We start from the raw sequence: 57,671 nt of genomic DNA, 5'->3' as shown, positions 1-57,671 counted from the left end.
AGGCCCCGAGCCTGCTCCACGCCCAGCAGCGCTACATGCGCCGCCTGGAGAACGCCGGACTGCTGGACCGCGGGCTGGAGTTCCTGCCCACCGACCGGCAGATCCGCGAACTGCTGAACGGCGGCAGGGGCCTGACCCAGCCGGAGCTGGCCGTGCTCTTCGCCTACACCAAGATCACGGTGGCGGACGAGCTCATCGCCACCGGGCTGCCGGACGACCCGTACCTGCGCCGCCTGCTCTTCGCGTACTTCCCGGTCGCCCTGGGCGAGAAGTTCGCCGAGCAGATCGACGCGCACGCGCTGCGCCGCGAGATCATCACCACCATCCTGGTCAACGACACCGTCAACACCGGCGGTTCGACCTTCCTGCACCGCCTGCGCGAAGAGACCGGGGCCTCCACGGAGGAGATCGTCCGGGCGCAGCTCGCGGCCCGCGAGATCTTCGGCCTGGCCGAGGTGTGGGACGCGGTGGAGGCGCTCGACAACAAGGTCGCCGCCGACGTCCAGACCCGGGTGCGGCTGCACTCGCGGCGCCTGGTCGAGCGCGGTACCCGCTGGCTGCTGAACAACCGCCCGCAGCCGCTGCAGATCTCCGAGACCATCGCCTTCTTCGCGGAGCGGGTCGGTCAGGTCTGGGCGGAGCTGCCGAAGCTGGTGCGCGGCGCCGACCTCGAGTGGTACCGGTCGATCCTCGACGAGCTGACGGGCGAGGGCGTCCCGGAGGAACTGGCCGCCAAGGTGGCCGGGTTCTCCTCCGCCTTCCCGACGCTCGACATCGTCGCGATCGCCGACCGCACGGGTGTCGGCTGCCTGGAGGTCGCCGAGGTCTACTACGACCTCGCCGACCGCCTGGACATCACCCAGCTGATGGACCGGATCATCGAGCTGCCGCGGGCGGACCGCTGGCAGTCCATGGCCCGTGCGTCGATCCGCGAGGACCTGTTCGCGGCGCATGCGGCGCTGACCGCCGATGTGCTGTCGGTGGGCAACGGCAGTTCGACTCCCGAAGAGCGCTTCAAGGCGTGGGAGGAGAAGAACGCGGCGATCATCGGGCGTGCGCGGACGACGCTGGACGAGATCCGGGGATCGGACGACTTCGACCTGGCGAATCTGTCGGTGGCGATGCGGACGATGCGGTCGCTGCTGCGCGCGCACAGCTGATCGGTTGGTCGTGCGGAACGGGCCGGGCCCGGGACCTCGTGGTCCCGGGCCCGGCCCGTTCGCGGCTGCGGGCCGGCTGCCGGGGCTCCGCCCCAGGCCCCACGCCTCAAACGCCGGCGGGGCTGTATTCAGCGGCGGGTGAAGGCCTCGTAGGCGTCGCAGACCTCCGCGGCGGGGCCGTCCATGCGCAGGGTGCCGGATTCCAGCCAGATGGCGCGGTCGCAGGTCTCGCGGACCGTGTTGATGCCGTGGCTGACGAGGAAGACCGTGCCGGCCTGTTCGCGGAGCTGCTCGATGCGGGCCTGGCTGCGGCGTTGGAAGGCGGCGTCGCCGGTGGCCAGGGCCTCGTCGATCATGAGTACGTCGTGGTCCTTGGCGGCGGCGATGGAGAACCGCAGGCGGGCGCCCATGCCGGAGGAGTACGTCCGCATGGGCAGGGAGATGAAATCGCCCTTCTCGTTGATGCCGGAGAAGTCGACGATGCCCTGGTAGCGCTCGTGGATCTGCTGCTTGGACATGCCCATCGCGAGGCCGCCGAGCACGACGTTGCGCTCGCCCGTCAGGTCGTTCATCAGGGCGGCGTTCACGCCCAGCAGGGACGGCTGGCCGTGCGAGAAGATCCGGCCGCGGGCCACCGGCTGGAGGCCGGCGATGGCCGCCAGCAGGGTGGACTTGCCCGAGCCGTTGGAACCGATGAGGCCGATGGCCTCGCCCTTGTACGCGGTGAAGGTGACGCCCTTGACGGCGTGCACCTCGCGGACGCCGGGGGCCGGCTTGCGGGAGAAGACCCGGCTGAGGGCCGCGGTGGCGCCGCCCTTGCGGCCTCCGCTGCCGTGGACCTTGTAGATGACGTGGACCCCGTCGGCGATCACGGTGGGGGTCCGGACCTGGGTGTCAGCCACGGCCGTATTCCTCCTCTGCCTTCCAGAAGTAGACGAAGCCGCCGACGCCGGCGAGCAGGGCCCAGCCGATGGCGATCGGCCACACGTGGTGCGGGAGCGAATGTGCTTCGAAGCTGTCGATCAGCGCGAAGCGCATCAGGTCGATGTAGACGGCCGCGGGGTTGAGCTTGAGCACCGTCAGCACCCAGTGCGGCAGGTCGCCCGTCTTGTGGATCTGGTCGATGGACCACATGACGCCCGAGGAGTACATCCAGGTGCGCAGGACGAACGGCATCAGCTGGCTGACGTCCGGGCTCTTGCTGCCGATCCGGGCCATGACCATGGCGCAGCCGGCGGCGAAGACGGCCATCAGCAGGAGCGTCGGGACGGCCAGGAACCAGGCCGGTCCGGGCGTCTGGCCGAAGGTGAGCAGCAGGATGACGAGGGCGCCCATGGTGACGAGCAGCTGCTGGAAGAGCTGGACGACGGTGGAGATGGGCAGGCTCGCGCGGGGGAAGTGCAGGGCGCGGACCAGGCCGAGGTTGCTGTGGACGGCTCGGGTGCCGGCGTTGATGGAGGTGCCGATGAAGTCCCAGACGAAGACACCGGTGATCAGGAAGGGGACGTAGTCCGGCACTCCGCTGCTGGCCTTCATCACGAGGCCGAAGACGAAGTAGTAGACGGCCGCGTTGAGCAGCGGGGTCACCAGGTGCCAGACCTGGCCGAGCTTGGCGGTGCTGTACGTGGCCTGCATGCGGGCCGTCGCGTACGCGGCCACGAAGTGGCGGCGGTCCCAGAGCTCCGCCACGTAGCGGGGGAGCGAGGGGCGGGCGCCGCTGAGGGTGAGGCCGTGGGCGGCGGCCAGGCCGGCGAGTTCCGCGGAGGTCGCGGGCCCGGTCTTGGATGCGGTCGCGGTGGTCACAGGGTTCGCTTTCGACGGGGTCGGGGCGTCGCTGGCGATGGGACGGGTCCGTATCGTCGCTACGGCGAGGTTAGGGCGCGCCACGTCGGAACGCAACCGTATCGTCGTAACGTGGCGCGGTTATGCTCTGTGCATGACCAAGGACCCTGCCGCCTCTGCCTCCACCTCCGACGACGCTGCCGCCCCCGCCCGGCGGGCCCCCGCCGGCGCCGCCGTCCTGCGCGAGGACGTGACCGAGGCGATCCGCAGCGCGGTACTGGAGGAACTGGCCGCGGTCGGGTTCTCGCGGATGTCCATCGAAGGCATCGCGCGGCGGGCGGGCGTGGGCAAGACCGCGGTGTACCGACGGTGGAAGTCGAAGCTGCACCTGGTCCTGGACCTGGTGGGGGCCTTCGCGGCGGACGGCCTGCCGGTGCCGGCGACGGGGTCGCTGTACGGGGACGTACGGGCGCTGCTGGAGGTCATGTCCCACGTGCTGAGGCATCCGGTGGCGTCGGCGGTGATCCCCGACCTGCTGGTGGAGGCGGCGCGGAACCCGGAGATCGCGGACGCGGTGCGGGGGGCGCTGCTGGAGGGGCAGCGGCGGCTCGCCGCGGGGATCGTGGGCGAGGCGGTCTCGCGGGGCGAGCTGGCGGAGGGGGTTGATCCGGACCGGGCGCTCGATCTGGCGATCGGGCCGCTCTACTGGCGCCAGGTGGTCGTACGGGACTCCGTCCCGGGCGGGTATCTGGACGAACTCGCGCGGTCGGTGGTGGCGGGGCTGCGGGCCGCCTGACCCTGCGGGCCGTCTGCCGGGGTCAGGCGAGGCCGAAAGATCGGGGCGGAGCCCCCCGCAGCGGCGCTCGGCCGGCGACGGGGCCTCCGCTACGGCCAGAGGTGGGCCAGGGTCGGGGTCGGGGTCGGGGCCGGGGACGGGGACGGGGTGTTGGCCGGGGCCGCAGGGGTGGGGCGGCGGTCTTCCAGGGGGGTGATCGCGGGGATCGGGGCCGTCTGGCCCAGGAAGACCCGCCGGACCACCCGTTCCGCCGCGTGGCCGTCGTCGTACGAGCAGAAGCGGGTACGGAAGGCGGACCGCAGCTGCGCGGAGCGTGAGCCCTGCCAGTGGCCCGTGGTGAAGATGTCCACCAGCTCGTCCTGGGTCCGGGCGATCGCGCCCGGCGGGCACGACCGCAGGTCGAAGTAGGTGCCCCGGGCCGCTTCGTACGCCTCCCAGTCGTCCGCGTGGATCACGATCGGCCGGTCCAGTGCCGCGTAGTCGAACATCAGGGACGAGTAGTCGGTGACGAGCGCGTCCGAGGCGAGGCAGAGCTCCTCCACGGAGGGGTGGGAGGAGACGTCCAGCAGCCGCGGGTGCGGCTCCCACGCGCGGTCGGTGTCCGCGTACGTGAGGTGGGTGCGGGCGAGGATCGTGAAGCGCGGGCCCAGGTCGCGCAGGATCCTCTCGAAGTCCAGGTGTTCCGGCCGGCTGCGCCGGTAGTCCCGGTGGGTGGGCGCGTACAGGATCGCCGTCGAGCCCGCCGGGATGCCCAGGCGTTCGCGCAGTTCCAGGACGTCCGCGCGGCTCGCCCGGTGGAAGACGTCGTTGCGCGGGTAGCCGTATTCGAGGGTCGTGTAGGAGGACGGGACCGCCTTCTCCCAGACCAGGGTGGAGTGCCGGTTCGCGGAGAGCAGGTAGTCCCACTGGTCGGCGCCGCGCAGCAGGCCCGCGAAGTCCGTCGTCGGGGTGGCCGCCGGGCGGTCCTGGAGGTCGAGGCCGACGCGCTTGAGCGGGGTGCCGTGCTGGGTCTGGACCAGGATCTGGCCGGGGCGCTTGACCAGGGCGCGGTCGAAGTTGACGTTCGTGACCAGGTACGTGGCCCGTGCCAGGGCGGTCCAGTACGCCGCCGAGCCCGGGCGCAGCGCCGTCGTCTCCCGGGGCAGGGTCCAGGCGTGCGCCGGGTCGCAGATCCACGCCGTCCGCATCCGCGGCGCCAGTTCCCGCAGCTTTGCCTCGATCGCCGCCGGGTTGCAGGCGTAGCCGCCGTGCCAGTACGCGGAGAACACCGCCAGCTCCGGGCGCAGCGGGAGGAGGCGCTGGGCCCGGTAGTACAGGCGCAGGGCCGTCTCGCCCAGGCCCCGCCCCAGGGCCGAGGCCGCGCGGCCCAGTGCCAGCCCGGCCGAGCGCAGCGCCGACAGCAGCCGGTAGGTGCGCCGGGTGCCCAGCCGCATCAGGGTGTGCCGGACCCGGTCGGTCCGCGACAGGGACAGCGGCAGCGCGGACCTGCCGCCAGGGGCCCGGTAGCGGCGCAGCAGGGCGCAGGCCCGGCTGAAGAACTCGGCCCGTCCGGCGCGCGGGAGGCGGCGCGGGTCGGCGTACAGGGCGCAGAAGTGCTCGGCCATCCGGCGGTGCACGGCGGGGCGCCAGCGCTCCAGCTCGGGGCGGCCGGCGAGGTAGCCGAAGACCCGGTCGTACTGGTCGAAGATGTCGAGGTGGCGGCGGCTGGTGGTGGTCAGGATCGAGCCGGTGCGCCGCTGGCGGTAGTGGACGCAGACCCGGTCCAGGACGGCGACGGACTCCGCGGCCAGCAGCGCCGGGTAGGTCCAGGGGGTGTCCTCGTAGAAGCCGGGCGGGAATGCGAGCCCCTCGCGCTCCACGTACTCGCGGCGGTACGCCTTGTTCCACACGACCATCAGCATGGCCAGCAGTGCCGGGCGGTCGGCGAGCCGGAAGCTGGCCGGGCCCTCCTCGGACAGCCGGTGCGCGAGGCGGTTGCGCACCAGCTCGCCCGACCAGAAGGTGCGCGCGTAGTCGTAGACCAGGACGTCGGGGGAGCCGGTGGCCTTCAGCCGGTCGGTGATGGCCTGCAGGGCGCCGGGGGCGAGGGTGTCGTCGCCGTCGAGGAAGATCAGGTAGTCGCCGGTGGCCCGGGCCAGGCCCGCGTTGCGGGCCGGGCCCAGTCCCAGGTTGTGCGCCAGGTGCACGGCGGTGCCCCGGGGGTCACGGGCCGCGTACTCGTCGATGATCGAACCGCAGGCGTCGGGCGAGGCGTCGTCGACCGCGATCAGTTCCATGTCCGGGTACGACTGCGTCAGGACCGAGTCCAGACTCTCCTGGAGATAGGCCTGGACCTTGTACGCGGGCACGATGACGCTGAACCGGGGCACGGCACATCCAGGGGTCGGCGCGGGCATGTTTCCCCCAGCTACCGCTGGGTGGGGGTCCCCCCGGCCGGAGGCTGGGGGAGTGCCCCCAGGAACCCCCGGCGCGGCGATCGGGTTACGCAGCGTGTGGCAATCGGGTTACGGAGCGTCAACGTCGCACGTCAATCACTTGATCGCGCCGGCCATCACCCCCGTGACGAACTGCCGCTGGAACGCGAAGAAGACGACGAGCGGGACCACCATCGACAGGAACGCGCCCGGCGCCAGCACGTCGATGTTGTTCCCGAACTGCCGTACCTGCTGCTGGAGCGCGACCGTCACCGGCGGGTTCGCCGAGTCCGCGAAGACCAGCGCCACGAGCATGTCGTTCCACACCCACAGGAACTGGAAGATGCCGAGCGAGGCGATCGCCGGCCCGCCGAGCGGCAGCACCACCCGTGTGAACAGCCGCAGTTCACCCGCCCCGTCGAGGCGGGCCGCCTCCAGCAGCTCGCGCGGGATCTCAGCGAAGAAGTTGCGCAGCAGGAACACGGCGAAGGGCAGTCCGAAGGCGGTGTGGAAGAGGACCACGCCCGCCGTGGTCTCGAACAGTCCGATGGAGCCGAAGAGTTCGGAGACCGGGATCAGCGCCACCTGTACGGGGACCACGAGCAGCCCGACGACGACCAGGAAGAGCCAGTCCCGGCCGGGGAACTCCAGCCAGGCGAAGGCGTATCCGGCGAACGCGCCCAGGGCCAGGACGAGCAGGGTGGCCGGCACGGCGATCGCGACCGTGTTCAGGAGGGACCCGGTGATCGTGTCGTTGGCCAGCAGCCGCTCGTAGTTGCCGGCGGTCAGCCGCGAGGGCGCCGTCACCACCTGCCACCAGCCGCCCTTGTTGAGGTCGGTGGGGGAGACGAAGGAGGAGGTGAGCAGTCCGAGGGTGGGCAGCAGCCAGAAGAGCGCGGCCAGGACCAGGAACACCCGCAGCGCCCCGCCCGCGGCCCGCGCGGCCAGCCGGCGCGCGGTCCGCTCGGCGTGAGGGGGAGGGGCGCCGGCCGGGTCGCCCGCGGCGCGCCTGGCGGAGGGGCGTGCGGCGTCTGCCCGTGCGGCGCGTGCCGGGCCCGTGCCTGCGGACGGGCCTGCCGAAGGGCTGCCTCGCGCCGGGTCCGGCGCCGCGCCGGAACGGCTCATCGGGATCCCTCCTTACGGAGCCTGCGTATGTTCACGAGCATCACCGGGACCACCAGCACCAGCAGCAGTACGGCGATGGCACTGCCCAGGCCCGGGTCGGCGTCGGTGCCGAAGGAGGTCCGGTACAGCTGCAGCGCGAGCACGTTCGCGTCGTCCTGGACCGCGCCCGGTGCGATCACGAAGACCAGGTCGAAGATCTTCATGACGTTGATGACGAGGGTGACGAGCACGACCGCCAGGACCGGCGCCAGCAGCGGGACGGTGATCCGGCGGAACACCTGCCACTCGTTCGCCCCGTCCACCCGCGCCGCCTCCAGCAGCTCGCGCGGTACGGCGGCCAGCCCGGCCCCGATCAGCACCATCGCGAAACCGGCCCACATCCATACGTACGCCCCGATGACCGCCGGGGTGACCAGGGACGGGCCGAGCCACTGCACCCCGGCGTACGCCTCCCGGAAGTTGGCGGCGGGCAGCCGCAGCTGCGCCCCGTCGGCCTTCGCGGACAGGGTGAAGGTGCCGTCGGCGCGGGCCGTGGCCGTGTCGACCACCCGGCCGTCCTTGACCGCCTCGATCCGCATCCCGGCGAAGGACGGCTCGGTCGGGTCGACCGCGTTCGTACGGCCGCCCCCGCCGCGGGTGAAGTCCTGCCAGGCCGTCCCGGTGACCTTCCCGGGCTCGGCATCCGCCGCCTTTGCCGGCCGCGTGCCCTCGGGCAGGGACTCCGGGGCCACGCCGACCAGCGGCAGCAGCACCGGGATGCCCGCACGGACGGGGTCGCGGGTCACGAAGGCGCCCCCGCCGGCGTCGGTGAGCGGCGAGTCCCGGCCCGGGCGGGCCTTGGGGAAGGCCGAGGACTCCGCGAAGGTGTCGTGGACCCCGACCCAGACCGCGTTGGCGACGCCCCGGTCGGGATCGTGGTCGTAGACGAGCCGGAAGATGATGCCCGCCGCCAGCATCGAGATCGCCATCGGCATGAACACCAGCAGCTTGAACGCAGTGCCCCAGCGCACCCGTTCGGTGAGCACCGCGAAGATCAGGCCGAGGGCGGTGGCCGTGGTCGGGGCGAGCACCACCCACAGCGCCGTGTTCTTCAGCGCGGTGCGGATGGTGTCGTCGCTCAGGATCTCCCGGTAGTTGTCGCTGCCGACGAACACGCCGCCCGAGCGGTCGAAGAAGCTGCGGTAGACCGAGTAGCCGATCGGGTGCACGACGAGCGCGCCGAGCAGCACGAGGGCCGGCAGGAGGAACGCCGCCGCGACCAGCCGGCGGCGCCTGGCCTCCGCGGACAGCCCGCGGGCGGCCTTGACCGAGGCCTTCACGGGATCAGTTCCCGTAGGCCCTGGCCGCGTCCGCCTCCAGTTTCGCCTGGGCGCCCGCCACGTCCGACGGGTTCGCCAGGAAGTCCTGGAGCGCCTTCCACTCGCCCGCGCCCGGGGTCCCGCCGAAGGCCGCCGGGGCCTGGTCCGACATGTCGAAGCGGAAGTCGTCGCCCGCCGCGATCAGCGCCTTGGCGATGTTGCGCTGGATGTCGTTCGGATAGGCCGCCGGGTCCACCGCCTTGTTCGGGGAGACGAAACCGCCCTCGCGGGCCTGGATCTCCGCCGCGTCCGGCGAGGCCAGGAAGGTCAGCAGCGCCTGCGCGCCCTTCGACGGCTTCAGCGCGACCGCCACGTCACCGCCCGAGACCACCGGCGCCTTCCCGCCGACCGCCGGGAAGGGGAAGACGAGGGCGTCCTCGCCCACCTTCGCCTCCGTCTGCGCGATGTTCACCGCCACGAAGTCGCCCTCGAAGACCATCGCCGCCGCCGGCCGGTCGCCGCCGGTGAACGTCTGCGTCACCGACTTCGGGAACTCCGTCGACAGCGCCCCGCTCGGCCCGCCCGCCAGGAAGTCCTTGCGCCCGAACAGTTCGCCGAGCGTGGTCAGCGCCTGCTTGACGCTGTCGTCCGTCCACTTGATCTGGTGCTTGGCCAGCTGGTCGTACTTCTCCGGGCCCGCCTGGGAGAGGTAGACGTTCTCGAACCAGTCGGTGAGGGTCCAGCCGTCCGCGCCCGCCACCGAGACGGCCGGCGTACCGGAGGCGGACAGCGTGTCCGCCGCCGTGATCAGCTCCTTCCAGGTCGTCGGGGGCTTGACCCCGGCCGCCTCGAAGGCCTTCGCGTTGTACCAGATCAGCGACTTGTTGGCGGCCTTGTAGTACACGCCGTACTGGGTGCCGCCGACCGCTCCGAGCGACTTCCAGCCCGCCGAGTAGTTCTTGTCCAGCTGCGCCTGGGCCTCCGGGCCCACCGGCTGCGCCCACTTGTTCTGCACGGCCGAGACCAGCGCCCCGACCTGCGGGAGCAGCGCGACGTCCGGCGGGGCTCCGCCGGCGATCTTCGTACCGAGGAAGGTGACGATCGGGTCCTGGGCCGGGACGAAGGTCACGGTGGCCCCCGTCCGCTTCTCGAACTCCTTCAGGACCTTGGTGAAGTTCGCCTGTTCGGGGCCCGTCCAGACGGCGGAGACCTCCAGCTTCTCCCCGTCGAGCTTCGGTAACTCCACCTGCGGCCCGGTCGGTCCCGCCGCCTTCGGCGGGTCCGTCTTCGCGTCCGTGTCACCGCCGCACGCGCTGAGCGCGAGCGCGCCCGCCGCGGCGAGCGCCGTCCAGGTGAGTGTCGTACGGCTCGTTCCGTGCCTGCGCATGGTTCTGCCCCCGATGCCCGTGGTGTGTCCCGGACCACAAGGTCTACGCCGACCCGCGCGCCCCCGCAATACCGCCTCGCGGGGGCGCCTTCGCCCCTGAGGGGCCTAGGGACCCGGCGGGAACAGCACGGGTATCGCCGAGACCAGGTGCGAGGCCCGGTCCAGGGCGCTGGCCAGCAGCGCGAGGTCGGTCGGGCCGTTGCCCAGTTCGCGCACCGGGCGGCGGGCCGGCGGATCACCCATCCGCTCCCACTCCACCGGGACCACGGTCGGCCTCAGGGTCGCCGTCCGCGGGATCCGGCCGGTGACCCGGCCGGCCTGGAACGGGATCGTGCGGCCGTCCGCGTGCCGGAGCAGTCCGCGGCCGGGCCCCGGCTGGTCGGGGGCGTCGAGCTCCACGCGCAGGGTGGTCAGCCGGGCCAGCCCCGTCTCGGCCGTGCGGTCCGGGCGGGCGGTGGTGGCCACCAGGTGCACGCCGAGCCGGGCGCCCTCGCGGGCCACCGCCTCCAGCGCCCGCACCACCGAGCCGGCCGCGGGCCGGCCCGTACTGCCGAGGCCCGGCGCGACCAGCGCGTCGAGGTCGTCCACGAGCACCACCAGGCGGGGCAGCGGGCTCGGGCCGGCCGGGTCCGTGCGGGTCGTCGAAGCGCGCAGCCGGAGCGTTCCCGTGCGCTGCGGGTCAAGGTCGCCGCGCTGCTCGCCCGGGGTGGGCTGGCGGGGCGAGACCAGCCGGTCGGAGACCTCGCGCTGGGCGTGCCACTCGGCGAACGGCATCCCCTCCAGCAGCTCGGCGCGGCGCTTGAGCTCCGCGCCCAGCGCCTGCGCGAACTCCCGCATGCGCAGCGGATCGGAGGCGACCAGGTGGGCGGAGACGTGCGGGAGTTCGGTGCAGGGCAGCAGCCCGTCACCGCGCTCGCCGCCGGCCCCGTCGAGGAGGACCAGCCCGAGGCGGTCGGGCCGGGCGGCCGCGGACAGCGACGCGGCCACCGACCGCAGCAGCTCCGTCCGCCCGCTCCCGGCGGGCCCCTCGATGAGCAGGTGCGGGCCGTCGTGGACCAGCTCGGTGCCGACGGGGCCGCGCCGGCCGCTGCCCAGCACGATCTCGGCGAGGCCGCCCGTGCCCTGCCCCTGGTCGGTGGCGGCGGCCCAGCGGGCCATCAGGGAGGCCGGGGTGGCCCGGGCCAGCCCCAGCTCGTCCAGCAGCCGGGCGGTCGCGGGCAGGGTGGCGGCGGACGGCCGGTACGGGGCGGCGGAGCCGCCGTCGGTGGTGCGCAGGGGCGCCAGCGCCCGGGCGAAGCGCTCGGCCCAGGCGGCGGAGACCGCGTCGGCGGTGGCGGTGCCCCCGGACGGGACCGGCCGGCCGCCGCTGACCGCGAAGGTCCGTACGGCCGTGGCCACGTCCCCGCTGAGCAGGGCGACCGCGCCGCAGTCCCGGAAGGCGGGGTTGCTCGCGCACGCGGCCTCGTACGTGTCGGCGACCGGCGAGGCGGCGGTGGCGGCCGGGGCCTCCGCGAGCGCGAGCACGTGGATCCCGGCGGCCGGGCCGTGCGAGGCGAGCCGCCCGGTGATGTCGCGCAGCGCGCCCGCCCCGGGATCGCCGTCGAGGACGACGAGCGTGTACGGGCCCGCGTAGGCGTCGGCGGCCTGCCGGACCCGCTCGGGATCGGCAGCGGCCCAGTGGGTGCCCAGCGGGCCGTCGTCCAGGCGCCGGGTCAGCTCACCGGTGCGGGCGGCGGCCTGGTCGCGGTCGTACGCGAGGAGGAGCCGGCAGTCCTGGCCGTGCGCGGGCCGTACGTGGGGCAGCCAGCCGAGCCAGCCCCAGTCGCGGCGCCGCTCGGCGAGGCCGCGCGTGCGGTCGGTGGAGACGAGCACGATCTCCAGCTGCCCGGGCGCGTGCAGTCCCGCCAGTTGTGCGACGGCCCAGCGGGCGGCCCCGGTCAGCCGGGCCCGCGGGCCGGCGATGCCGAGGGCGCCGGCGGCGGGCAGCGACACCCGGCTCCCGGCGCCGAGCCCCACCTCCAGCAATCTGGCGTGACCGGGCCGCCCGGGTGCACGGGACCACAGTCGCTCGGTGGGTCCCATGGCGGCCAGCAGCAGCGCGGCCGGGTCGTCGGGGTCGGGGGCGGCGGTGGGCGCCGCCTCCGGTGCCGCCTCGGCGAGGTCCTCGCCGCGCACCCACTTGCGGGCCCAGGCCCCGAGCCCCTTGCGGCGTCCGGCGGGCCCGCCGCCGGAGGTGGCGCCGGGACCTGCCCATCCGGTGGCGCCGTAGGCGTCCGGCGCTCCGGCGGGGGCTGCGGGGCGCGGCCCCGGGGGCGCTCCGGCCCCGGCCGGGCCGGAGCCCGCCCGGCCGGCTCCGCCCGGGGCGTCCGGCGTCCCGACGGAACCGGCGGAACCGGCCCACCCGGCCGCGCCGGCCGGTCCGTGCGACCCGGTGACCCGTCCGGCTCCGGCGGAGGCGTCCGGCGCCGGGCCGGCGGTGCCCGTCCGGCCGGGGCTCCCGGGCTGCGGCGCCGGGGGCGCGGTGGCGGCCGCGCCGGCCGGCGCACCGGCGGGTCCCGACCAGCCGGCGGCGCCCGCCGGGGGCGGCACGGAGAGGTGGCCCTCCTGGTCCGGGGTCACCGGCAGCGGGGGCGTCGCGCCCGCGGGCGCGAGCCGCAGCATGGACTCGCCGACCCGCAGCAGCGCCCCCGGCGGCAGGGCGACCGGCTGGGCTCCCACGGGGGCGCCGTCGAGGGTGGTGCCGTTCGTCGAGTCCAGGTCGGCCACCGCGACCCGCCCGTCGCGGATCACCGTGACCGCGCAGTGCAGCCGGGACACGTCGGGGTCGTCCAGCGGGACGTCGGCGTCGGCGGAGCGGCCCACCCGGATCTGGCCGCTGTGCAGCAGGTGCACGCCGCCCGCGTCGGGTCCGGCGACGACGTGCAGCTGGGGTGCGCCGAGGCCGTCCTCGGGCAGCACGTCCGGCACGGGCCCGTGCAGCGCCAGTACCGCGCCGTCCACGAGCGGAGGCTCGCCCAGCACCCGCCGCTGGAGGTCGAGGCGCTCGGAACCGGCGTAGAGCACGACCGTGCCCCCGGTGTCGGGCCCGCCGACGGTCGCCGCGAGCCCGGAGGCGACCGCGGCCAGCGCGGTCCCGGCCGGTGCCGTGACGAGCACGTCACAGCTCGCGGGGGCGGTCGAGGTCTGGTGGCCGCTGCGCGACCCAAGGACGGTCAGCCGGATCTGCATCGCCGTCAGCGGTCCCTTCTGCGCGGTGCGCGGTGTGTGCGCCCGGCAGGGGAAGTTCGGGACATGGCTGCCCGATCGCCCCCCACCCGGCACGGACGCGTCGTCCGGTCAGGTCTGACGGAAGGCGGGGCTCCCGTCCCGTGCCGTTCCGTACGTGTGCATCCTCGCACCTGTCGCGGACAACACGCCCGGCACCCACCAACAAATGATCTTGATCGGTCGCAGCCCGGCGCGGACCTCGACCGGATACGGACAGCGAGCGGGAGAAAGACGGGGAAAAACGCCACGGGCATACCCCCCGAACATCACCCTCCGTACATATGTGCGGCAACCAACCTCCGGCGACCGGCGTCTTCCCCGGGGACACCCCCTAGAGTGGGCCGGAAAACCAATCAGCGGATCGACGACAACTCGACCACGAACAGACGACAGCAGGGGAGCGCGAGACGTGCGGCCAGTCGGCAGCAAATACCTGCTCGAGGAGCCGCTCGGGCGCGGCGCCACGGGAACTGTCTGGCGTGCCCGCCAGAGGGAGGCCGCCGGCGCGGAGGCGGCCGTCGCCGGACAGCCCGGCGAGACCGTGGCCATCAAGGTCCTCAAGGAGGAGCTGGCCCAGGACCCGGACATCGTCATGCGCTTCCTGCGCGAGCGCTCGGTCCTGCTGCGCCTGACCCACCCCAACATCGTGCGCACCCGCGACCTCGTCGTCGAGGGCGATCTGCTCGCCCTGGTCATGGACCTGATCGACGGTCCGGACCTGTACAAGTACCTCCGCGAGAACGGCCCCTTCACGCCGGTCGCCGCGAGCCTGCTGACCGCCCAGATCGCGGACGCGCTCGCCGCCAGCCATGCCGACGGCGTGGTCCACCGCGACCTGAAGCCCGCCAACGTCCTGCTCGACGAGCGCGGCGGCCAGATGAAGCCGATGCTCACCGACTTCGGCATCGCCCGCCTCGCGGACTCCCCGGGCCTGACCCGCACCCACGAGTTCGTCGGCACCCCGGCCTACGTCGCGCCCGAGTCCGCCGAGGGCCGCCCGCAGACCTCCGCCGTCGACATCTACGGCGCCGGCATCCTCCTCTACGAGCTGCTCACCGGCCGGCCGCCGTTCGCCGGCGGCACGGCGCTCGAAGTGCTCCACCGGCACCTCAGCGAGGAGCCGCAGCGCCCCTCGACCGTGCCCGAGCCGCTGTGGACGGTCGTCGAGCGCTGCCTGCGCAAGGAGCCGAACGAGCGGCCCAGCGCGGTGAGCCTGGCCCGCGGCCTGCGCGTGGTCGCCGCCGGCACCGGCGTGCACTCCTCGGCCGCCGAGGTGGAGGCCGCGCTCGGGGTGGGCGCGCTGCTCGCCCCCGACCCCTCGCCGGCGCCGGTCCCCGCGACCCCGGGCGCCGCCGACCCCACCCAGGTCCTGCCCTCCGGCGCCGGTTCGCCCGCCGGGGCCTACGACCCCAACGCCATGACCAGCGTCATGCCGCCGGTCGGTGCGGCCGACGCCACCTCGGTGCTGCCGAGCACCGGGGCTCCCGGGGCCGACCCGACCTCGGTGATGCCCCCCGTGCAGCGGCCGGACCAGCCGCACCCCTGGCAGTCGCAGATGCAGGCCGCCCGCGACCGCAACGAGCAGACGCAGATCCAGTACCTGGACCCGAACGAGGACCCCCTGCGGCGCCGCCCGCAGCGGCAGGCCCCGCCGCCGCCGCAGCACCGGCCGCAGCAACAGCAGCCTCAGCAGCAGCCGTACCGGCAGGGCCCGCCGCCCCAGCAGCAGTACCAGCAGCCGCAGCAGCCCCAGTACCGCCAGCCGCAGCAGCCGCCTCAGCAGCAGTACGCGCCGCCTCCGCCGCCGCAGCACTACCAGCCGCAGCAGCAGCGCCAGCCTCAGCAGTACCAGCAGCCTCAGCAGCAGCCGCAGTACCGCCAGCCCCAGCCGCCGCCGCAGCAGCAGCCCCCGCAGAGCCCGCCGCCCCGGCAGCCGGCGCCCCGGGAGCCCCGCGAGCCGCGCCGCCGCAGCGCCAACCCGGTGCGGATCCCGGGCCTCGGCTGCCTCAAGGGCTGCCTGGTGCTGATCCTTCTGTTCTTCGTGGCGGGCTGGCTCGTCTGGGAGTTCAGCGGACTCCAGGAATGGGTCGGCACCGGCCTGGGCTGGTGGGACCAGCTGTGGAGCTGGGGCAGCGGCATCGTCGACTGGGTGAGCGCGATCGGCGACTCCGCGGGCTCGGCTTCCTCGGGCTCCACCAAGTCCTGAAGCGGGGCCCGTAGCGCCGACTTCGTGGATTTGTCGACTTCTGAGGGATGATTTCGCCCGTAGAAGTGGAGGTCGCCGCGAATCCGGGCCCCTGCTGGCCTCCAACGCCCACCCGGCCGCGTAGCTTTGGTGCGTACGCCAGCCGCTGAGGGAGCAGTCGTGGCACGGAAGATCGGCAGCCGGTACACCGCGCACCAGATCCTGGGGCGCGGCAGCGCGGGCACGGTGTGGCTGGGCGAGGGGCCTGACGGGCCCGTCGCCGTCAAACTGCTGCGCGAGGACCTCGCGTCCGACCAGGAACTGGTCGGACGCTTCGTCCAGGAGCGCAGCGCGCTGCTCGGCCTGGACCATCCGCACGTGGTCTCCGTCCGTGACCTCGTCGTGGACGGCAACGACCTCGCCCTCGTCATGGACCTCGTCCGCGGTACGGACCTGCGCACGCGGCTCGACCGGGAGCGGCGGCTCGCCCCCGAGGCGGCCGTGGCGATCGTCGCGGACGTCGCCGACGCGCTGGCCGCCGCGCACGCGGCGGGGGTCGTCCACCGCGACGTCAAGCCCGAGAACGTGCTGCTGGACATGCAGGGCCCGCTCGGCCCGGGCGGTTCGCACCCGGCGCTGCTGACCGACTTCGGCGTGGCCAAGCTGATCGACACCCCGCGGCGGGCCTCCGCGGGCCGGGCCTCGGCCCCCACCACCCGGATCATCGGCACGCCCGACTACCTGGCGCCGGAGATCGTCGAGGGCCTGCCCCCGCGGGCGGCGGTGGACATATACGCCCTGGCCACCGTGCTGTACGAGCTCCTGGCCGGCTTCACCCCCTTCGGCGGGGGCCACCCGGGCGCGGTGCTGCGGCGGCACGTGACGGAGACGGTCGTCCCGCTGCCGGGGATCCCCGACGAGCTGTGGCAGCTGGTCGTGCAGTGCCTGGCGAAGGCCCCGGCCTCGCGGCTGCGGGCGTCGGAGCTGTCGGTGCGCCTGCGGGACCTGCTGCCGCTGCTGGCCGGGATGCCGCCGCTGGACGTGGACGAACCGGACGACGCGGATCCGGACCCCGAGCCCCCGGACGAGCCGGTCGCGGATCCGGTCCGCCGCCGGGGGGTGGTCCCGCTCGTCCCCGGGTCCGCGACGGACTCCAACCGGGACACCCACACCTCGATGCGGGTGCCGGGGCCGGACGAGCTGGCGGGCGGGGCGCTGGGCACGGCGCGGGTCCCGCGTCCGGCCGGCGGCCACCGGCCGGGCTCCGCCCGGCACCGGGCGGAGGCCGCCCGCAAGCGGCGGCTGGTGCTGTCCGTGTCGGCCGTGGCGCTGGCCGCGGCCGTCGGCCTGGGCGGCTGGCTGGCCTTCTCCGGGGGCGACGAGCCCCCACCCCAGGACAGCAAACAATCGGTCCCCCGCAAGCCGTAGCCAGCCCTCCTGGAGCTCAAGCGCCGGCGAGGCTCCAAGACCGGGGCTCCGCCCCGAACCCCGCGCCTCAAACGCCGGCGAGGCTGGATTTGCCGGCGTTTGAGGCGCGGGGGTCCGGGGGCTGGCCCCCCGGCAGCGGCGCCGGGCCCGAACGAGCCGGTCACCGGGACGTGGGCGCGGGGCGCCGCAGGGGCCGGGCGGAGCCCGGTGGGCCGCGGGGCGGAGCCTTGGCTAGGCCGTGACCAGTTCCGGGTGCCAGCGCCGCGCCACGGCCGGGTGGGCCCGGACCCAGCCCTTCAGCTCGTTGCGCCCGTACTCGGCGTGCAGCGGGTTCGACGCGTCGTGGGCGACCCCGGGGGCCGACGCCAGGTAGGCGCCCGGGACGGTCTCCACGACCGCGTCCAGCCGCGGGTTGTAGAAGAACGGCACCGAATACCGCTCCACCGCCCCCGGCGGGCTCACCACCCGGTGGTCCGTCGCCGTCAGGTAGCCCTCCGTGGCGATCTCCAGCAGCTCGCCCAGGTTGACCACGAACGCCCCCGGGAGCGGCGGGACGTCGAGGTAACCGCCGTCGCGCACGACCTGCAGGCCTCCCACCGAGTCCTGCAGGAGCAGGGTCAGGAAGCCGTAGTCCTTGTGGGCGCCGACCCCCTGGTCCGCGCCGGAGGGGGCGGATCCGGGGTAGCGGATCAGCTTCGTGTGCAGGTGCGGGCGGTCCGCGAAGGCCTCGTCGAAGAAGTCCGCCGGGGCGCCGATCGAGGTGAGGAGCTCCTGGAGCAGCCGGTGGGCCACCGCCGCGAGGCGGGACTGCCAGTCCAGGACCACCGTACGGAGCTCCGGGAGCGCGGCGGGCCACTGGTTCGGGCCCTCCAGCCACAGGTACGCCGGGTCGTCCGGCCCCACCGCCGGCGCCGGGCGCTCCGCGCCCACGTCCAGCTGGTCCCGCCAGTCGGAGGCCCCGCCGGTCAGCTCGTGGCCTATCCGGGTGTAGCCGCGGAAGTGCGGGGAGTTCAGGTTGCTCACGGCGAGCCGGTCGGCCTCCGGGAGGGCGAAGAAATCCCTGGTCAGCTCCAGGATGCGGGCGCTCTCGGCGGCGGTGACGCCGTGCCCGGTCAGGTGCAGGAAACCGGTGTCCCTGGCCGCTGCGTGCAGCTGCTTCAGGAAGTCGGCCCGCTGGGCCGGGTCGTCGGCCTGGGAGAGGTCCAGGACGGGGAGAGTGTGCGCGGACGGCATGACGGCTCCGTTTCGGGATGTCACGGGGTCCTGTTCCCCAGAGGTGGTGGGGGTCGCGGGTGGAGGTGGGCCGCCGGCCGGGATGGTGCCGGGACCGCGTGAGCCGCGTACAGGACCAAGTCGGATCGGGGTGGATCAGGCTTGGGTACGGTCCGGCGGCAGACAGCTCGTCGTCGTGACACGCATGTGGTCGACATGGCGGCGCTTGACGAGGAGAACGGTCATACCGTGAGCGTACGCCCGTACGAGTCGTCATCAGTACGGGCGATCCGGCCTGCCCGGACGGCGTTGTCCGGGGACCGGCTACGCTGGACCCGTGGCAGTCGTCGATGTTTCCGAAGAGCTGAAGTCCCTCTCCTCGACCATGGGGTCGATCGAGGCCGTCCTGGACCTCGACAAGCTGAGGGCAGATATCGCCGTGCTCGAGGAGCAGGCCGCTGCGCCGTCCCTGTGGGACGACCCGGAGGCCGCCCAGAAGATCACGAGCAAGCTTTCGCACCTCCAGGCCGAGGTCCGCAAGACCGAGGCCCTGCGCGGGCGCATCGACGACCTCGCGGTGCTGTTCGACCTCGCCCAGGAGATGGACGACGCGGACACCCTCGCCGAGGCCGAGGCCGAGATGGTCTCCGTGCGCAAGGCGCTGGACGAGATGGAGGTCCGGACCCTGCTCTCCGGCGAGTACGCCGAGCGCGAGGCCCTGGTCAACATCCGTGCCGAGGCCGGCGGCGTCGACGCCTCCGACTTCGCCGAGCGCCTCCAGCGCATGTACCTGCGCTGGGCCGAGCGGCACGGCTACTCCACCGAGATCTACGAGACCTCGTACGCGGAAGAGGCCGGCATCAAGTCGACCACCTTCGTCGTCAAGGCCCCGTACGCCTACGGCACCCTCTCCGTGGAGCAGGGCACCCACCGCCTCGTCCGGATCTCGCCCTTCGACAACCAGGGCCGCCGCCAGACCTCCTTCGCGGGCGTCGAGGTGCTCCCGGTCGTCGAGACCAGCGACCACGTGGAGATCGACGAGGCCGAGCTGCGCGTCGACGTGTACCGCGCCTCCGGCCCCGGCGGCCAGGGCGTCAACACCACCGACTCGGCGGTGCGCATCACGCACATCCCGACCGGCATCGTGGTCTCGTGCCAGAACGAGCGCTCGCAGATCCAGAACAAGGCCAGCGCCATGAACGTCCTCCAGGCCAAGCTGCTCGAGCGGCGCCGCCAGGAGGAGAAGGACAAGATGGACGCCCTCAAGGACGGCGGCAGCTCCTGGGGCAACCAGATGCGTTCCTACGTCCTGCACCCGTACCAGATGGTCAAGGACCTGCGGACGGAGTTCGAGGTCGGCAACCCGCAGGCGGTGCTCGACGGCGAGATCGACGGCTTCCTGGAGGCCGGGATCCGCTGGCGCAAGCAGCAGGAGCAGACCGCGTAGCGGGCGACCCGACAGCACACAGCACGAGGGCCCGGACATCGGCGATGTCCGGGCCCTCGTGCTGTGCGGAGATCGGTACGCGGCGCGGAGGCCGCGGGCACCGCTGCTAGGCGGTCTGCTGGGCCACCAGCACCAGAGCTGCCACGAGGACCACCATGAGCACGATGAGAGCCACGGGGTTCAGGCCGGAGAAGGGGCCGCCCTCCTGCTGGAGGCGCTCCCGATTCGCCCGGCACACCGGGCAGCGGCCCTGGCTGACGGGTGCGGCGCAGTTCGCGCACACGAGCCGGTCATATGTCATGCGCTCCTCCTCTCGTCCCCTCGGTCTTGTCTGTTGCCTATAACGGGGTGGGGAACCAGACCGTTCCCCCTACCACTGTGCCAGCTTCGCCGACATTCGGCGCGGCCCGTCCGGGCAATCACGGTCCGGAGCGGTCCGCACCCCGGGATAAAAGGGGCAAGTCAGGATGCCGGGTCCACACCCCGCGCCCGTTCGCGTATGGTCACGCACACCTACTCCCGGCGACCGTGGTGCACCCGTGATCCGATTCGACAGCGTCTCCAAGTCCTACCCGAAGCAGAGCCGTCCCGCACTCAGAGAAGTCTCCCTCGACATCGCCAAGGGCGAGTTCGTCTTCCTCGTCGGCTCCTCCGGCTCCGGCAAGTCCACCTTCCTGCGGCTCATCCTGCGCGAGGAGCGGGCGAGCCACGGCCAGGTGCACGTCCTGGGCAAGGACCTCGCCAAGCTCTCCAACTGGAAGGTTCCGCAGATGCGGCGCCAGTTGGGGACCGTCTTCCAGGACTTCCGCCTGCTGCCCAACAAGACGGTGGCCGAGAACGTGGCCTTCGCCCAGGAGGTCATCGGCAAGCCGAGGGGCGAGATCCGCAAGGCCGTCCCACAGGTCCTCGAACTGGTGGGCCTGGGCGGCAAGGAAGAGCGGATGCCCGGCGAGCTCTCCGGCGGTGAGCAGCAGCGCGTGGCCATCGCCCGCGCCTTCGTCAACCGCCCCGCCCTGCTGATCGCGGACGAGCCCACCGGCAACCTCGACCCGCAGACCTCCGTCGGGATCATGAAGCTGCTGGACCGGATCAACCGGACCGGCACCACCGTGATCATGGCCACGCACGACCAGCAGATCGTGGACCAGATGCGCAAGCGCGTCATCGAACTCGAACAGGGCCGACTCGTACGCGACCAGTCGCGCGGCGTCTACGGCTACCAGCACTGAAAGGCCCTTGAGAGTCATGCGCGCCCAGTTCGTCATGTCGGAGATCGGCGTCGGTCTCCGCCGCAATCTCACCATGACCTTCGCGGTCATCATCTCCGTGGCCCTGTCGCTGGCCCTGTTCGGCGGCTCCCTGCTCATGAGCGAGCAGGTCAGCAGGATGAAGGGCTTCTGGTACGACAAGGCCAACGTCTCGATCTACCTCTGCAACAAGCAGGACGCCCAGGAGGCCAGCGAGGCCGCCGCCAAGCCGGACGGCTCGGGAGGCGGCGCCGGCGGCGTCGCCACCTGCCGCAAGGGCGCCGTGACCGACGAGCAGAAGAAGCAGATCGAGTCCGAGCTCAAGCAGATGTCCCTGGTCAAGTCCGTGGCCTACGAGTCCGCGGACGAGGCGTACAAGCACTACCAGGAGCAGTACGGCCACACCGCACTGGCCTCCTCCATCACGCCCGACCAGATGCAGGAGTCCTTCCGGGTCAAGCTCAAGAGCCCGGAGAAGTACAAGGTGGTCACCTCCGCCTTCGCGGGCCGCGACGGCATCCACACCGTCGACGACCAGCGCCAGGCGATCGACGACCTCTTCCGGATCCTCAACTACCTCAACTACGCCGCCCTCGGCATCATGCTGATCATGCTGATCGTGGCGCTGCTGCTGATCGTCAACACCGTGCGCGTCTCGGCGTTCAGCCGCAGGCGGGAGACGGGGATCATGCGGCTCGTGGGTGCCTCCAGCTTCTACATCCAGGTGCCCTTCATCATGGAGGCCGCCTTCGCCGGGCTCATCGGCGCGCTCTTCGCCTGCACCATGCTCGTCTCCGGCCAGTACTTCGTGATCGACCACGGTGTCGGGCTGCGCGACAAGATCCAGCTGATCGACTTCATGGGCTGGGGATCGGTGCTGGCCAAGCTCCCGTACGTGCTCTTCATCGGCCTCCTGATGCCCTCCTTGGCCGCCTTCATCGCCCTGCGCAAGTACCTGAAGGTGTGACAAGCGCCCCGCGAGCGGTACGGCCAACCATCCGTACCGGAGCGGGGCTTGTCCTAGACTCGGCGCCATGCCGGGTCTGCCCGCCTTCTGTCTCCGGCCCCGCGACCTGCGTCGCGGGGCCGTTTTGACGTTGGCCTTCCTCGCCGCCGTCGCCACCGGTGCCTTAACCGGATGCTGGGAGCACGAGGACGGCGCCGGGGCCGCCGAGGTCCGTGCGGACCTCCCCGCGTCCGGTGCCCCCCGGGCAGCCGGCACCGCCGACCGTGACGCGGTCGCCCGCGCCGCCGCCGAGGCCGTCGCCGAGGGGAAGTCCGGCAAGAAGGCCGCCCAGGACGTGGTCAGCCGCAGCGGCGACCGCTGGGGCACCGTCTACGACCAGGGCGAGTACGCCGCCTTCACCGAGGGCCTCGACGGACACTGGACCGGCGTCGGGGTCTGGGCAGGACGCGCCCACGACGGCGCGATCAAGGTCGACAGGGTCCAGCCGGGCAGCCCCGCCGCCCGGGCCGGACTGCGCGCCGGGGACCGGCTGCTGAGCGTCGACGGGCACGCGGTGACCGGCCTGGCCGTCACCGACGTGGTCGCCCTGCTGCGCGGCACGGCCGGCACCCCCGTCGTGCTGAACCTGAGCCGGGACGGCGCCGACCTCACCGAGACCGTCCGCCGCGAGCAGCTGCGCACCGAACCCGTGACCGTACGGCAGCGCCCGGACGGCGTCACCGTCATCAAGGTCACCTCCTTCACCCGCGGGTCCGGCGAGCGGGTCAAGGCCGCCGTCCGCGCCGCCCCGCCCGGCGCCGGCGTCATGCTCGACCTGCGCGGCAATCCGGGCGGGCTGGTCACCGAGGCGGTCACCGCCGCCTCCGCCTTCCTGGACGGCGGGCTCGTGGCCACGTACGACGTACGGGGGGACCAGCGGGTCCTGTACGCGGCCCCGGGCGGGGACACCACCCGGCCGCTGGTGGCCCTCGTCGACGGCGGCACGATGAGCGCGGCCGAGCTGGTGACGGGCGCCCTCCAGGACCGGGGCCGGGCGGTGGCGGTGGGCAGCCGCACCTTCGGCAAGGGCACGGTGCAGATGCCGACCGAGCTCCCGGACGGTTCGGTGGCCGAGCTGACGGTGGGCACGTACCGCACTCCGGCGGGCCGCAGCCTGGACGGCGACGGCATCACCCCGGACGTGCCGGCGGGCGAGCGGGCCGAAGAACGGGCCGTCACGGTATTGGGTGGCCTCGGGGTGGGTCCGTAGTGCGAAAATGGCCGCACTATGGCTAAGGAAAAAGGGCGCAAGCTGATCGCCCAGAACAAGAAGGCGCGGCACGACTACACGATCCTCGACACCTACGAGTGCGGACTCGTGCTCACGGGGACCGAGGTCAAGTCCATGCGCCAGGGCCGGGCCTCGCTGGTGGACGGCTTCGTGTCGGTGGAGGGCCGCGAGGCGTGGCTCTACAACGTGCACGTGCCCGAGTACAGCCAGGGCACCTGGACCAACCACAGCGCCCGGCGCAAGCGGAAGCTCCTCATGCACCGGGAGGAGATCGACAAGCTGGAGCGCAAGTCGGAGGAGACGGGTCACACGATCGTGCCCCTCTCGCTGTACTTCAAGGACGGCCGCGCGAAGGTCGAGATCGCGCTGGCGAAGGGCAAGAAGGAGTACGACAAGCGTCAGACCATGCGGGAGAAGCAGGACACCCGCGAGACGAACCGGACGATCTCGGCCATCCGCCGCAAGCAGCGGGGCACGGTTTAACCTCCTGGCACGCGGTGGTCCACTTCGCGTACGATGGAGTCAGCACCTGCCGCTCGCGGTGGGAGCAGCTTGTGCGGTACATAACTGAAAAGCGTGAAACATGGGGATGATCGGTTTCGACAGCGGATGTCGATGCAGGGGAAGCGAGCCGAGGAAGCGGCAATGATCTCGCTAACCATATGTCGCAAACAATAATCGCCAACTCCAAGAGCGATAACTCCCGCTTCACCCTCGCTGCCTAATAACAGTGAGCTGAAGCCTCTGTGAGGAGCGTCAGCCCGGAAGTGGTCCCGGTCCGGATCCTGGCGTCAATTAGGGATCTAAACCTCTAACCCCGGTCACGGGGGTTGGAGGGAAATCAAACAGTGACTGAGCCCGTCGGAGACTTGTCCGTGTGATCTCCGGGGCCGAGAAAATCGCAGCGGACTGCGCTCGGAGAAGCCCTGCTTCTGCACCGTTGGACGCGGGTTCGATTCCCGCCATCTCCACCACCCCATGTGGGCAAAGGCCCCGCAGCCTCTCGGCTGCGGGGCCTTCGTCATGCCGGGCGGGCCGCTGTCGGCAGAACGGCACCTTGTTGAGAAGGCACCCCCGGTTATTGCGGATCATGAGCGGAGGCCGCGCGTACCACGCGGGAACGATCACTCGCCCGCCGCATGAATCGTCCCGGCGCGGTGGTCGCCAGCGCGATCAGCGCGGCCGCGGCCGGCACCCCGTAGGCGGCGGTCGGGCCCACGCTCTCCACCGCGAGGCCGGCGCCGGCCGAGCCGGCCGCGATGCCCGCGAAGATGGCGGTGACCGCGAGCGTCATGCCCTCGTTGAGGCGTCCCTCGGGGGTGAGGGCGTGGACCCGGGACATCGCCGTGACCATCGTCGGGGCCGTGGCCATGCCGGCCAGGAGGAGGGCGCAGCCGAGGGCGGGCAGGGAGCCGGTGGCCGCGGCGGCCCAGGGGAGGGTCATGAGGACGGCCAGGGCGCACACGCAGGCCTTCAGCGAGCGGGGGCGCAGGGTTCCGTAGAGCAGGCCCGCCGCACACGATCCCGCGGCCTGCAGGGCCAGGATCAGACCGGTGGAGGCGCCGAGGCCCCGGGCGTCGAGGTGGGCGATCGAGGTGATCTCCATCGAGCCGAAGACCACGCCGGTGATGAGGAAGAGCGGCAGCAGCGGGCCGAGGGCGCGCAGCGGTGAGCCCTTCCGGGGCGCCGCGGCCACCGGGGGCTGGGTGGCGCGGCAGGAGGTGAAGACCAGCATGCCGGTGAGCAGCAGGGCCGCGCCGGTGAGGGTGCCCGCTTCCGGGAAGACGGCGCTGCAGAGGAAGGCCGCCAGGACCGGTCCGAGCATGAAGCACAGTTCGTCGGCGGCCTGTTCGAAGGACATCGCCGTGTGGTGCGCGGCCGGGGAGTCGCGTAGCAGGTGCGTCCAGCGGGCGCGGGACATGCCGCCGATGTTGGGAGTGGTGGCGGTCGCGGCGTACGAGGCGAAGAGGGTCCAGGCGGGGGCCCCGGTGCGGACGCACGCGATCAGGGAGAGCGAGCCGAGGACCGCGATGAGGGTGGCCGGTACGGCGATCCGGGCCTGGCCGTGGCGGTCGATCAGCCGGGCGGTCCAGGGCGCGACCAGCGCGGTGGCGGCCAGGCCGGTCGCCGTGACCGCGCCGGCGAGGGCGTACGAGCCGCGCTGTCCGGCGATCATCATGACCGCGCTGACCCCGAACATGCCCATGGGGAGCCGGGCGAGGAGGTTCCCGGCGGTGAATCCGCGGGTGCCGGGCCGGGCGAACAGGCGGCGGTAGGGGCCCTGGGGCATGCGGGCCGGCCGGGAGGCTCCGGCGGGCGGTCCGGCGATGACGAGGGTGCTGCCGGTGACGGTCATGCGCGGGGTGCCGGCGGCGCGGGCGGCGGTCGTGCGGGCGGCGGTCGTGGTGGTGGCGGGCATGGGAAGAGCCTCGGGCCGAGCCCCCGTCCCGGTCCAACACCTGTTCGGAGCCCATTCACCGCCATCCGTTGTTAGTCTCCGGGGGTGAATCCCCGCGATCTCGACCCCCGGCTGCTGCGCGGGTTCGTCGCGGCCGCCGAGGAGCTGCACTTCACCCGCGCCGCCGCCCGCCTCTACGTGGCCCAGCAGGCGCTCAGCCGCGATGTCCGGCGGCTCGAACAGGCCCTGGGCGCGGCGCTGTTCCTACGGACCACCCGGCAGGTGGAGCTGACCGCCGACGGCCAGCGGCTGCTGCCGCTGGCCCGGCGCGTGCTGGCCGCGCACGAGGAGCTCGCCGCCGCCTTCACCGCGCCCCGCCCGCTCCTCGTCGACCTGAACACCGACGGGCCCAGCACCCCGCGGACCGTGCTGGAAAGGGCCCGCGACCTCGCCCCCGACTGCGAGCTGATGGCCCGCTTCGAGAGCGGCCTGACCCACGCCGCCGCCGAGATCGCCGCCGGCCGGCTCGACGTCTCCTTCGGGTACGCCGACGGGCTGGACCCGGCGCTGCGGGCGCCGCTCGCGCAGGCGCCCGTACGGTACGAGCCGCTCGCCGTGCTGCTGCCCGAGGGGCACGCGCTGGCCGCGCGGGAGACCGTACCGCTGGACGCGCTCGCCGGGGAGACCGTGTACGCGGGCGCCGGGAACCCGCGGACGCTGGAGTGGACCGGGCTGGCGCGCGAGCTGTTCGCCGGGCGGGGGATCCTGATGGCGCCGCCCGCGCCGGTGGCGATGGGCAAGGAGGAGTTCCGCCGGGTGATGGCCAAGACCGGCAACCCGGTCCTGGCCACCGTGGACTTCCTCGACATGCCCGGCTGCGTGAAACGGCCGCTGACCGACCCGGTGCCCCTGTCCCCGCTGTCCATGGTGTGGCGCAAGGGCTTCGCACACCCCGGCCTGGACGCCCTGCGCGCCGCGGCCGCCGGGCTGGCGGCCGAGCGGGGGTGGCTGGAAGCGCCCGCCGGGAGCCGCCTCCCGGCACGGCTCACACACGGCTCCGGCGGCGGGTGAGAGCAAGGTTTCCCGGCGGTCATCCGGCGGGGACCGGGGCCGAAACGCGCCCTTCCTACGGTCGTCACCACGGACGCGACAGCTGTGGAGGCGTGTGATGACCGGTACGACCGCACCGCGCAGGGGAGGCCGCTGGATCGAGCAGTGGGATCCCGAGGACGAGACCTTCTGGAAGGAGACGGGGGAGCGGACCGCCCGCCGCAACCTGCTCTACTCCGTGCTCTCCGAGCACATCGGGTTCTCCATCTGGTCGTTCTGGTCCGTGATGGTGCTCTTCATGGGCCCCGCCTACGGCATCGACCCGGCCGGGAAGTTCTTCCTCATCGCGGCCGCGACCCTCGTCGGCGCCCTGGTGCGGGTGCCGTACACCTTCGCCGTCGCCCGCTTCGGCGGCCGGAACTGGACCGTCTTCAGCGCGCTGATGCTGCTCGCGCCGACGGTGGCCGCACTGGTGGTGATGGAGCCCGGGACCTCGTACGGGACCTTCCTGCTCGTCGCGGTCCTGACCGGGGTGGGCGGCGGCAACTTCGCCTCTTCCATGACCAACATCAACGCCTTCTTCCCGCTGCGCAAGAAGGGCTGGGCGCTCGGCCTGAACGCCGGCGGCGGCAACATCGGCGTGCCCGTGGTCCAGCTGGCCGGACTGCTGGTCATCGCCACCGCCGGGGCCGCGCACCCGCGGCTGCTGCTCGGCGCCTACATCCCGCTGATCGTGCTCGCGGCGGTCCTGGCGGCCGTACGGATGGACAACCTGGCGCCCGTGCGCAACGACACCGGAGCCGTCCGCGAGGCACTCAAGGACGCGCACACCTGGATCATGTCCTTCCTCTACATCGGGACGTTCGGGTCCTTCATCGGATACAGCTTCGCCTTCGGCCTGGTGCTCCAGACCCAGTTCGGCCGCACCCCGCTGCAGGCCGCCTCGCTGACCTTCATCGGCCCCCTGCTCGGATCGCTGATCCGGCCGGTGGGCGGGGCGCTGGCGGACCGGTTCGGCGGGGCGCGGATCACCCTCGGGACGTTCGTGGCGATGGCGGCGGCGACCGGGGTCGTCGTGTTCGCCTCGGGCCGGTCCTCGCTGCCCGTCTTCCTCGTCGGGTTCGTGGCGCTGTTCGTCCTGAGCGGGCTCGGCAACGGGTCGACGTACAAGATGATCCCGGGCATCTTCCAGGCGAAGGCGCTGGCCCGCGGAATGAGCGGCGAGGAGGCCGCGGCCTACGGACGGCGGCTCTCCGGGGCCGCCATGGGACTCATCGGAGCGGTCGGCGCACTCGGCGGACTCGGCATCAACCTCGTCTTCCGGGAGGCCTTCCTCAGCTCCGGCTCCGGCACGGCGGCCTTCGTCACCTTCCTCGGCTTCTACGCCCTGTGCTGCGCGGTGACATGGGCGGTATACCTTCGCCGGCCGGCGCCCGCGGCGGTCCCGGCCGTCGGAGTCGAAGCGAAACCGCAGCTCACGTCGGTGTAACCGGGGCGAAATACGGGTGAACCGAGTCCGACATGCCGGGTTGGCAGGCTCGGTCCACCCGTTCCGCCCCGCCCCCCATGCGTCGCTAGGCAGGTCACGATGGACCACACGAACACCGACACGAACACCGGCCCGCTCGCGGGCTTCACCGTCGGCGTCACCGCTGCCCGGCGGGCGGACGAACTCATCGCGCTGCTGCGGCGGCGCGGAGCGGCGGTGCTGCACGCTCCCGCGCTGCGGATCGTGCCCCTCGCCGACGACAGCGAACTGCTCGCCGCCACCAAGGAACTCATCGGCTGCGCACCGGACGTGGTCGTGGCCACCACCGCCATCGGCTTCCGCGGATGGATCGAGGCGGCCGACGGGTGGGGCGTCGGCGAGGAACTGCTGGAGCGGCTGAGGGCCACCGAACTCCTCGCGCGAGGGCCGAAGGTGAAGGGCGCCATCCGGGCCGCCGGGCTCGTGGAGACCTGGTCCCCGGAGTCGGAATCCCTCGCCGAAGTACTGGAACGCCTGCTGACGGCCGGGGTGGCGGGCCGGCGGATCGCACTCCAGCTGCACGGGGAGCCGCTGCCCGGCTTCGTCGAGGCGCTGCGCGCCGGCGGAGCCGACGTGGTCGTCGTGCCGGTGTACCGGTGGATGGCGCCGGAGGACCTCGGGCCGCTCGACCGGCTGCTCGACGCGATCGTCGGCGGCGGGGTGGACGCCGTCAGCTTCACCTCGGCGCCGGCGGCCGCCTCCCTGCTGTCCCGGGCCGAGGAGAGGGGCGTACGGGAGGCCGTGCTGGACGCGCTGCGCGGCCCGCTGCTGTCCGCGTGCGTCGGGCCGGTGACCGCGCTGCCGCTCCAGGCGCACGGGGTGGCCACGGTCCAGCCGGAACGCTTCCGGCTGGGCCCGCTGGTGCAGCTGCTCTGCCAGGAACTGCCGGGCCGCGCACGGGTGCTGCCGGTGGCCGGTCACCGGGTGGAGATCCGCGGGCACGCCGTCCTGGTGGACGCGCAGCTGCGGCCCGTACCGCCCGCCGGGATGGCCCTGCTGCGGGCCCTGGCCCGGCGGCCCGGCTGGGTGGTGGCCCGCGCGGAGCTGCTGCGGGTACTGCCGGGCGCGGGCCGCGACGAGCACGCCGTGGAGACGGCGATGGCCCGGCTGCGGGCGGCGCTCGGGGCGCCGAACCTGATCCAGACCGTGGTCAAGCGGGGGTACCGGCTGTCGCTGGACGCGGGCGGCGAGGCCAAGTACGGGGAGCTCCCGCTGGATGCGGTGACGGCCAGGGGGGTCCTCGGCTAGCGTGCCGGGATGATCATTGACGGCGTGGAGATGAGGGGCGTCGCGCTCGGCGACGCCGCCGGGCTGGCGGAGGCGTTCGCGCGGAACCGGGCGTTCATGGCGCACGTGGAGCCGGTCCGGCCGGACGCGTACTACACGGAGCAGGGGCAGCGGGAACGCATCGAGGGGATCCTCGCCGAGCGGGACGCGGGGCGGATCGTCCCGTACGTGCTCGTGGAGACGGCCACGGGCGCACCCGTCGGCGCGATCAACCTGGGCTCCATCGCCCGCGGGCCGCTGTGCAGCGGCGGCGTGGGCTACTGGGTCGACCCCGCCTGGCACGGCAAGGGGCTGGCCACCGCGGCGGTGGAGGAGGTCTGCCGGATCGCCCGCGACGAGGTCGGCCTGCACCGGGTGGAAGCCGGGACCCTGGTCGACAACCTCGCCTCGCAGCGGGTGCTGGCGAAGGCGGGCTTCGAGCCGTACGGGCTCGCGCCGCGCTACCTCCACATCAACGGCGCCTGGCGCGACCACCGCCTCTTCCAACGCCTCCTGCACGACGACCCGCCGGCGGCCTAGCCATTTCAGCCCCGGCGGGGCTGGATTTGGCCGGCGTCAGCCCGCAGGTCCGGGCAGAGCCCGGGGACAGCTCCGCTCAGCCGCAGCCCGGGCGTACCGGTTCGGGGGCTTCCGCTGCGACCCGCAGGGCGGCAATCTGGTACGGCACCCCACGACGGGAGGCTGACGGCATGCGGTTCGATTCCGGGCGCGTCTGTCTGGACCTGGTGGCCACCTTCACCCCCCACGAGGGGATCCCGGACGGCGACGAGCTGCGGGTGTGGCTCGCCGGGGCCGGGCTGGTGCCCGACCGGACACCGCTGGCGCGGGTGGGACCCGACTGGGCCGCTGCCTTCCGGGCCCTGCGCGGCGACGTGGAAACCCTCGTACGGGCGGAGCTCGCCGGCGGCGGCTCCGACGAGAACGCCCTCGCCCGGGTCAACGCGCTGGCCGCCGGACCACCCCCCGGACTGTGTGCCGTACGGGACCAAGAGGGGCACCTCGTGAGGGAGTTGTGCGGCGGTGTGGAATGCGGCGCGCTGCTCGCCGCCGTCGCCCGGGACGCCGTCGAGCTGCTCACCGACCCCGGCGACCTGGCGCTGCTGCGGGCCTGCGAGGGCGACGGCTGCACCCGCGTCTACCTGGACACCTCCCGCGGCCACCGGCGCCGCTGGTGCTCCAGCGAGCTGTGCGGCAACCGCGAGCGCGTCGCCCGGCACCGCCGCCGGGCCCTGGCGTCCGGATCCCGGTAGCGGGCGTATCACTCAGCGAGACCGGTTCCGGAACGGGCGTGCGGACAGGGGGCCGGTTCGCGTACGGTTGACGGTCGCCCATGCACGTCAGAAGGGGGCCTTGGTGGCCGCGCAGAATGCCGCTGTCGACAGCACGGTGGATTCCGTCCGCGATCGGGAGATCGCGGTCGAGCAGACGCATCTCGACCACGTGTACCGACGCCTCGAGGAGAAGATCCACGAGGCGGAGTTCCTCATGAACGACGCCGCCCAGCGCGGCCAAGTGGGGACGCCCGGCGCACTCGCCGAGCGAGACGCGCAGGTCTTCCGGGCGGGCATCCACCTGAACCGGCTCCACAACGAGTTCGAGGACTTCCTCTTCGGCCGCATCGACCTGGTGCTCGGCAAGGACGGGGAGCGCGGCCCCGACGGCGCGTACACCTCCGTCGAGCCCGCCGACGACGCGATCCGCGCGGACCTCACGGCCGACGTCGCCGAGACGCTGCACATCGGCCGCATCGGAGTCCTGGACTCCGACTACGCCCCGCTGGTCATCGACTGGCGCGCACCGGCCGCCGCGCCGTTCTACCGCTCCACGCCCAAGGAGCCCGGCCGCGTCGTGCGCCGCCGCGTCATCCGCTCCAAGGGCCGCAAGGTGCTGGGCGTCGAAGACGACCTGATGCGCCCCGAGGTCACCGCCTTCCTCGACGGCCGGGAGCTGCCCGCCATCGGCGACGGCGCCCTGATGGCCGCCCTCGGGCGGGCCCGTACGCACTCGATGCGGGACATCGTCTCCTCCATCCAGGCCGAGCAGGACCTGGTCATCCGGGCGCCCGCCGCCTCCGTCGCCGAGGTCGCCGGCGGACCGGGCACCGGCAAGACCGCCGTCGCCCTGCACCGCGCCGCCTACCTGCTCTACCAGGACCGGCGCCGCTACTCCGGCGGCATCCTGATCGTCTCCCCGACCCCGCTGCTCGTCGCGTACACCGAGGGCGTGCTGCCCTCGCTGGGCGAGGAGGGCCAGGTGGCGATCCGGGCCCTCGGCTCGCTCGTCGACGGCGCGGAGGCCACCACTTACGACTCCCCGGCCGTGGCCCGCATCAAGGGCTCCTCACGGATGCTGAAGGTGCTCCGCAAGGCCGTACGCGGCGCACTGGAGCTCGGCGGCGCCCCCGACCGGCTGCGCGTGGTGGCCTTCGGCCGCCGCCAGGAGCTGGAGGCGGCCGAGCTGAACCGGATCCGGCAGAACGTGCTCAGCGGCACCGCCCCGGTCAACCTGCTGCGCCCGCGCGCCCGCAAGCTGCTTCTCGACGCCCTGTACGCGAAGTCCGGCGGCGCCGGCCGGCACAGCGATCCGGAGCTGGCAGCCGAACTGCGCTCCGCCTTCGACGAGGACGTCTCCACCGAGGACGCCTTCATCGGCTTCCTGGGCGCCTGGTGGCCCGAGCTGACCCCGCGCACGGTGCTCGCCGCGCTCGCCGACGAGCGCCACCTCGGCCGCTGGTCGCGCCGGGACCTGAACCCGCGCGAGACCCGCCAGCTGGCCCGTTCGCTGCGCCGGGTGGGCCCGGACGGCAAGGGCCCCCTGTCGGTGCACGACGTGGCGCTGCTCGACGAGCTCCAGCTGCTGCTCGGCGCCCCCGCGCGGCCCAGGCGGAGGCGGGAGATGGACCCGCTCGACCAGCTCAGCGGGCTGGAGGAGCTGATGCCGACCCGCGAGGAGACCCAGTGGGAGCGGGCCGAGCGGCTCGCGGCGGAGCGCACCGAGTACGCGCACGTCATCGTGGACGAGGCCCAGGACCTGACGCCGATGCAGTGGCGGATGGTGGGCCGCCGGGGCCGGCACGGCACCTGGACGGTCGTCGGCGACCCGGCGCAGTCCTCCTGGACCGATCCGGAGGAGGCGGCGGCGGCCCGCGACGAGGCGCTGGGCAGCCGGCCGCGCCGGCGGTTCACGCTGACGGTCAACTACCGCAACCCGGCGGAGGTCGCAGAGGTCGCCTCCCGCGTGCTGCGGCTGGCGATGCCCGGCATGGAGCCGCCGTCGGCGGTCCGCTCCACGGGGCTGGAGCCCCGGTTCACGGCCGCGGAGGGCGATCTGGGCGCGGCGGTCCGCGAGGAGACCCGGCGGCTGCTGGAACAGGTGGACGGCACCGTCGGCGTGGTCGTGGCCATGGACCGGCGCGCGGAGGCCGCGGGCTGGCTCGCCGACCTGGGCGCCCGGGCGGTGGCGCTGGGCAGCCTGGAGGCCAAGGGCCTGGAGTACGACGCCACGGTGGTCGTCTCCCCGGCGGAGATCGCGGACGAGTCCCCGGCGGGCCTGCGGGTGCTGTACGTGGCGCTGACGCGTGCCACGCAGCAGCTGACGGTGGTCTCGGCCGACCGGGACAAGCCGGACGCGGACGGGGTGCCGGAGCTGCTGCTGCCGTAGGGGGCCGCCCCGCGGGGGCGGTTCACGGCACGGCTCCGGCCCTGCTCAAGGCCCCGTACATCCGTATGGTCCGCGGCCAGGAGCGTGGCGGCGCGAACCGACTGCGAGCAGGGGGATCACATTCGGCGATCCTTTGTTAGCCTGGGTACGGCACCGACTCGATCCAAGCCCCCGGGCCCAACCTTCGTCGCTTAGAGCGACCACTTGCCGCGAGGCGAGCATGGCGGGTCGGTGTCATAGACGTACGCATCACCAGGTCCGCGCCCTCCATCAGTGGAGGGCGCGGACCTGTTTTGTATGGACCCACCCTTCCGAACACCCCTTGTTATCTCGTATGGTGGAAGAGTCTTTCCGAATTTTGTAGCTGGTTACCTTGTACTGGCTGGTAGGTGGGACGATCGGACAACAGGTCCTGCCGCACCTGCTGTGCAGCGGGGCTCTGTGTGTTACAGCGAACCAGGGACAGAAGAAGAGGAACACGGCCATGGCAACGGCGCCCAGCGTCTCGTATTCGATGACGGTCCGTCTGGAAGTGCCCGCGAGCGGAACCGCGGTCTCCCAGCTCACCACCGCCGTGGAGTCCTCCGGCGGATCGGTCACCGGCCTCGACGTGACCGCCTCCGGCCACGAGAAGCTCCGGATCGACGTCACCATCGCCGCCACCTCCACCGCGCACGCGGACGAGATCGTCGAGAAGCTGCGCGGGATCGAGGGCGTCAGCCTCGGCAAGGTCTCCGACCGAACCTTCCTGATGCACCTCGGCGGCAAGATCGAGATGGCGTCCAAGCACCCCATCCGCAACCGTGACGACCTCTCCATGATCTACACCCCGGGCGTGGCCCGCGTGTGCATGGCGATCGCCGAGAACCCCGAGGACGCGCGCCGCCTCACCATCAAGCGCAACTCCGTCGCAGTCGTGACGGACGGCTCCGCCGTGCTGGGCCTGGGCAACATCGGACCCATGGCCGCGCTGCCCGTCATGGAGGGCAAGGCGGCCCTCTTCAAGCGCTTCGCCGGCATCGACGCCTGGCCGATCTGCCTCGACACCCAGGATTCCGACGAGATCGTCGCCATCGTCAAGGCCATCGCCCCGGGCTTCGCGGGCATCAACCTCGAGGACATCTCCGCGCCGCGCTGCTTCGAGATCGAGGCCCGGCTGCGCGAGGCCCTCGACATCCCCGTCTTCCACGACGACCAGCACGGCACCGCCATCGTCGTGCTCGCCGCGCTCACCAACGCACTGCGCGTGGTGGGCAAGGCAGTTGGCGACGTCAAGGTCGTCATGTCGGGCGCCGGCGCGGCCGGTACCGCCATCCTCAAGCTGCTCCTCGCGGCGGGCGTCAAGAACGCCGTCAGCGCCGACATCCACGGTGTCGTGCACGCCGGCCGCCCCGACCTCGTCGACGCGGCCCCCGACTCGCCGCTGCGCTGGATCGCCGACAACACCAACCCCGAGGGGTACACGGGCACTCTGAAGGAAGCCGTGGTCGGCGCCGACGTCTTCATCGGCGTCTCGGCCCCGAACGTGCTGTCCGGCGAGGACGTCGCCGCGATGGCGGAGGGTGCGATCGTGTTCGCGCTCGCGAACCCGGACCCCGAGGTGGACCCGGCCGTCGCCCGCCAGACCGCCGCCGTCGTCGCCACCGGCCGCTCCGACTTCCCGAACCAGATCAACAACGTGCTGGTCTTCCCGGGTGTCTTCCGCGGCCTGCTGGACGCCCAGTCCCGCACCGTGAACACGGAGATGATGCTGGCCGCCGCGAGCGCGCTGGCGGACGTCGTCGGCGAGGACGAGCTGAACGCGAACTACATCATCCCGTCGGTCTTCAACGACAAGGTCGCGGGCGCGGTCGCGGGCGCCGTCCGCAAGGCGGCGTCGGGCTCCTGACGCCCACTGTGAGAGCCCTCACGGCCCACCGCTCCCGGCGCGTCGCGAGATGCGGGCCCGGCGGGGCGCCTCTAGGGTTGCGGGGATGCCCGCGGGGTCCGCGGTCCGCAGCGGCGTGCGAGCGAAGGCATGGACGGAGCGTCACCGCGGCGTGACTGTGGCGCTTTTCGTGTGACCCCGGCGGGTGCCGGATTGGCTTTCCCGCCGCTGGTGGGGGCAGGATGCGTAACCGGGCGAGAGGGTCTGACGTTCAGACCCGGGTCCGGGGACTGTCCTAGGGCCCTGGCAGCATCGGCTTCGATCTCACGCCTCTAAGGCAAGTTGAACACGGGAGTACAACATGAACCGCAGTGAGCTGGTGGCCGCTCTGTCCGAGCGCGCCGAGGTGACCCGCAAGGACGCCGACGCCGTTCTGGCCGCGCTCGCCGAGACCGTCGGCGAGATTGTCGCCAAGGGCGACGAGAAGGTCACCATCCCCGGCTTCCTGACCTTCGAGCGCACCCACCGTGCCGCTCGCACCGCGCGCAACCCGCAGACCGGCGACCCCATCCAGATCCCGGCCGGCTACAGCGTGAAGGTCTCCGCGGGCTCCAAGCTCAAGGAAGCCGCCAAGGGCAAGTAGTCCTGCCCCCGGCGCCGACGGCCGCGCAGGCCTTCGGAACGCCAGCAGTGCCCAGTAATACGTAGAACGCCGAAGGGCGGCCACCCCCGGGCGGGGTGGCCGCCCTTCGGCCTGTCCGGGCCGCGCGGCGCCGGGTGCGCGCCCGGGCGCGTGGAGGTCCTGGGCGGGCGCCGCAGGCCCCGTGAGGGCCCGTCAGGGCGCCGTTGGACCCCGCCCGGCCCCTCTCGTCCCCGTCGGGTGTGCGCGGGCGCAGGCGGGCGCGTGAGTGCGTGTCAGGCGGGAGTACGGGAAAGCCCCCCGGCCCTTGAGGGGCCGGGGGGCTTTCGCGTACGCGGGTGCGGCGTCAGACGAGGTCGCCGCCGGGCAGCTCGACCTTCGCGCCGAGCTCCACGAGCTTCTCCATGAAGTTCTCGTAGCCGCGGTTGATGAGGTCGATGCCGTGCACGCGCGAGGTGCCCTCGGCGGCCAGCGCCGCGATGAGGTACGAGAACCCGCCGCGCAGGTCGGGGATGACCAGGTCGGCGCCCTGCAGCTTGGTGGGTCCGGAGACGACCGCCGAGTGCAGGAAGTTGCGCTGGCCGAAGCGGCAGGCCGAGCCGCCCAGGCACTCGCGGTACAGCTGGATGTGAGCACCCATCTGGTTGAGCGCCGAGGTGAAGCCGAGCCGGGACTCGTAGACCGTCTCGTGGACGATCGACAGGCCGGAGGCCTGGGTGAGGGCCACGACGAGCGGCTGCTGCCAGTCGGTCTGGAAGCCGGGGTGGACGTCCGTCTCCAGCGCGATCGCGTTGAGCGGGCCGCCCGGGTGCCAGAAGCGGATGCCGTCGTCGTCGATCTCGAACGCCCCGCCGACCCGGCGGAAGGTGTTCAGGAAGGTCATCATCGAGCGCTGCTGGGCGCCGCGCACGTAGATGTTGCCGCCGGTGGCCAGGGCCGCGGAAGCCCAGGACGCGGCCTCCAGACGGTCCGGGAGGGCCTTGTGGTTGTAGCCGCCGAGGCGGTCGACACCCGTGATCCGGATGGTCCGGTCGGTGTCGAGGGAGATGATCGCGCCCATCTTCTGCAGGACGCAGATGAGGTCCTCGATCTCCGGCTCGACCGCGGCGTTGCTGAGCTCGGTGACGCCCTCGGCCAGGACGGCCGTCAGGAGCACCTGCTCGGTCGAGCCGACGGACGGGTAGGGCAGGCGGATCTTGCAGCCGCGCAGGCGCTGCGGGGCTTCCAGGTACTGGCCGCCTTCGCGCTTCTCGATGGTCGCGCCGAACTGGCGGAGCACGTCGAAGTGGAAGTCGATCGGCCGGCCGCCGATGTCGCAGCCGCCGAGGCCCGGGATGAAGGCGTGGCCGAGGCGGTGCAGCAGGGGGCCGCAGAACAGGATCGGGATGCGCGACGAACCCGCGTGGGCGTCGATGTCGGCGACGTTGGCGCTCTCGACGTGGGTGGGGTCGAGCACCAGCTCGCCCGGCTCCTCGCCGGGGCGGACCGTCACCCCGTGCAGCTGGAGCAGCCCGCGTACGACACGCACGTCACGGATGTCGGGAACGTTGCGCAGCCGGCTGGGTTCGCTGCCGAGCAGAGCGGCGACCATGGCCTTGGGCACGAGGTTCTTCGCGCCGCGGACACGGATCTCGCCCTCAAGCGGGGTGCCGCCGTGGACAAGCAGGACATCGTCGGTGACGGTCATGAATCTCGCGTTCCGAAGAGGGGTGGGCAGGGGGCCAGGGGAAAAGGGTAAGGGCCACCACCCCCTTGTTCGTAAGGCCGACGTTGCCTTGGGACTGTCATGAATTCGGTACAACACCCTGCGTATCCACCACATGGCGGAGCGTTGCGTTCCGTCTACTCCGTCCGTGCGCGCTCCTTGCTGCTGCCGTGCGCCCTGAGCTGCGTGCGATCCGATCTCTCCGCCGGGGCCCCGCAAAGCGCGAATGTGCGGGATCATGGCGGCATGACCGAGGTGTCCTCCCTCACAGGGCGGCTGCTCGTGGCCACCCCCGCCCTCGCGGACCCGAATTTCGACCGCGCGGTGGTGCTGCTGCTCGACCACGACGAGCAGGGCTCCCTCGGCGTTGTCCTGAACCGGCCCACGCCCATCGGCGTCGGCGACGTCCTGCTCGCCTGGGCGCCCTTGGCCGGCGCCCCCGGCGTGGTCTTCCAGGGCGGGCCCGTGGCGCTGGACTCGGCCCTCGGGCTGGCGGTCATCCCGGGCGAGGAGGGGCCGCTCGGCTGGCGCCGGGTGCACGGGGCCATCGGGCTCGTCGACCTGGAGGCACCGCCGGAGCTGCTGGCCGCGGCCCTCGGCGGCCTGCGGATCTTCGCCGGCTACTCGGGCTGGGGCCCGGGCCAGCTGGAGGAGGAGCTGGGCGACGGCGCCTGGTACGTCGTGGAGTCGGAGCCCGGCGACGTGTCCTACCCCGACCCCGAACAGCTGTGGCGGGCCGTGCTGCGCCGCCAGCGCAGCGATCTCGCGATGGTCGCCACCTATCCGGACGACCCGTCGCTCAACTGACGGGCGCGGGGTTAAGTACCCTGGGTTCCATGAGCACTCTTGAGCCCGAGCGCGGGACTGGCACGGGGACCCTCGTAGAGCCGACGCCGCAGGTGTCGCACGGTGACGGCGACCACGAGCGCTTCGCCCACTACGTCCAGAAGGACAAGATCATGGCGAGCGCGCTCGACGGCACCCCCGTCGTCGCGCTCTGCGGCAAGGTCTGGGTACCGGGCCGGGACCCGAAGAAGTACCCGGTCTGCCCCATGTGCAAGGAGATCTACGAGTCCATGGGCCCCGGCGGGGACAAGGACAAGGGCGGCAAGGACAAGTAGTCCGACCCCTCTTCCTCCCTCTTTCGCGGGACCGAGGCCTCCGGTGCGCCACAGCGCGCTCGGGGGCCTTTGCCGTGCCCGCGGGGCGCGTTAGGGTCGGCGCCACGAGCACTCTGCGGAACGGGCGTTGCGCAGGGCGCAACACGCTGCCGTGAAGGGCCGACGCATGGACCTGACCCGCATGGACCTGATCCCCGCGCCCCGGGTCGCTCTCTTCGACGAGGACGGGGGCCGGTTCGCCTTCGGGCCCGGGCCGTGCCTCGCCGCCGGGCCGGGGACCGGGACGGCCGCCCGCTGGCTGCGGCGGGAGCTCGGGGCGGCCACCGGCTGGGACCTGCCCGCCGCCGCGGCCGGCCAGAGCGCGGAGCTGCGCCTGCGCCTGGACCCCGACGGCGTGGGGGACGCGGGGCCGGAGGCGTACCGCATCGACATCGGACCGGACGGCGCCGAGCTGACGGGCGCGACGGCCGCCGGACTGTTCTGGGCCGCCCAGACGCTGCGTCAGCTGCTCGGGCCCGACGCCCACCGGAAGGCGCCGGCGGCGGGGCCGGGGCGGGTGTGGAGCCTGCCGCACGGCACGGTCGCGGACAGCCCGCGGTTCGGCTGGCGCGGGATGATGCTCGACGTGGCCCGGCACTTCATGCCCAAGGACGGGGTGCTGCGGTACATCGACCTGCTCGCCGCCCACAAGCTCAACGTGCTGCACCTGCACCTGACGGACGACCAGGGCTGGCGGGTCGAGATCAAGCGGTACCCGCGCCTCGCCGAGGTCGGCGCGTGGCGGGCGCGCAGCCGGTGGGGGCACCGGGCCTCGCCGCTGTGGAACGAGACGCCGCACGGCGGCTTCTACACGCAGGACGACATCTGCGAGATCGTCGCGTACGCCGCCGAGCGGCACGTCCGGGTGGTCCCGGAGATCGACGTACCGGGGCATTCGCAGGCCGCGATCGCCGCGTACCCGGAGCTGGGCAACACCGACGTGGTCGACACGGCGGCCCTGGGCGTGTGGGACGACTGGGGGATCACCGAGAACGTCCTCGCGCCGACCGAGGCCGTGCTGCGCTTCTACGAGGGGGTCTTCGAGGAGCTGCTGGAGCTGTTCCCCGCGGAGGTCTCGCCCTTCGTGCACGTGGGCGGCGACGAGTGCCCGAAGGTGCAGTGGAAGGCCTCCGCCGCCGCGCAGGAGCGGATCCGGGAGCTGGGGGTGGACGGGGAGGGCGGCCTGCAGGCGTGGTTCATCGGGCACTTCGACGGCTGGCTCGCAAAGCGCGGGCGGCGGCTGATCGGCTGGGACGAGATCCTGGAGGGCGGGCTCGCGCCGGGAGCGGCGGTGTCCTCGTGGCGCGGCTGCGCGGGCGGCATCGCCGCCGCCGAGGCCGGGCACGACGTGGTCATGTGCCCCGAGCAGCAGGTGTACCTGGACCACCGCCAGGCGGGCGGCGGGGACGAGCCGATGCCCATCGGGTACGTGCGCTCGCTGGAGGACGTCTACCGCTTCGAGCCGGTGCCGCCGAAGCTGTCGCCGGAGGCGGCCGCGCACGTGCTGGGCGCACAGGCCAACGTGTGGACCGAGGTGATGGAGAACCAGGACCGGGTCGACTACCAGGTGTTCCCGCGGCTGGCGGCCTTCGCGGAGGTGGTGTGGTCGTGGCAGCCCGCCCCGGAGGAGCGCGACTTCGCCTGGTTCGAGGGGCGGATGGCCGCGGCGCACTACGCGCGGCTGGACGCGCTCGGGGTCGGTTACCGGCCACCGGGCGGGCCCCTGCCGTGGCAGCGGCGCCCCGGGGTGCGGGGACGTCCGATCGAGGGCGCGCCCCCGAACGTGTGACACGGGGGTGCGGCCGCGGACCTGAACAGAATGGGTACGGGTCCGGAACTCTGCCTGGATTTCCCGCTATACGGGGAAAATCGGACGTTCGGGGAGGAGGTCCGGCGAAGGCGGCAGGGCCGGCCGTACGGGGCGCCGGGCACGGGACGGGCGGGCCCGGGGCGCAGGCGTGCGGGAGCCGGGCACGGGGGCGTGCGGGGGGTCGCACGGGGGGCGGGGGCACCGGGTGGACCCTCGCGCCGGGTGGCCCGGAAGATGTGCCAGAGTTGCCACGTCCCGGCGGTGAGCACGTACCGTACGGCGGACAGGCGTGAGCGCCGGGACCGGGACATCGGGAAGGGGCAGCTGGGTTGACCACGCACGCACCGCATGCACTGCACGCACCGGATTCATCTCAGGGCCCCCAGGGGCCCCAGGCGGCGCAGTCCGTGACACTGCCGGCCTCGCTCGACGAGGCCGTGGCGGCGCTCACCGCCATGCCCGCGGCCGTGCCCGTCGCGGGTGGCACCGACCTCATGGCCGCCGTCAACGCAGGGCTGCTGCGGCCCGCCGCGCTGGTGGGCCTGGGCCGGATCAACGAGATCCGCGGCTGGCAGTACCAGGACGGCCACGCGCTGCTCGGCGCCGGCCTCACCCACGCGCGGATGGGACGGCCGGATTTCGCCGCCCTGATCCCCGCGCTGGCCGCCGCCGCGCGTGCCGCCGGGCCCCCGCAGATCCGTAACGCGGGCACCCTCGGCGGGAACATCGCCACCGCCGCGCCCACGGGAGACGCGCTGCCCGTACTGGCCGCGCTGGAGGCCGTCCTCGTGATCGTCGGCCCGGGCGGGCAGCGGGAGATCCCGGTGTCGTACCTGCTGGCCGGCCGCGAGATGCTGCGGCCCGGCGAGCTGATCGGTTTCGTCCGCGTCCCGCTGCTGCATGCGCCGCAGGTGTTCCTGAAGGCCACGGGACGTACCGGGCCGGGGCGCGCCGTGGCGTCCGTGGGGCTCGTACTGGATCCCGCGCGCCGGGGTGTGCGCTGTGCGATCGGTGCGGTGGCCCCGATGCCGCTGCGGCCCCTGGAGGCCGAGCAGTGGGTGGCCTCGCTGATCGACTGGGACGGCGAGCGGAGCCTGGCCCCCGAGGCGCTGGAGGCCTTCGGCGAGTACGTCGCGGCCGCCTGCGTGCCCGACCAGGGGGAGCCGGTGGCTCCCGGTGTACTGCATCTGCGGCGGACGGTGGCCGTGCTGGCACGCAGGGCCCTGGGGAGGGCACTGACCTCATGAGCGAGAACGAGAACGAGAACGCGAACGTGACCCAGGGGAACGGCACGGCGAGCTGGGGCTGGGAACCGGTCCCGCAGGGCGGCGAGTACGACTCGGACGCCACTGCCTTCGTGAAACTGCCGCAGGACATGCTGGACGCGCTCGGCACCGGGGAGCCCCTCGCGGCGCCCGGGCACGGGTACGTGCCGCCGCCGATGATCGTGCCGCTCGGCTCGGCCACCACGGATCCGGCGGCCACGGGCACGTGGACGATCCCGGTGCAGTGGCCGGAGGCGGGGGGCTCGGCCCAGGCGGCCGAGCCGGGGTCCGCGGGCGGTTCGGGTCCGGGGGCCGGATCCGGGTCGGTGGGCGGGCCGATTCCGGCGTCGATCCCGATTCCGGCGTCGGTCGCGGCGGCGTTCGCCGAGGCGGAGCCGGAGCCGCTGTCCGATCCCGGTGCGACGGCGGAGTGGCGGTTCCCGGAGGCGGCGCAGGAGCCCGAGGCCGCCTCTTCGGCGACCGGCCAGTGGGCCGTCCCCGAGTTCTCCGAATTCCCCGGACAGCAGGGCGACTTCCGGCCGGGCGGGCTGGACGCGGACTGGAGCCAGGCCCCGGCGACGCTGCCGGGCGGCGCTCCGGCGCCGTGGGCGTACCTGACGCAGCAGCCGGCCGGGGACCCGGACGCCCACCTGGACGGGAACCTGGACGCGGGCGTACTGCCGGGCGTTCTGCCGGGCACGGACGAGGCCGCGGCGGCTTCGGCCGCCGCTGCCGCCGCGACGGCGCACGGCGCCGGGCGGCTGCTCGGGGGACCCGGAGTGGGCGCCGCCGGGCGCGGGCCGCGCGTGCTGGGCGGCCCCGGTGTGGGCACCCCGCTCCCGGACGGCGAGCCGGTGCACCCGGCCCCGCACGACATCGAGGCCGCCCACGGCCCGGCGGCGGAGCAGGCCGAGGGCGCCCGGACGGCCGATCACGCGGAGCGCGCCGGGTACGTCGGGAACATGGGCCCGGCCGGGCACGCGGAGCACGTCGGTCACGCGGAGCAGGGCGAGCACGCCGGGCACGGCGAGCCCGTGGACCACGCCGGGTACGCGGGGCACGCCGGGCCCGGCGCGTACGCCGGGCCGGCGCTGCCCGCGGGCACCGACGGGCGCGGTTTCACGGCCTTCGGCGAAGCGCCGGAGCCGGGCGGGGCCGCCGAGCCCGCCGCCGCGCAGCCGGTGGCTGCCGGCGGCTTGGACCTCTTCGGCGGAGTGCGGGCCGAGGCGGCTCCCGCCGGGCCCGCGCAGCCCGCCGGGCCCGCGCAGCCCGCCGGGCCCGCGCAGCCCGCCGGGCCCGCGCAGCCCGGGGGCACCGACGGCCACGGCTTCGCGGCCTTCGGCCACGCGGTGCCGGAGCCGGAGCCCGAGCCGGAGCCCGAGCCCGTGGCGGACGACGCCGCGCCCGGGGCGGAGCCGGCCCTGCCGGAGCCCGGCCCCGCGGCTGCCGACGCCGGTTCACCCGAGGAGCCGGCCGCGGCGGAGCCCCCGGCCGGCCCCACGCCGAGTGCGGACACCGCCGACAGCGACGCGGCACTCCCGGACGCGGGGACCGGCCAAGGGGTCCCGGCCGAGGTGGCGACGTACGAAGAAGGAACGGCGGCCGAGGCCGTCGCCCATCACGAGCACCCGCAGGCCTCCTACGTCCTGCGCGTCAACGGCGCCGACCGGCCCGTCACCGGTGCCTGGATCGGCGAGTCCCTGCTCTACGTGCTGCGCGAGCGCCTCGGCCTCGCCGGCGCCAAGGACGGCTGCTCGCAGGGCGAGTGCGGCGCCTGCGCCGTGCAGGTCGACGGCCGGCTCGTCGCCTCCTGCCTGGTCCCGGCCGCGACGGCCGCCGGCAGCGAGGTCCGCACCGTCGAGGGGCTCGCGACGGACGGGGAACTCTCGGACGTGCAGCAGGCGTTGTGCAGGTCGGGTGCGGTGCAGTGCGGGTTCTGCGTGCCCGGCATGGCCATGACCATCCACGACCTGCTGGAGGGCAACCACGCCCCCAGCGAGCTGGAGACCCGTCAGGCGCTGTGCGGCAACCTCTGCCGCTGCTCCGGCTACGCGGGGGTCGTCGACGCCGTGCGCGAGGTCGTGGCCGAGCGCGAGGCGGCCGCCGCCGAGTCCCCGGACCAGGCCCCGGGCCAGGCTCCGGGCCAGGCTCCGGAGGCGCGCATCCCGCACCAGGCAGCGCCCGGCGAGGGCGGCATCCACCACGGAGGCACGGCGTGAGCGGGCAGGACGCGGCTACGGCGACGGCGACGACAACGCTGAACGGCACGGTGACGGCCCTGGCCGCCCCGTCGGCGGAGGCCTCGGAGCAGCAGGTGCCGCGCGGCATCGGCGCGTCCGTGCCCGCCACCGACGCCCGCGCCAAGACCGAGGGCACCTTCCCCTACGCCGCCGACCTGTGGGCCGAGGGCCTCCTGTGGGCCGCCGTGCTGCGCTCCCCGCACGCCCACGCCCGCATCCTGTCCATCGACACCACGGCCGCCGCCGCAATGCCCGGCGTGCGCGCCGTCGTCACCCACGCCGACGTCCCCGGCGCCACCACGCACGGCCGCCGGATCGCCGACCGGCCGGTGTTCGCGCACGACGTCGTTCGCCACCACGGCGAGCCCATCGCCGCCGTTGCCGCCGACCACCCGGACACCGCGCGGCTCGCCGCGGCCGCGATCGCCGTCGAGTACGAGCTCCTCGACCCGGTGACCGACCCCGAGCAGTCCTTCGGCGCGCCCGCCCTGCACCCGGACGGCAACCTGATCCGGCACATCCCGCTGCGCTACGGCGACCCGGAGGCGACCGGCGACGTGGTCGTCGAGGGCCTGTACCGGATCGGCCGCCAGGACCCTGCCCCCATCGGCGCCGAGGCCGGACTGGCCGTGCCGCGGCCCGACGGCGGCGTGGAGCTCTACACCGCCTCCACCGACCCGCACACCGACCGCGCCCTCGCCGCCGCCTGCTTCGGCCTGGAACCGGACCGCGTACGCGTGGTGGTCACCGGCGTGCCGGGCGCCACGGCGGACCGCGAGGACGCCGCCTTCCAGCTCCCGCTCGGCCTGCTCGCCCTGCGCACGGGCTGCCCGGTCAAACTGGCCGCCACCCGCGAGGAGTCCTTCCTCGGCCACACCCACCGGCACCCGACCCTGCTGCGCTACCGCCACCACGCGGACGCGGAGGGCCGCCTGGTCAAGGTCGAGGCGCAGATCCTGATGGACGCGGGTGCGTACGCCGACGCCTCCGCGGAATCCCTGGCGGCGGCGGTGGCCTTCGCCTGCGGCCCGTACGTCGTCCCGCACGCCTTCGTGGAAGGCTGGGCGGTCCGCACCAACAACCCCCCCTCCGGCCACGTCCGCGGCGAGGGCGCCATGCAGGTGTGCGCCGCGTACGAAGGCCAGATGGACAAACTGGCCGCAGCCCTCGGCATGGACGGTGCGGAACTGCGCATGCGCAACGTCCTGGCGACGGGAGACCTGCTCCCCACCGGCCAGACCGTGACCTGCCCGGCCCCCGTGGCGGAACTGCTGCGCGCGGTCCGCGACTTCGAGCTGCCCGCCCTCCCGAAGGACACCCCGGAGGACGACTGGCTGCTGCCGGGCGGCCCGGAGGGCGCGGGCGAGCCGGGCGCGGTGCGCCGGGGCGTCGGCTACGGCGTCGGCATGGTGCACATGCTCGGCGCGGAGGGCACGGACGAGGTCTCGACGGCCACCGTGAAGGTCGTCAACGGCGCGGCCACGGTCATCTGCGCGGCCGTCGACACCGGGCAGGGCTTCGGCACGCTGGCCCGCCAGATCGTCCAGGAGGTGCTGGGCGTCGAGGAGGTGGCGGTGGCCCCCGTGGACACCGACCAGCCGCCGGCGGGCCCGTCGGCACACGGCCGCCACACGTGGGTGTCGGGCGGCGCGGTGGAGCGCGCGGCCAAGATGGTCCGCACCCAACTCCTGCAGCCCATGGCCCACAAGCTGGGCATGTCGACGGAGCTCCTGCAGATCGCGGACGGCCGGATCACGTCGTACGACGGCGCCTTCTCGATGAGCGTCTCGGAGGCCATAGAGGGCAAGGAGCTCTGGGCCACGGCCCAGTGCCGCCCGCACCCGACGGAGCCCCTGGACGCGGACGGCCAGGGCGACGCCTTCGTGGGCCTCGCCTTCTGCGCGATCCGCGCGGTGGTGGACGTGGACATCGAACTCGGCTCGGTACGGGTCGTGGAGCTCGCGGTCGCCCAGGACGTGGGCCGCATCCTCAACCCCCGCCAGCTGGAAGCCCGTATCGAGGCCGGCGTCACCCAGGGCGTCGGCGCGGCCCTGACGGAGAACCTCCGCACGGTCTCCGGCCTGGTCCGCCACCCCGACCTGACGGGCTACGCACTGCCGACGTCGCTGGACGCCCCGGCCGTGCGCATCGTCAAACTCGTCGAGGAACGCGACGTGGTGGCCCCCTTCGGCGCGAAGGCGGCGAGCGCGATCCCGGTGGTGACGACCCCGGCCGCGATCGCCTCGGCGGTACGGGCGGCCACGGGCCGCCCGGTCAACAGGCTCCCGATCAGGCCGTCGGCGGCGGTAGCATCGCCCAACTCGTGACCGTGTGACCCACATTGCACGTGCAACCCCGGACTTGGGGCTGTCGTTGCCTGTCGCTAGAGTGATCGGTACGCGTGTGCACGTGCGCGTGGACACGGGTGCGAACGGGGACGGGGAGCGGCGGAAACGCCGCGACCACGGGGAGACGGGGAGGCCAACGTGGCAGACGACAACGGGGCGAGCCTGGTAGGAGCGAGCCTCGCGCTGGGGCTGGCGGGTCCGCTGGGCGCGTTCGCGGGGGCGGCTTACAGCGCTGCCTCTGCGGCGTTGCGGGTCGAGTTCGACTCGCTGAGCGAGTACAAGAACATGGTGGACGCCCTGTTGGACGACCTCACCGGCTCGGACGCGGACCACAAGAAGCTGGCGGACGGCAAGCTGCCGGCGGACAAGCTCGGTAAGGGCTTCCCGGAGGTCGACGCGCTGTTCAAGTCGTACGACACGGTCATCACGGAGCTGCAGAAGCTCTCGAAGGGGCTGGCGGTGCAGATCGAGGCCCTGGGCATCGCGGTCCTGTCGGCGGGCAAGAACTACAACGGCGTGGACGAGGAGACCAAGCGGCGCATGGCCCTCCTCGCCAAGCAGGCCCATGACCAGTACGTCGAGGATCGCGACCCGTGGCCGGAGGAAAAGCGCCGCCTTGATGCAGCCAACCAGCCGCAGACGTCCACGACTCCGACTCCGTCGCCCAGCACGTCGGGAGGTAACCACTGATGACGGATTTTGAAGGCTTCACGCACCAGCAGATGCGGGACATGATCGCTTCGCTGGACCCTGCCTCGGTCCAGACGCGGGCCGACCAACTGGCGGCGGCCGCCGCGAAGATCAATGCGATCGGCGATGCGCTCAAGCGCCACGTCGTGACCGGCTGGGAGGGCGAAGGAGCCGACGCCTTCCAGTTGTGGGTGGGCCGTGCGGGCAACGCGACGCTGCGCCTGGGCGAGTACAGCGCCAAGGGCGGGGAGTGGATGGGCAAGGTCGTCCAGACGATGACCGAGGCCACGAAGATGGTCGCCGTCGACAAGACCGCGACCAAGAACCTCGAAGCGGCCCTCAACCACCCCAACGACCCGGATGCGTCGACGGTCCGCGCGGAGGCGCAGTCGATGCTGGACGCGGACCACCGCGAGGCCGTGCGGCTGATGACCAACCTGGCGCAGTCGTACCAGCTGTCGTCCACGGAGATGGACAAGGCGACGATCCCGACGTTCCCGCCGCCGCCGGGTGAGCTTGTGCCTAAGGTGAGCTATGGCGATCAGGACATGGCGAGGCCTGGAGGCGAGTCTGGCGGAGGGGGCGGCTCGACAGGCTCCTCGTACACGACGACGGGGGCGTCGCACAGTACGTCCTCGAGTGACCCCGGATCGGTGACCGGGCGTTCGCTGCAGCCGGACAACACGGTCCCGTCGGCGTCCGTTCCGTCGATTCCGGACCGCGAGGTGGACGTGGACCTCGACAGCGTCGCGGTGCTTCCGGACCGGACTGTGCCTCCAGTGACGACCACGCCCGGCCCGCTGCCCACGGGTCCCGTCAGCCCCACCCCCGGACCCGTCCTCCCGCCCATGGGCTTCCCGCCGGTCGGCGGTATGAAGCCGCCCAGCCTCACCGGCCCGGGCATCGGCCCGTACCCGGGACTGGGCGGTCCCGGCACTCCTCCTCCCGGTGGCAAGCCCCTTGGCACGCCCGGAATGCTCCCGCGCGACAGCGGTATCACGGGCGGCAAGCCTGTGACGTCCACTGGCCCCAGCTCGGGTATCCCGCGTGGCAACGTCATCGGTGAAGGCACTCACGCCGGCCGGGGCATGGGTGGCGGCATGGGTCCCGGCTTCGGCGGTGGCCACGGCGGCCAGAACGGCTTCGCGGCAGGTCGTCGACTCGCCTCGGAGCCGGGAGGCATCGTCGGAGGGAAGCCGGGTACGGGAGCTCGGCCGATCGCGGGCGGCCAGCCGTTCACCCAGGGCGGCTCGGGCCTCGTGCGCAACGGCGCTGGTGCCATGGGGCACGCGGGTGCACGGGCGCAGACCCCGGGCAAGCGGCGGGACGACCAGGGGGGCGAACGCGCCGACTACCTGGCCGAGGACGAAGAGACCTGGCAGGCCAACCGTCGTGTTGTCCCGCCTGTGATCGACTGAGCAGAACGGACGTTGCACGGGATGCGCATGCGTAAGGCGACCTCGGCCCTGGTGGGCCTCCTGCTGACCGGGGTCGCCGCGACCCCGGCCCACGCGGAGACCATTCGATCGCGGCAATGGCATCTCGACACCATGAAGGCCGACGAGATTTGGAAGATTACCACCGGGAAGGGAATCACCGTTGCGGTGATCGATACCGGCGTTAACCGCATCCCGGAACTGGAAGGGCAGGTTCTCCCCGGCGCGGTCTTCCCTGTTGGCGATGCCCCGGGCGACAAGGACAACGACTATTACGGCCACGGCACCGGCATTTCCGCGATGATCGCTGCTACCGGAAAGCACCCAAGTGGTGACGGTGCATTCGGGCTTGCACCCGGAGTCAAGATTCTTCCGATCCGTGTGCCGGACATGCTGGAAGGGGCGAACACCCCTTCGATGGTCCAGGGTATTCGGTACGCGGCAGACTCGGAGGCCAAGGTCATCAATATTTCCATGGGTCTGCCCAGCAAACCTGAGGAAGATGCGGAGCGGGCCGCCGCTGTGAAGTACGCGCTCTCGAAGGGCAAGCTAATCTTTGCTGCCGTTGGCAATTACGGTGATTCGACCAACGAGCTGGCCTACCCAGCCGGGACCCCCGGAGTCGTGGGCGTCGGAGCCGTGGACAGCAACGGCAAGCCGACCAAGGAGTCTCAGCACGGCCCCCAGGTGGACATGGCCGCACCTGGCATCGACATTGTCACCGCATGCAAGGGTAAAACGGGCCTCTGTAAGACCTCTGGCACCAGTGACGCCTCCGCCCTAGCCTCCGCCTCCGCCGCCCTCCTCTGGTCCGCTCACCCCGACTGGACCAACAACCAGGTCCTGCGCGTCCTCCTGAACACCGCAGGCAAGCCCACCGACGGCGTCGAGCGCAACGACTACATCGGCTACGGCATCGTCCGCCCCCGGATCGCGGTTCCCACCCCCGGCGACCCCGGCCCGGCCGACGTCTACCCGCTGCCCGACCTGGCGGCTGCGGAGAACGCGGGCAAGTCCCCCTCGCCCTCCGCAGACGGCAAGGCCCCCGACGCCGCCGCGTCCAAGCCGGCGGCGAAGGCCGAGGAGAAGAAGAGCGGTAGCTCACTTCCCTGGATCGCGCTCGGCCTGGGAGCCTGCGTGCTCATCGGTGGCGCCGTGACCGTGGTCGTCGTACGCCGCAATCGCTGAGCTTTGGTTCGACCCGGCTTGACCTGACTTGACCTGACCCTGATCTACCGGCTCTGACTCGGGAGTTCGCGCGATGTCGTTCGACAAGGAATGGTCGGCGGCTCGCGCCACGGCCACCGCCAACGTGGCCATGCGGCTCAACCAGGCGCCCGCCGATCCAGGCGGTGGCGGTGGCGGTGACCTCGAGCTCAATCAGGACCACATCGGTGCCATCGGCTCCGACGCGTACGAGCTGCACACCCGTCTCCAGACGGACGGCAAGCACGCCGCCTCCGCCACCTCCGAGGCCGCCGGGGCCCTCACCAAGGAGGGCTTCGCGAGCGGGGCGGCGCTGCTCAAGGCCAACAGCACCTGGGAGAGCCAGGTCAAGACCCTCGTGGCGGCCTGCGCCACCATCTCCAACGGCCTCAACTACTCCCTCTCCTCCCACGCCAAGGACGAGCAGCAGCTCCACGCGGACTTCACCGCGTCCGCCATCGACAAGTACCTGAAGTAGGCGGGGTGTCGACATGCTGACGTACGAGAACGTGATGAACACGCCCCTGGACAAGCTCCAGACGGCGGTCACCGACTGGACGGCGATGGCCGGCAAACTGGACGAGATGGCCGAGGCCGCCCGCAAGGGCATGAAGGCGAAGTCCGACAAGGCCGAGTGGAGCGGGGTCACCGCAGGGGTGGCGCGGGGGTTCGTCGACAAGACGGCCAAGGAGTTCGAGGACGCGGCCAAGGCCGCCAAGGGCATGCACCGGGTCCTCGCCGACGCGCACGCGACGTTCAAGGCCGTCCAGGACGCACTGAAGAAGCTCGCCGCGGACGCGCCGGCGGCCGGCTTCCGGATCGATGCCACCGGGCGGGTCACCGCGATCCCGTTGCCCACCGAGGCGGACCGGAACGCGGCCCGGCACGACCCCGACTACCAGCAGACCCTGAACGCGAACCGCAATGCCTGGCAGTCCCGCGTCAACCGGGCGGTCGAGGACGCCCAGGACGCCGACGACTCCCTGGTCCGCACCCTCCGGGCGAACGTCGCGGACGAACACGACTTCAGCGGACCCAGGTTCGGCACCCTCGACGCCGAACAGGCGGCCCGCGCCGCCGACCTGATGAAGAAGGTCACCGGCGAGGGCGGCACGGCGCGCAACGTCGAGGCGCTGCGCGAGCTGGAGGAGCTGCTCGACGACAACCGCGGGGACCCCGAGTTCTCGACGGGCTTCTACCGCACGATCGGCGCCGAGGGCACGCTGGAGATGTACTCCAAGCTGTCCCTGGACGCGACGAGCCTGGGCGCCGCCGGCAAGGACCGCGCGCTGATGGTCGCGAACATCCAGAGCGACATGGGCGCGATGCTCGGCCTCGCGACGCACAAGGACGTCCCCCACCACCTCGACGCCGCCTGGACGACCCAGCTGATGAGGGCGGGCCGCAAGGAGATGGACGTCTTCGGGGGCGTGCGGCAGATCTACGGCTACCAGGCCCTCGGCGCGCTGATCCGCGAGGGGAAGTACGACACGGAGTTCCTGACCTCGGTCGGCCGCGACATGGTCGCCATGGACCGCAAGGACCCGCAGGCGTGGGAGTTCCACACCCCGTACGCCATGGAGGCGGTCCTCAGCCAGGGCACGGACGGCCGCGGCTTCTACCCGCTGACCGGGCTCATGGAGGCGCTGGGCAACAACCCGGACGCGGCGACGGCCTTCTTCAACGAGCCGGTCCGCGAGGACAGCGACAAGGACGGCATCGTCACGAAGGACGACAAGCCGGTCGGCGGCCAACACGGCAAGGACCGGGGCATGGTCGACTACATGCTCGACAAGAAGCCCTACATGGACAGCTTCGACATCACGAGGACCGGCGAACTCCACCCGGCCCAGCAGGCGCTCGGCGACGCCCTCATGGCGGCGGTCTCCCACCGGAGCCCCGGCGACGAGGACTCCCCGCCGGTCGCGCACACGAAGGAGATGGCGGCCGTCATGGAACGGGTCGTCGAGAAGATCGGCGACAAGCCGGAGCTGGTCGTGAAGGCGCCCGACAGCGAAACAGACGCTCCGCTGGCGGGCCTGTCCGGGCACTTCGGCCAGATGGCCGCCGAGTACATTCCCGACCTGCAGGCGTCCGCCGAGAACGGCGGCGGCCAGATCAAGGTTTCCGGAGAGATGGCCGAGTTCAACAAGTCGGATATGGCCCGCTTCCTGGGCGCCGTGGGCCAGGATCCGGAGGCCTATGGAGCGATCACCAACGCCAACCAGGCCTTCACCGGGGTCCTCGTCAGCGACCTCATCGTGCATCGTGGTGACAACGGGCTCGTGGACGCGGCGATCGGCAACGCCGTCCATCCCGGCGGCGAGATCGCCGGAATGCTTACGGAGGCCAGAGCCCAGAACATGCACTCCGAAGCCGCCCACAAGGCGGAGGAGTACGTCAAGGGCGTCGAGGACAACGCCAAGTGGATCAACCGCGGCATCACCGCGGCGGGCGGCAAATACCTCGAACTGGTGCCTCTGGCCGGCGACATCGTCGAGTGGGTGCAGGAGGACGTCACCGAGCACTTCGTCGACGAGGCCAAGAAGGATGGCCAGGAGCTGACGGGTGACACGGAGAATGACGTGTCCAGGATGTACGCCGATGCCCAGACGAGGGCGAGTGATGCGGCGAGAAGCGCTGTGATCAACGCGGCGGCCGGAACGGGTATGTCGCAGACGGACATCGACGTACTGGCTGGAGCCGCCTCCCGGGAGACCACCAACGGCCATTCGGCCGGACGCGACCAAGTGGCATCGGCGGCCGGCAAGTCGTGAGCGGCGCAGCAGCCCGAAGCACCGGTGCGGAGAAGGGGCGAGGAATGGCTTGGACGAGGACACGGGCGGTGCGGCTCTCGGGGCTCGTGGCGGGTGCGCTCCTGCTCGCGGGATGCGGGTCCGACACCGAGGGGAAGGAGCCTCCGGTGAAGAACCCGATCGCGGCGACGGGCGACGCCTGTCCCGGGTTGCTCGACGCGGCGGCCGGGGAGGCGTTGCAGCGCGTGCTCCAGGCTTCGTACCTGGTGCCGGACGACGACCAGGCCGTGAGCGCGGCGGTCATGGCCAAGGCCGTGGACGACGCACGTCCCGTACCGGTGTGTCTGGCGACGGGACAGGTCGGATCGGGCAGCCGGGTCGGGGAGATCCGGCTGCGGCCGGGTCCCCAAGGGGAGCGCGGCAAGGGTGTGCGTGTGATGAGCAGGGAGAACGCGCGGGCGATCGCCTTCGACTGCGAGAGCTCCCGGGTCGGGACAGTGGGGACCCTGAGGGTCACCACCACCTTCGAGAACCAGTGGGAACAGGGCACCTGGAAGGCCGAGCTCGGGAACGACTACCTGGTCATCGCGCACTCCGCCGCCCGCGCCCTGGCCCAGGAGCTGGGCTGTCGGGACGGCGGTGGGCTGCCCGGGCAAGCCACGGGGCTGCCCGCCGCGACGCCGTGACCGGCATCCAACCGACGAACGGGCACGGCGCGGGCCGGGACCTCGTCGATTCCTCGCAGGGGAGTTCCTGAATGCCCGGTGTTGCCGCCCGTACGCGCGCCACGCTGGTGGTGACGGTCGCCCTTGCCGCGGGCGTCGCCCTGCTCTCCGGCTGCGCCGAGGAGAAGAAACCTTTGGCCGCCTCGAAGGTACGGCCCGAGACGTGCTTCGGCGCCTTCACGCCATCAGACCTGTCCCCCCTGCTGGGCAGGGGCGACGAGGTCACGGTCGACTCTCCGTACGACCTCAGGCTGAATGCGCAACGACCCGGCGTGACCTGCAACATCTACGTCGACGGCAAGAGCGGGGTGCTCGCGTGGGCCGAGCGCCAGCCCCTCGGTCAGGGGGTCTTCTGGCCGCTGGAGAAGGTGGACGCCGAGCCGATCCCCACGGTGGAGAACGGCAAGGTGTGGAACACCGGAGCCGCCGCCCTCCTCTCCTGCAAGGGGGCCACGGACTCCTTCGAGCTGGAGCTGTGGCTGAGCGGATCCGTCGACGGGAAGAAGCCCGGCGAGTCCCGCCCGGTGCTCGTCGAGCTCATGAAGAAGTACGCCGACTACGCGAAGCAGCAGACCGGGTGCGGCAGCACCTAAGGCGGCCGGACAAGGCGAAAGCCGCTCGGGGGTGCGCCTGCCCCCGAGCGGCTCGCCGCGAAGCCGTGACCGGAATCGAACCGGCGTAACCCGCTTTGCAGGCGAGTCCCTCAACCACTCGGGCACACGGCTGTGAGGTGGTGATGTGCACGACCGTACGGGGGGCGCGGGGGAGCGGGAAGGCTTCCGCGGCGGGTGCAACACGACTGCCATGCCGCGTTCACAGGGACCGCAGGCCTAGGTCTCCGGGAGGAGGGCGGGATCCGTCGAATAGACAGGGTCGAGATGGGGCTACGCACCTTACGCTGGGGCGATGAGTGCCCTTGAGCCGCGCGTGCCCCAGAGAACCGAAACACCGATCCCGCCCCTGCAGCAGGGCGGGATCCTCGGGCCCGCGTACCGGACGCTCAGCATCGGGATCATCTCCGTCGTCTTCCTGATCGCCTTCGAGGCCACCGCCGTGGGGACGGCCATGCCCGTCGCCGCGCGCGAGCTGGAGGGGATCGGGCTGTACGCCTTCGCCTTCTCCGCCTACTTCACGACCAGCCTCTTCGGCATGGTCCTGTCCGGGCAGTGGGCCGACCGGCAGGGGCCGCTGCGGCCGCTGGCCGTCGGCATCGCCGCGTTCGCCTCCGGGCTCGTCGTCTCCGGGACCGCCGGCGCGATGTGGGTGTTCGTGCTCGGCCGGGCCGTGCAGGGCTTCGGCGGCGGGCTGGTCATCGTCGCCCTGTACGTGGTGGTCAGCCGGGCCTACGAGGAGCGGCTGCGACCCGCCATCATGGCCGCCTTCGCCGCGAGCTGGGTGGTCCCCTCGATCGTCGGGCCGCTCGCCTCGGGGACGGTCACCGAGCACCTCGGGTGGCGGTGGGTGTTCCTCGGGATCCCCGCCCTGGTCGTCGTACCGCTGATGGTGGCCCTGCCCGCGATCCGGCGGACCGCGTCCGGGCCCGTCGACCCCGGCGCGCCGCCCGTGGCCTTCGACCGGCGGCGGATCCGGCTGGCCCTCGGGATCTCGCTGGGCGCGGGCCTGCTCCAGTACGCCGCCCAGGACCTGCGGTGGCTGTCGCTGGTGCCGGGCATCGCCGGGGCGGCCCTGCTGGTGCCCGCCGTGCTGGGGCTGCTGCCGCGCGGGACGTACCTGGCGCGGCGCGGACTGCCGTCCGTGGTGCTGCTGCGCGGGGTGGCCGCGGGTTCGTTCATCGCGGCGGAGAGCTTCGTACCGCTGATGCTGGTCACCCAGCGGGGGCTGAGCCCGACGCTGGCCGGGTTCTCGCTCGCGCTCGGCGGTGTGACCTGGGCGGGCGGCTCGTGGGTGCAGTCGAAGGGGCGGATGGCCCCGTACCGGGAACGGCTGATGGTGACCGGGATGGTGATGGTGGCCCTGGCCATCGCCGCGGCGCCCGCCGTGCTGATCGAGTCCGTGCCGGTGTGGACGCTGGCGCTGGCCTGGGCGGTCGGCTGCCTGGGCATGGGACTGGTGATCGGCTCCACGAGCGTGCTGCTGCTGAAGCTGTCGGCGCCGGAGGAGGCGGGGGCCAACTCCGCCGCGCTGCAGATCTCCGACGCGCTGGCGAACGTGGTCCTGCTGGCGGGTGGCGGCGCCGCCTTCGCCGCACTGGGGGGTGGAGCCGTCGGCGCCTCCCACGCCCTGACGGACGGGGCGTCGGCCTCGCACCCCGCCGCCTTCGTAGTGGTGTTCCTGCCGATGGCCTGCGTGGCACTGGTGGGGGCGTGGGTGGCGACCCGGCTGGAGCCCGCCGAGGCGTGAGCACCGGGGAATTCGGCTGCGTCTCGGCCGACCGCCGCATTACCGTTCCGGCCATGAACGAGCTGATCATCCGGCTGTCCGACGCCGAGCGCGCGGAATGCGCCGACCTTGCCGACGCCACCGGCCAAACGCCCGAGGAGCTCGCGCTGGACGCCGTACGGGCGCGGCTGCGGGCCGAGCGGGACCGGGTCGGGGCCGAGGCGCTGCGGCTCGCGCAGCGGCACGCGCCCCTGCTGAAGCGGCTCGGCGCATGAGCGCCGCCGCCGTCCCGGTGCGCCACCTCACGCTCGCCGAGGTCCTCGACCTGGCCCGGCACGCCTGCCTGGCCCAGGACCAGCCCGTCGAACTGCGCGCCCCCGGGCTGCTGGAGTCGGCGGTGCACCGGCCGCGGGCCCGCATGTTCGGGACTCCGGCGTACGAGGACCCGTACGAGCAGGCCGCCGCGCTGCTCCACGGCATCGCGACGAACCACCCCCTGGTCGACGGGAACAAGCGCACCGCCTGGCTCGCCGCGGCCACCTTCCTCGCCGCGGCCACCTTCCTCGCCGTGAACGGGGCCGACCCCGGCGACGTGGACCAGGAGGCCGCCTACGGTCTGGTCGTCGACGTGGCCGCCGGGCACGAGACGGATGTCGCGCGGATCGCCGGCCGGCTGCGGGCACTGCTGCGCCGGTCGGTGTGACGCTCGCCGCACCGCGCGAGGTCACGGGCCTGTCCCTCCGCGAGGGGCGGGCCCGTCCCGGTAAGGTGGCCCGGTTGTCCTACGTACGACTGCCGAGAGCGACGAACCGGAGACCGTGACTACTACCGCCTCCCACCACCTCTCACCCGCCTTCCCCGGCCGCGCCCCTTGGGGTACGGCGGGCAAACTGCGCGCCTGGCAGCAGGGAGCGCTGGACCGCTACATCGAGAAGCAGCCGCGGGACTTCCTCGCGGTCGCGACCCCCGGCGCGGGCAAGACCACCTTCGCGCTGACCCTCGCCTCCTGGCTGCTGCACCACCACGTGGTCCAGCAGGTGACCGTGGTCGCGCCGACCGAGCACCTGAAGAAGCAGTGGGCGGAGGCCGCGGCGCGGATAGGCATCCGGCTGGATCCCGAGTACTCCGCCGGGCCGCTCAGCAAGGACTACCACGGGGTCGCCGTCACCTACGCGGGTGTCGGCGTGCGCCCGATGCTGCACCGCAACCGGTGCGAGCAGCGCAAGACCCTCGTCATCCTCGACGAGATCCACCACGCCGGTGACTCGAAGTCCTGGGGCGAGGCCTGCCTGGAGGCCTTCGACCCGGCGACCCGGCGCCTGGCCCTGACCGGCACGCCCTTCCGGTCCGACACGAACCCGATCCCCTTCGTCTCGTACGAGGAGGGGAACGACGGGATCCGCCGCTCGTCCGCCGACTACACCTACGGCTACGGGAACGCGCTCGGCGACGGCGTCGTCCGGCCCGTCATCTTCCTCTCCTACAGCGGCAACATGCGCTGGCGCACCAAGGCGGGCGACGAGATCGCCGCCAAGCTCGGCGAGCCGATGACGAAGGACGCCATCTCGCAGGCCTGGCGCACCGCGCTGGACCCGCGCGGCGACTGGATGCCGAACGTGCTGCGCGCCGCCGACCAGCGGCTGACGGAGGTCAGGAAGGGCATCCCCGACGCGGGCGGCCTCGTGATCGCCTCCGACCAGGACTCGGCGCGCGCCTACGCCAAGCTGCTGCGGGAGATCACCGGCAGCAAGGCGACCGTGGTGCTCTCCGACGACACCGGCGCATCGAAGCGGATCGACGAGTTCAGTGAGGACGGCAGCCGCTGGATGGTCGCGGTCCGGATGGTGTCCGAGGGCGTCGACGTACCGCGCCTCGCGGTGGGCGTGTACGCGACGACGATCTCGACCCCGCTGTTCTTCGCCCAGGCCGTCGGGCGCTTCGTGCGCTCGCGCAGGCGCGGCGAGACCGCGTCCGTGTTCCTTCCGACCATTCCCTATCTCCTCGGCTTCGCCAACGAGATGGAGGTCGAGCGCGACCACGTCCTCGACAAGCCGAAGAAGCAGGGCGAGGACGACCCGTACGCCGAGTCCGAGAAGGAGATGGACGAGGCGAACCGGCAGGAGGACGAGGACACCGGCGAGGACGAGCAGATGTCCTTCGAGGCGCTGGAGTCCGACGCGGTCTTCGACCGGGTGCTCTACGACGGCGCCGAGTTCGGCATGCAGGCGCACCCGGGCAGCGAGGAGGAGCAGGACTACCTCGGCATCCCCGGACTGCTGGAGCCGGACCAGGTGCAGATGCTGCTGCAGAAGAGGCAGTCGCGGCAGATCGCGCACAGCCGCCGCAAGCCGGACTCCGAGGCGGACCTGCTGGAGCTGCCGGCGGAACGGCGGCCGGTGGTCTCGCACAAGGAGCTGCTGGAGCTGCGGAAGTCGCTGAACACGATGGTCGGCGCGTACGTCCACCAGAGCGGCAAGCCGCACGGGGTGATCCACACGGAGCTGCGCCGGGTGTGCGGCGGGCCGCCGAGTGCGGAGGCGACGGCGGGGCAGCTGCGCGAGCGGATCAAGAAGGT

The 57,671-nt window shown here is 72.8% G+C and carries 45 protein-coding genes, 1 tRNA gene and 1 other RNA gene (2 of these 47 only partly in view); 35 read left to right on the top strand and 12 right to left on the bottom strand.

Annotated features, from left to right (window positions below):
* Nucleotides 1-1,160, top strand: the 3' portion of a protein-coding gene (locus OG332_RS17105; protein WP_327414292.1) for an NAD-glutamate dehydrogenase. 3,820 nt of this gene lie to the left of the window's left edge; only the last 1,160 of its 4,980 coding nucleotides appear in the window; its start codon lies off the left edge, out of view; it ends in the stop codon at nt 1,158-1,160.
* A 128-nt stretch (nt 1,161-1,288) separates the two neighbouring features.
* Here OG332_RS17105 and OG332_RS17100 read toward each other — a convergent pair whose 3' ends face one another.
* Nucleotides 1,289-2,062 (bottom strand): ABC transporter ATP-binding protein, encoded by a 774-nt coding sequence (locus OG332_RS17100; RefSeq protein WP_327414291.1) that lies wholly within the window; start codon nt 2,060-2,062, stop codon nt 1,289-1,291.
* Nucleotides 2,055-2,963, bottom strand: coding sequence for an ABC transporter permease (locus OG332_RS17095; RefSeq protein WP_327414290.1), 909 nt, complete (start codon nt 2,961-2,963; stop codon nt 2,055-2,057). Before OG332_RS17095 ends, OG332_RS17100 begins: the two co-directional genes overlap by 8 nt.
* A gap of 133 nt (nt 2,964-3,096) precedes the next feature.
* Here OG332_RS17095 and OG332_RS17090 point away from each other — a divergent pair, with 133 nt between their 5' ends.
* Nucleotides 3,097-3,738: a TetR/AcrR family transcriptional regulator gene (locus OG332_RS17090; RefSeq protein WP_327414289.1), complete on the top strand. Its 642-nt coding sequence runs from the start codon at nt 3,097-3,099 to the stop codon at nt 3,736-3,738.
* An 89-nt stretch (nt 3,739-3,827) separates the two neighbouring features.
* On the opposite strand, the gene OG332_RS17085 is transcribed toward OG332_RS17090, so the two are convergent.
* The 5 genes from OG332_RS17085 to OG332_RS17065 all read right to left on the bottom strand — a co-directional run bounded on the left by OG332_RS17085 (nt 3,828) and on the right by OG332_RS17065 (nt 13,190).
* Nucleotides 3,828-6,107 (bottom strand): bifunctional glycosyltransferase/CDP-glycerol:glycerophosphate glycerophosphotransferase, encoded by a 2,280-nt coding sequence (locus OG332_RS17085; protein WP_327414288.1) that lies wholly within the window; start codon nt 6,105-6,107, stop codon nt 3,828-3,830.
* Nucleotides 6,108-6,269: 162 nt separating this feature from the next.
* Entirely contained in the window at nt 6,270-7,277 is a 1,008-nt protein-coding gene (locus OG332_RS17080; RefSeq protein ID WP_327414287.1) for a carbohydrate ABC transporter permease, read from the bottom strand.
* Nucleotides 7,274-8,566, bottom strand: coding sequence for a carbohydrate ABC transporter permease (locus OG332_RS17075; RefSeq protein WP_327419261.1), 1,293 nt, complete (start codon nt 8,564-8,566; stop codon nt 7,274-7,276). The genes OG332_RS17080 and OG332_RS17075 overlap by 4 nt, the downstream gene beginning before the upstream one ends.
* Nucleotides 8,567-8,600: 34 nt before the next feature.
* Nucleotides 8,601-9,962, bottom strand: coding sequence for an ABC transporter substrate-binding protein (locus tag OG332_RS17070; RefSeq protein WP_327414286.1), 1,362 nt, complete (start codon nt 9,960-9,962; stop codon nt 8,601-8,603).
* Between the two features lie 105 nt (nt 9,963-10,067).
* A complete protein-coding gene (locus tag OG332_RS17065; RefSeq protein WP_327414285.1) occupies nt 10,068-13,190 on the bottom strand; it encodes an FHA domain-containing protein in 3,123 nt (1,040 codons plus the stop codon).
* 448 nt (nt 13,191-13,638) lie between these two features.
* On the opposite strand from OG332_RS17065, the gene OG332_RS17060 reads away from it, so the two are divergent.
* Nucleotides 13,639-15,435: a serine/threonine-protein kinase gene (locus OG332_RS17060; RefSeq protein WP_327414284.1), complete on the top strand. Its 1,797-nt coding sequence runs from the start codon at nt 13,639-13,641 to the stop codon at nt 15,433-15,435.
* 159 nt (nt 15,436-15,594) lie between these two features.
* Nucleotides 15,595-16,842: a serine/threonine-protein kinase gene (locus tag OG332_RS17055; RefSeq protein WP_327414283.1), complete on the top strand. Its 1,248-nt coding sequence runs from the start codon at nt 15,595-15,597 to the stop codon at nt 16,840-16,842.
* A 231-nt stretch (nt 16,843-17,073) separates the two neighbouring features.
* Here the strand turns inward: OG332_RS17055 and OG332_RS17050 are convergent, their stop codons facing one another.
* Nucleotides 17,074-18,075 (bottom strand): isopenicillin N synthase family dioxygenase, encoded by a 1,002-nt coding sequence (locus tag OG332_RS17050; RefSeq protein WP_327414282.1) that lies wholly within the window; start codon nt 18,073-18,075, stop codon nt 17,074-17,076.
* Between the two features lie 316 nt (nt 18,076-18,391).
* On the opposite strand from OG332_RS17050, the gene prfB reads away from it, so the two are divergent.
* On the top strand, nt 18,392-19,501 hold the full coding sequence (prfB, locus tag OG332_RS17045; protein WP_327414281.1) for a peptide chain release factor 2: 1,110 nt from the start codon (nt 18,392-18,394) through the stop codon (nt 19,499-19,501).
* 106 nt (nt 19,502-19,607) lie between these two features.
* Here prfB and OG332_RS17040 read toward each other — a convergent pair whose 3' ends face one another.
* Entirely contained in the window at nt 19,608-19,802 is a 195-nt protein-coding gene (locus tag OG332_RS17040) for a hypothetical protein (RefSeq protein ID WP_327414280.1), read from the bottom strand.
* 238 nt (nt 19,803-20,040) lie between these two features.
* On the opposite strand from OG332_RS17040, the gene ftsE reads away from it, so the two are divergent.
* From ftsE to ssrA, 5 genes are all read left to right on the top strand, one after another.
* Complete coding sequence (gene ftsE, locus OG332_RS17035; RefSeq protein ID WP_030011324.1) at nt 20,041-20,730, top strand: cell division ATP-binding protein FtsE; 690 nt, start codon at nt 20,041-20,043, stop codon at nt 20,728-20,730.
* A gap of 16 nt (nt 20,731-20,746) precedes the next feature.
* Nucleotides 20,747-21,715, top strand: coding sequence for a permease-like cell division protein FtsX (gene ftsX, locus OG332_RS17030; RefSeq protein WP_327414279.1), 969 nt, complete (start codon nt 20,747-20,749; stop codon nt 21,713-21,715).
* Nucleotides 21,716-21,782: 67 nt separating this feature from the next.
* Complete coding sequence (locus OG332_RS17025) at nt 21,783-22,964, top strand: S41 family peptidase (protein WP_327414278.1); 1,182 nt, start codon at nt 21,783-21,785, stop codon at nt 22,962-22,964.
* Between the two features lie 18 nt (nt 22,965-22,982).
* Nucleotides 22,983-23,468: an SsrA-binding protein SmpB gene (smpB, locus tag OG332_RS17020; RefSeq protein WP_327414277.1), complete on the top strand. Its 486-nt coding sequence runs from the start codon at nt 22,983-22,985 to the stop codon at nt 23,466-23,468.
* A gap of 102 nt (nt 23,469-23,570) precedes the next feature.
* Nucleotides 23,571-23,959, top strand: a transfer-messenger RNA (tmRNA) gene (ssrA, locus tag OG332_RS17015).
* Nucleotides 23,960-24,063: 104 nt separating this feature from the next.
* Here the strand turns inward: ssrA and OG332_RS17010 are convergent.
* The gene (locus OG332_RS17010; protein ID WP_442816163.1) at nt 24,064-25,404 is read right to left on the bottom strand and encodes an MFS transporter; all 1,341 of its coding nucleotides are present in this window, start codon (nt 25,402-25,404) and stop codon (nt 24,064-24,066) included.
* Between the two features lie 84 nt (nt 25,405-25,488).
* On the opposite strand from OG332_RS17010, the gene OG332_RS17005 reads away from it, so the two are divergent.
* From OG332_RS17005 to OG332_RS16970, 8 genes are all read left to right on the top strand, one after another.
* Nucleotides 25,489-26,454, top strand: coding sequence for a LysR family transcriptional regulator (locus OG332_RS17005; RefSeq protein WP_327414276.1), 966 nt, complete (start codon nt 25,489-25,491; stop codon nt 26,452-26,454).
* A gap of 97 nt (nt 26,455-26,551) precedes the next feature.
* Nucleotides 26,552-27,922: a nitrate/nitrite transporter gene (locus OG332_RS17000; protein WP_327414275.1), complete on the top strand. Its 1,371-nt coding sequence runs from the start codon at nt 26,552-26,554 to the stop codon at nt 27,920-27,922.
* 99 nt (nt 27,923-28,021) lie between these two features.
* Nucleotides 28,022-29,209 carry a uroporphyrinogen-III synthase gene (locus tag OG332_RS16995; RefSeq protein ID WP_327414274.1) on the top strand — a complete coding sequence of 396 codons (1,188 nt, stop codon included), beginning with the start codon at nt 28,022-28,024 and terminating at the stop codon, nt 29,207-29,209.
* 9 nt (nt 29,210-29,218) lie between these two features.
* Nucleotides 29,219-29,767, top strand: a complete 549-nt coding sequence (locus OG332_RS16990; protein ID WP_327414273.1) for a GNAT family N-acetyltransferase — start codon at nt 29,219-29,221, stop codon at nt 29,765-29,767.
* A gap of 170 nt (nt 29,768-29,937) precedes the next feature.
* Nucleotides 29,938-30,498 carry a CGNR zinc finger domain-containing protein gene (locus OG332_RS16985; RefSeq protein ID WP_327414272.1) on the top strand — a complete coding sequence of 187 codons (561 nt, stop codon included), beginning with the start codon at nt 29,938-29,940 and terminating at the stop codon, nt 30,496-30,498.
* Nucleotides 30,499-30,601: 103 nt separating this feature from the next.
* A complete protein-coding gene (locus tag OG332_RS16980; RefSeq protein ID WP_327414271.1) occupies nt 30,602-32,908 on the top strand; it encodes a HelD family protein in 2,307 nt (768 codons plus the stop codon).
* Between the two features lie 484 nt (nt 32,909-33,392).
* The gene (locus OG332_RS16975) at nt 33,393-34,796 is read left to right on the top strand and encodes an NAD-dependent malic enzyme (RefSeq protein WP_327414270.1); all 1,404 of its coding nucleotides are present in this window, start codon (nt 33,393-33,395) and stop codon (nt 34,794-34,796) included.
* Between the two features lie 340 nt (nt 34,797-35,136).
* Nucleotides 35,137-35,418, top strand: a complete 282-nt coding sequence (locus OG332_RS16970; protein ID WP_007264399.1) for an HU family DNA-binding protein — start codon at nt 35,137-35,139, stop codon at nt 35,416-35,418.
* Between the two features lie 343 nt (nt 35,419-35,761).
* Here the strand turns inward: OG332_RS16970 and murA are convergent, their stop codons facing one another.
* Entirely contained in the window at nt 35,762-37,102 is a 1,341-nt protein-coding gene (gene murA, locus OG332_RS16965; protein WP_319721912.1) for a UDP-N-acetylglucosamine 1-carboxyvinyltransferase, read from the bottom strand.
* A gap of 264 nt (nt 37,103-37,366) precedes the next feature.
* Here murA and OG332_RS16960 point away from each other — a divergent pair, with 264 nt between their 5' ends.
* The 13 genes from OG332_RS16960 (at nt 37,367) to OG332_RS16900 (ending at nt 53,349) form a co-directional block, all read left to right on the top strand.
* Nucleotides 37,367-37,927, top strand: coding sequence for a YqgE/AlgH family protein (locus tag OG332_RS16960; RefSeq protein ID WP_327414269.1), 561 nt, complete (start codon nt 37,367-37,369; stop codon nt 37,925-37,927).
* Between the two features lie 29 nt (nt 37,928-37,956).
* Nucleotides 37,957-38,241, top strand: coding sequence for a DUF3039 domain-containing protein (locus tag OG332_RS16955; RefSeq protein WP_030010729.1), 285 nt, complete (start codon nt 37,957-37,959; stop codon nt 38,239-38,241).
* Nucleotides 38,242-38,407: 166 nt separating this feature from the next.
* Nucleotides 38,408-40,069 carry a beta-N-acetylhexosaminidase gene (locus OG332_RS16950; protein WP_327414268.1) on the top strand — a complete coding sequence of 554 codons (1,662 nt, stop codon included), beginning with the start codon at nt 38,408-38,410 and terminating at the stop codon, nt 40,067-40,069.
* A gap of 350 nt (nt 40,070-40,419) precedes the next feature.
* Nucleotides 40,420-41,337 (top strand): FAD binding domain-containing protein, encoded by a 918-nt coding sequence (locus tag OG332_RS16945; protein WP_442816162.1) that lies wholly within the window; start codon nt 40,420-40,422, stop codon nt 41,335-41,337.
* A complete protein-coding gene (locus OG332_RS16940) occupies nt 41,334-43,574 on the top strand; it encodes a (2Fe-2S)-binding protein (protein ID WP_327414267.1) in 2,241 nt (746 codons plus the stop codon). The genes OG332_RS16945 and OG332_RS16940 overlap by 4 nt, the downstream gene beginning before the upstream one ends.
* Before the next feature lie 50 nt (nt 43,575-43,624).
* Nucleotides 43,625-45,922 carry a xanthine dehydrogenase family protein molybdopterin-binding subunit gene (locus tag OG332_RS16935; RefSeq protein WP_327419258.1) on the top strand — a complete coding sequence of 766 codons (2,298 nt, stop codon included), beginning with the start codon at nt 43,625-43,627 and terminating at the stop codon, nt 45,920-45,922.
* A 159-nt stretch (nt 45,923-46,081) separates the two neighbouring features.
* A complete protein-coding gene (locus OG332_RS16930) occupies nt 46,082-46,633 on the top strand; it encodes a hypothetical protein (RefSeq protein WP_327414266.1) in 552 nt (183 codons plus the stop codon).
* Nucleotides 46,633-48,051, top strand: coding sequence for a WXG100 family type VII secretion target (locus OG332_RS16925; protein WP_327414265.1), 1,419 nt, complete (start codon nt 46,633-46,635; stop codon nt 48,049-48,051). Before OG332_RS16930 ends, OG332_RS16925 begins: the two co-directional genes overlap by 1 nt.
* Before the next feature lie 21 nt (nt 48,052-48,072).
* Nucleotides 48,073-49,257, top strand: coding sequence for a type VII secretion-associated serine protease mycosin (gene mycP, locus OG332_RS16920; protein WP_327414264.1), 1,185 nt, complete (start codon nt 48,073-48,075; stop codon nt 49,255-49,257).
* Between the two features lie 73 nt (nt 49,258-49,330).
* Nucleotides 49,331-49,753, top strand: a complete 423-nt coding sequence (locus OG332_RS16915) for a hypothetical protein (RefSeq protein WP_327414263.1) — start codon at nt 49,331-49,333, stop codon at nt 49,751-49,753.
* Nucleotides 49,754-49,766: 13 nt separating this feature from the next.
* Nucleotides 49,767-52,052 (top strand): hypothetical protein, encoded by a 2,286-nt coding sequence (locus tag OG332_RS16910; protein ID WP_327414262.1) that lies wholly within the window; start codon nt 49,767-49,769, stop codon nt 52,050-52,052.
* Between the two features lie 146 nt (nt 52,053-52,198).
* Entirely contained in the window at nt 52,199-52,717 is a 519-nt protein-coding gene (locus tag OG332_RS16905; RefSeq protein WP_327414261.1) for a hypothetical protein, read from the top strand.
* Nucleotides 52,718-52,788: 71 nt separating this feature from the next.
* Nucleotides 52,789-53,349 carry a hypothetical protein gene (locus OG332_RS16900; RefSeq protein WP_327414260.1) on the top strand — a complete coding sequence of 187 codons (561 nt, stop codon included), beginning with the start codon at nt 52,789-52,791 and terminating at the stop codon, nt 53,347-53,349.
* Nucleotides 53,350-53,409: 60 nt separating this feature from the next.
* Here the strand turns inward: OG332_RS16900 and OG332_RS16895 are convergent.
* Nucleotides 53,410-53,481, bottom strand: a tRNA-Cys gene (locus tag OG332_RS16895).
* Nucleotides 53,482-53,662: 181 nt separating this feature from the next.
* Between OG332_RS16895 and OG332_RS16890 the strand changes: the two genes are divergently transcribed.
* The 4 genes from OG332_RS16890 to OG332_RS16875 all read left to right on the top strand — a co-directional run.
* Nucleotides 53,663-55,117: an MFS transporter gene (locus tag OG332_RS16890; RefSeq protein WP_327414259.1), complete on the top strand. Its 1,455-nt coding sequence runs from the start codon at nt 53,663-53,665 to the stop codon at nt 55,115-55,117.
* A gap of 53 nt (nt 55,118-55,170) precedes the next feature.
* Nucleotides 55,171-55,371 (top strand): hypothetical protein, encoded by a 201-nt coding sequence (locus OG332_RS16885; RefSeq protein ID WP_327414258.1) that lies wholly within the window; start codon nt 55,171-55,173, stop codon nt 55,369-55,371.
* The gene (locus OG332_RS16880; RefSeq protein ID WP_327414257.1) at nt 55,368-55,799 is read left to right on the top strand and encodes a type II toxin-antitoxin system death-on-curing family toxin; all 432 of its coding nucleotides are present in this window, start codon (nt 55,368-55,370) and stop codon (nt 55,797-55,799) included. Before OG332_RS16885 ends, OG332_RS16880 begins: the two co-directional genes overlap by 4 nt.
* 115 nt (nt 55,800-55,914) lie before the next feature.
* On the top strand, nt 55,915-57,671 hold the 5' portion of the coding sequence (locus tag OG332_RS16875) for a DEAD/DEAH box helicase (RefSeq protein ID WP_327414256.1). The gene runs 28 nt beyond the window's last position; 1,757 of the gene's 1,785 nt are visible here — the first part of the coding sequence; the start codon lies at nt 55,915-55,917; its stop codon lies beyond the right edge, outside the window.

Origin of the sequence: Streptomyces sp. NBC_01233, assembly GCF_035989305.1 — a bacterium.
Lineage (GTDB): Bacteria > Actinomycetota > Actinomycetes > Streptomycetales > Streptomycetaceae > Streptomyces.
The sequence above is the reverse complement of the archived record's forward strand: the minus strand, read 5'-3'. Positions and strand labels throughout refer to the sequence as shown.

What these genes read in the sequence shown, in the direction of transcription:
- OG332_RS16925 (WP_327414265.1), top strand. Translation starts at nt 46,633, where the DNA reads ATGACGGATTTTGAAGGCTTCACGCACCAGCAGATGCGGGACATGATC.
- OG332_RS17090 (WP_327414289.1), top strand. Translation starts at nt 3,097, where the DNA reads ATGACCAAGGACCCTGCCGCCTCTGCCTCCACCTCCGACGACGCTGCC.
- OG332_RS17065 (WP_327414285.1), bottom strand. Translation starts at nt 13,190, where the DNA reads ATGCAGATCCGGCTGACCGTCCTTGGGTCGCGCAGCGGCCACCAGACC.
- OG332_RS16910 (WP_327414262.1), top strand. Translation starts at nt 49,767, where the DNA reads ATGCTGACGTACGAGAACGTGATGAACACGCCCCTGGACAAGCTCCAG.
- OG332_RS16955 (WP_030010729.1), top strand. Translation starts at nt 37,957, where the DNA reads ATGAGCACTCTTGAGCCCGAGCGCGGGACTGGCACGGGGACCCTCGTA.
- OG332_RS16995 (WP_327414274.1), top strand. Translation starts at nt 28,022, where the DNA reads ATGGACCACACGAACACCGACACGAACACCGGCCCGCTCGCGGGCTTC.
- OG332_RS17025 (WP_327414278.1), top strand. Translation starts at nt 21,783, where the DNA reads ATGCCGGGTCTGCCCGCCTTCTGTCTCCGGCCCCGCGACCTGCGTCGC.
- OG332_RS16975 (WP_327414270.1), top strand. Translation starts at nt 33,393, where the DNA reads ATGGCAACGGCGCCCAGCGTCTCGTATTCGATGACGGTCCGTCTGGAA.
- mycP (WP_327414264.1), top strand. Translation starts at nt 48,073, where the DNA reads ATGCGCATGCGTAAGGCGACCTCGGCCCTGGTGGGCCTCCTGCTGACC.
- OG332_RS16990 (WP_327414273.1), top strand. Translation starts at nt 29,219, where the DNA reads ATGATCATTGACGGCGTGGAGATGAGGGGCGTCGCGCTCGGCGACGCC.
- OG332_RS17050 (WP_327414282.1), bottom strand. Translation starts at nt 18,075, where the DNA reads ATGCCGTCCGCGCACACTCTCCCCGTCCTGGACCTCTCCCAGGCCGAC.
- OG332_RS16985 (WP_327414272.1), top strand. Translation starts at nt 29,938, where the DNA reads ATGCGGTTCGATTCCGGGCGCGTCTGTCTGGACCTGGTGGCCACCTTC.
- OG332_RS17010 (WP_442816163.1), bottom strand. Translation starts at nt 25,404, where the DNA reads ATGCCCGCCACCACCACGACCGCCGCCCGCACGACCGCCGCCCGCGCC.
- ftsX (WP_327414279.1), top strand. Translation starts at nt 20,747, where the DNA reads ATGCGCGCCCAGTTCGTCATGTCGGAGATCGGCGTCGGTCTCCGCCGC.
- smpB (WP_327414277.1), top strand. Translation starts at nt 22,983, where the DNA reads ATGGCTAAGGAAAAAGGGCGCAAGCTGATCGCCCAGAACAAGAAGGCG.
- OG332_RS17000 (WP_327414275.1), top strand. Translation starts at nt 26,552, where the DNA reads ATGACCGGTACGACCGCACCGCGCAGGGGAGGCCGCTGGATCGAGCAG.
- OG332_RS16900 (WP_327414260.1), top strand. Translation starts at nt 52,789, where the DNA reads ATGCCCGGTGTTGCCGCCCGTACGCGCGCCACGCTGGTGGTGACGGTC.
- OG332_RS16960 (WP_327414269.1), top strand. Translation starts at nt 37,367, where the DNA reads ATGACCGAGGTGTCCTCCCTCACAGGGCGGCTGCTCGTGGCCACCCCC.
- OG332_RS16940 (WP_327414267.1), top strand. Translation starts at nt 41,334, where the DNA reads ATGAGCGAGAACGAGAACGAGAACGCGAACGTGACCCAGGGGAACGGC.
- OG332_RS16970 (WP_007264399.1), top strand. Translation starts at nt 35,137, where the DNA reads ATGAACCGCAGTGAGCTGGTGGCCGCTCTGTCCGAGCGCGCCGAGGTG.
- OG332_RS17040 (WP_327414280.1), bottom strand. Translation starts at nt 19,802, where the DNA reads ATGACATATGACCGGCTCGTGTGCGCGAACTGCGCCGCACCCGTCAGC.
- OG332_RS17080 (WP_327414287.1), bottom strand. Translation starts at nt 7,277, where the DNA reads ATGAGCCGTTCCGGCGCGGCGCCGGACCCGGCGCGAGGCAGCCCTTCG.
- OG332_RS16880 (WP_327414257.1), top strand. Translation starts at nt 55,368, where the DNA reads ATGAGCGCCGCCGCCGTCCCGGTGCGCCACCTCACGCTCGCCGAGGTC.
- OG332_RS16915 (WP_327414263.1), top strand. Translation starts at nt 49,331, where the DNA reads ATGTCGTTCGACAAGGAATGGTCGGCGGCTCGCGCCACGGCCACCGCC.
- OG332_RS16950 (WP_327414268.1), top strand. Translation starts at nt 38,408, where the DNA reads ATGGACCTGACCCGCATGGACCTGATCCCCGCGCCCCGGGTCGCTCTC.
- OG332_RS16885 (WP_327414258.1), top strand. Translation starts at nt 55,171, where the DNA reads ATGAACGAGCTGATCATCCGGCTGTCCGACGCCGAGCGCGCGGAATGC.
- murA (WP_319721912.1), bottom strand. Translation starts at nt 37,102, where the DNA reads ATGACCGTCACCGACGATGTCCTGCTTGTCCACGGCGGCACCCCGCTT.
- OG332_RS17070 (WP_327414286.1), bottom strand. Translation starts at nt 9,962, where the DNA reads ATGCGCAGGCACGGAACGAGCCGTACGACACTCACCTGGACGGCGCTC.
- OG332_RS16890 (WP_327414259.1), top strand. Translation starts at nt 53,663, where the DNA reads ATGAGTGCCCTTGAGCCGCGCGTGCCCCAGAGAACCGAAACACCGATC.